Origin of the sequence: Marinobacter sp. (assembly GCF_052094685.1) — a bacterium.
GTDB lineage: Bacteria > Pseudomonadota > Gammaproteobacteria > Pseudomonadales > Oleiphilaceae > Marinobacter.
The window spans coordinates 1-56,672 of record NZ_JBQDKB010000011.1; the positions used below are offsets into that span (position 1 = coordinate 1).

The window sequence follows — 56,672 nt, forward strand, 5'->3', positions numbered from 1 at the left end:
GGGTGGGTCAATTTTATTGGCCAAAGGTGGGTCAAAATAAATGGCCATTGACACCTATCGGGTCGTTTACCCGTAAATCAACCTTTTTCTGGGCCGCAGTAGGCGCAACTGTGGGCCTGGCTAATCTGTGGCAGTTTCCTTACTTAGCAAGCCTACACGGCGGTGGGCTGTTTATTCTGTTGTATCTCGGTTGTTTATTGCTGGTCACATTGCCTTTAATGGTCACTGAAGCCGCTGTTGGCCGCTATGCCCGCCATGGCATCGTGCTGGCGATGGACGGTTTGATTCGCAGTGCAAAGCGCTCAAGAGCTTGGATGGCTGTGGGCCGGCTCAGCATACTGGGTGCTTTTCTAGTGCTTTCGTTTACCGCTGTTTTCGGGGCCATTGCGTTGGCCTATGTGTTCTTTGGTGCGATGGGGCAGTTTTCCGGGGCGGGTGAGGCGGAAGCTACCGGCGTTCTTGGGGGGTTGGTTTCTGATCCCAGAGAGGTTCGCGAGTTCATGGGCTGGCACGCCTTTTTTCTGGCCATGGTGTTGTGGGTATCTGGCCAAGGAGTGGTTGGTGGTCTTGAGCGCGCATTTCGGATTGTCGTGCCCGGCACGTTGGTGCTCTTGGTTGCATTATTCGGGCTTGCCGCGTGGTACGGAAAGATTAACGGAGCCGTCAGCCAGATTCTTCAGATGCATCCCCAGGATCTTTCATGGGCCAGTTTGAGCGCTGCACTGTTTCATGCATTTTTTACACTGGGCCTGGGTATGGGCGTTTGGGCTATTCTGGGTGCTTACACCACACCGGACACGCAGTTTAAACGATCCATTCTCGCGGTTGTGCTGATGGATACGCTGGTCGCAATTTTGGCCGGGCTGATGATATTTTCCGTAGCAACGGAAACCAGTGTGTTTGACGGCCTGCGTGGGTTCGGCCTGCTGTTTGTTTCACTCCCGCTTACCCTTGCTGAGTTTCCTGCAAGCCAGTTCGTTATCGCGACCGTATTTGTCATGGTGGTCATGATTGTATGGGCAACCGCACTGGCGTTGCTGGAGCCGGTTGTTGGATGGTTTCGTGAGTGGACAGGAGCGCCCCGGGGGCTCTCTGTATTTCTGGTGGGCATGGCGGTATGGATCGCGGGTTTGGCGTCATTATTTTCATTCAACCTGTGGGCTGAATATCGGGTAGGTGGCGCGACGGCTTTTCGTTGGCTTGAGCTGGTAACCGGAGGGTTGATGATTCCTTTGGTGGCGATTCTAATAGCGCTTTTTACCGGTTGGTGCCTAACCCGCAACCTTGCAAGAACTATGGTTGGTGCAGCACCCAAGCTCTTTGGGAAAATCTGGTTCTGGGTTATGCGCTTGGTGTTGCCTCTGGTTGTCGCGTATATCGGCATTCACTACACAGCAGCTTCATTGGTGAGTTTGTGCGACAGCGGTAGTGATGCATTTTGGTGCGAGCCTTCGCCGGGAATCGATTTTCGGGATGAGCGTAAAATCTCGCCTGAGGTGGAGGTTGAGGGCTCAAGAGAGTTGCTCCCGGCAAATAAACTACCTGCAAGCGACCGTGTTGAGCGGCAATCGCTCCCCGAAAATACCCCTAAAGAAGACGATATCCTTTATCATAGTGTCTGATTGCATCCATGTGAGCACGTCAGAGCTCTGCAATTGGTCTTAACGCGTGTTTGTAAGTAGGACAGCCAGTTCCAATGCCCCATCAGATTGATAAAACAGCCCTGGTTATGCACTCTGCCGAGCGTATGTTTCACTTGGTTAACGATATTGCCCGTTATCCCGAGTTTCTTCCTTGGTGTGCGGGTGCCGAGATTCATCAGCAGGATCCGGAGCAGATTATGGCTTCGCTAGAGATTGCTAAGGGTGGGGTGCGCCACAAACTCACCACCCGCAACCAGTTGCTGATGCCAGAAGCCATTGAAATGAACCTGGTGGATGGGCCATTTCGCAATCTTACGGGGCGTTGGCATTTCAAGGCGCTGAGTGAAAATGCCTGTAAAGTCATCTTAACGCTGGATTTTGAGTTTTCAGGCACTTTGTCGCGTATGACCTTTGGGCCTGTGTTTAATCAAGCTGCCACAACTATGGTGGATGCATTCTGTCGTAGAGCTGATGATATTTACACAGGAGGTGCCTGATGCCGCAGGTTGAGGTGGCTTATGCCCGGCCAGACAAGCAGGAAATCATTTCTGTGCGGGTGCCGAAAGGCACAACGGCGGTTGAAGCGGTCAAATTATCAGGCATTGCTGCGATTTTCCCCGAGATCGATGCTGAGTCCATTGATATGGGGATATTTGGCAAAGCTATTAAAAGGCCAGCGGATCACGAATTGCGTGATGGCGATAGAGTAGAGTTGTATCGCCCGCTTCAAATTGACCCGAAGCAGGCGCGCCTGAACCGGGCCAAAAAGAAATCCGGGGATTAGTAGGCGGGGGTTTCTTCCAGAAGCTGCGCTTCGTAATGAGAGTAACGGTTGTCGTTGTAGTGCACGATGATTCGTTGTTCCTCAATGTCGCCACCGCGGCGCTGGAACGTATAAACGTAGTATTCCCGAGAATCATCAACTGGGTTCAGCATTAAAGGGCTACCGAGCAGTGCCTGAACCTGGCTGCGAGGCATTCCTTCGTTGAGTTTAGACAGCTCTTCATCGGTTACAATATTGCCTTGCTGGACGTTGATCTTGTAAACGCCTGGGAAAGCACAACCGGATAGAACCAGAGTGAGAATGAGAGCTGTGAGCTTTTGCATCGCCGGAGGAAATCCTCTATCTTGAAATCGCCTGCCAAGGGCAGGTGTGGCACGGGTTAACCGTTAAAAGGCGGCTTCATCATACCGGAAGCCGTGAGGCACACCAAAGAGTGAATCGTAACATGTCATCTGAAAACGCCGAATTACGAAAAGTCGGTCTCAAAGTAACTCTGCCAAGAGTGAAAATCTTCAATATCTTGGAAAACGCCAAGGATCACCACCTCAGCGCCGAGGACGTGTACAAGCGGCTCCTTGACCAAGGTGATGATGTGGGGCTGGCCACCGTGTACCGGGTGCTCACCCAGTTTGAGACGGCGGGGCTGGTGCTTCGTCATAACTTTGAAGGTGGTCATGCTGTATTCGAGATGGCGGGTGAAGATCACCATGATCACATGGTTTGTACTCAAACAGGCCAGGTGATTGAGTTTGTTGATGAAGTTATCGAGGAGCGTCAGCAGAAAATCGCAAAAGAGCACGGCTATGAAATTGTCGAGCACAGCCTGATTCTTTACGTTAAACCCATCAAATAGTAAGCGGGCAGTATTAGATAGCGGAACAGAAAAAGGGGGCAGGCTGTGAAGCCTGCCCCAACAGCTCTCAGGGTCGAGAGGGGGAAGTGGTAATTGTCATCAAATCAATGATGTGTTGCCTGTCCTTTGGAAAACATTTCTGTAGCGTGGGCGATGGTGTGTTCGGTCATGTCTACGCCGCCCAGCATTCTTGCAACTTCACTGATCCTTGCTTCGTCGTCCAGAGATTCGATTTTTGAGAAAGTCGCGTCCTGCTGGGTAAATTTGCTGACAAACAGGTGTTGGTGACACTGGGCCGCAACCTGTGGCAAGTGGGTTACGCAGATAACCTGGCCATTGTCTCCCAGCGAGCGCAGCAGCTTGCCAACCACCTCGGCGGTGCCGCCGCCAATGCCCACATCAACTTCGTCGAAGATCAACGTGGGCGTTGTGGATGTTTGTGCAACAACTACCTGGATTGCCAGGCTGATGCGTGAAAGTTCGCCACCGGAGGCAACTTTGGCAAGAGGTCTTGCAGGCTGCCCGGGGTTGGCGCTCACCAAAAATTCGACTTCTTCCAGCCCGTGCGGCGCAGGCTCGCTTTGGCCGCTGCGGTTCAGGTGGGTAACAAACTGAACCGACGGCATGCTTAGTTGCGCCAGTTCGCCGGCAATACGCTGGTCCAGATCCCCTGCTGCTTTGGCTCGAACTTCGGAAAGTTTTCCGGCCAGCTCGTCAAAACCTTTACGCTGGTTTGCCAGCTCTTCTTCCAGCTTCTCAAGGCTGCCTTCGCCGCCATTCAGCTCTGCCAGTTCGGCATTTTGCCGCTTATGAAACTCCGGCAGTTCTTCCGGGCCAATACGATGTTTGCGTGCCATCTGGTAAATGGCGCTGAGCCGCTCTTCAACTTCTGACAGTCGTGCTGGATCTGCCTCATAGTCATCCACAAAATGACGAAGGTTATCACCAGCTTCGCTGATCTGGATCTCGGCTTCCTTCAGCATCTGGAGGGTGTCGGCCAGTGCCGGTACTTCAGTCGGCAGTTGCTCGAGCTGCTGTAGTGCTTGGCGCACCAGGTTCGCTGCATTGGTTTCGTCCTCGGTGCACAGCAGCGCTGCGTGATGGCTGCTATGAAGGATGGCGTCGGCCTGGCTCAGTTGTGCCTGTTCTTTTTCAAGCTGCTCTTGTTCGCCGGCTTCAAGCGCTAGGCGGTCAAGTTCTTCTACCTGGTAGCGCAGTAGTTGCAGTCTGGCTTCAGACTCTTCGGCGTTCTGCTGGCGCTCAATCAGCTTTGTGCGGATTTGGTTCCAGGCTTTCCAGGCTTCGCGGGTCTGGCTGGCGAGTTCTTCGGCACCGGCAAATTCATCGATCAGCTTGCGGTGGGTTTCTTTGCGCAGAAGCGACTGGTGTTGATGTTGGCTGTGAATGTCCATTAGCAGCCCGCCGAGATCTTTCAGGTGGGCAAGCGGGCAGGGCTGGCCATTAATGTATGCCCGTGAGCGCCCGTCTTTGCTGATTACTCTGCGCAGGATGCAGTCGCTGTCGTCATCCAATTCGTGGCTTTCCAGCCATTGCAACGCTTCCGCGATACCGGAAACATCAAACGTAGCAGTAATGTCCGCACGTTTTGCGCCGTGGCGCACGGCCCCTGCATCGGCGCGACCGCCCATCGCTAGCCCCAGAGCGTCCAGTACAATGGATTTGCCCGCGCCAGTTTCACCCGTGAGCGCTGTCATGCCTTTATTGAATTGCAGTTCTACCCGTTCGGCAATTGCATAGTTGGAAACTGTGAGCTGTGTGAGCATGCAGATAACCTCCGCCTTCCAAAATGTACTGTTCGTTCATACAGTCACTGTGAATATATACAGGGTTTTTCCGGTTTGCAAACGCCTGGGTGTGATTTTCTTCAGGAATGCAGGCTTTGATGGTTGAAACCTGAGACGCTAACCCCATATCGGTTCGCAATAACGTTCTTCCGGCACTGCGTGGCCGGAGCCTATGTTCAATTGGTCGCGATTTAGCCGACCACCGAAGATCTGGCAGGAGTAGTCATGAGCACCGACGAAAACCGCAATGAGCAGGTAGATGAGTTGAAAGAGGCCGCTGAGGCGTCCGCTGAAGAAGTGCAAGCGGGCGAGCAGGAGGTTGAGCAAGATGAGGTTTCTGAAGTAGATGCGTTAAATGCGCAACTTCAGGATTCCCAGGAGCAAATGCTGCGTATGCAGGCAGAGATGCAGAATGTGCGTCGCCGGGCAGAGATGGATGTTGAGAAAGCGCACAAATTTGCGCTGGAAAAGTTCGTCAAAGAATTGCTGCCGGTAGCTGACAGTCTTGAGAAGGCGGTTGAGAGCACCGAGGGCCAAGAGAAGGCTGGAGAGCTGGTAGCTTCTATTCGCGAGGGCGTGGATATGACGCTCAACCTGTTTGTGTCGAGCCTTAAAAAGTTCAATGTTGAGCCGTTGAACCCGGTGGGTGAGCCGTTCGATCCCCAGCAGCATGAAGCCATGTCTATGGTGCCCGCCCCAAATGCAGAGCCGAACAGCGTGGTTGCAGTGGTGCAGAAAGGCTACCTGCTGAATGGGCGTGTGGTACGGCCAGCAATGGTCATGGTCGCGAAGGCTGAAGGTGCATCAAAAATTGATGAGAAGGCTTGAAAAAACGCCGAAAGCGCCAATATAGCTATTAAACAGAATCATCCGGACTAAACATCTCCGGACAACTATTAAGAACAGTATTCAGAAGAACTGGAGCGAATCAATGAGCAAGATTATCGGTATTGACCTTGGAACAACCAACTCGTGTGTCGCCATCATGGATGGTGACAAGGTTCGGGTTATTGAGAACGCAGAGGGTGATCGCACTACCCCATCGATCATCGCCTACACCGAAGATAATGAGATTTTGGTTGGCCAGTCAGCTAAACGCCAGGCGGTTACCAACCCTGAGAACACTATTTACGCCATCAAGCGTTTGATCGGCCGTCGTTTCAAAGATGATGTTGTTCAGAAAGACATCAAAATGGTGCCCTATAAAATTTCGGGTGCGGATAACGGTGATGCTTGGGTAGAAGTGAAAGGCGAAAAAATGGCGCCGCCGCAGGTTTCTGCGGAAATTCTGAAAAAGATGAAGAAGACTGCAGAAGATTACCTGGGTGAGAAAGTGACTGAAGCGGTTATCACCGTTCCTGCTTACTTCAATGACAGCCAGCGCCAGGCCACTAAGGATGCGGGCAGAATTGCCGGTCTTGAAGTGAAGCGTATTATTAACGAGCCGACTGCGGCAGCTCTGGCCTACGGTCTAGACAAAAAAGGCGGCGATCGCACCGTAGCGGTATACGACCTGGGTGGCGGTACTTTCGATCTTTCCATCATCGAAATTGCGGATGTGGACGGCGAGCACCAGTTTGAAGTGTTGGCGACCAATGGCGATACCTTCCTTGGCGGCGAAGACTTCGATATGAAAATCATCGAATTCCTGGCTGACCAGTTCAAGAAGGACAGTGGGATTGATCTGCGCGGCGACTCTCTGGCCATGCAGCGTCTGAAAGAAGCGGGTGAAAAAGCCAAGATTGAGCTTTCCAGCAGCCAGCAGACCGACGTTAACTTGCCGTACATCACTGCAGATGCCAGTGGTCCCAAGCACATGAACGTAAAGCTGACCCGAGCCAAGCTCGAGTCGCTGGTTGAAGATCTTGTTCAGCGCAGCCTGGAGCCTTGTAAGGTTGCCCTGAAGGATTCAGGCATGAAAGTTGGCGAAATCGACGAAGTTATCCTGGTCGGTGGTCAAACTCGTATGCCGCTGGTTCAGGAAAAAGTTAAAGATTTCTTTGGCAAAGACGCCCGTAAGGACGTGAACCCTGATGAAGCTGTTGCTATGGGCGCTGCGATTCAGGCGGCCGTACTTTCTGGTGATGTGAAAGACGTACTGCTGTTGGACGTGACTCCGCTGACCCTGGGTATTGAAACCATGGGTGGTGTTGCCACACCGGTAATCGATAAGAACACCACGATTCCGACCAAAAAGTCGCAGACCTTCTCGACAGCAGAAGATAACCAGACAGCGGTGACCATTCATGTTGTTCAGGGTGAGCGCAAGCAAGCGACTCAGAACAAGTCCCTTGGGCGTTTTGATCTGGCGGACATTCCACCGGCATCACGCGGTGTGCCGCAAATCGAAGTAACCTTCGATATCGATGCCAACGGTATTCTGAACGTGTCTGCAAAAGACAAGGCTACCGGCAAAGAGCAGTCCATCGTGATCAAGGCTTCTTCTGGCCTGAACGACGATGAAATCGAAAAGATGGTGCAGGACGCTGAAGCGAACGCTGAAGAAGATCGCAAGTTCGAAGAGTTGGTTCAGGTTCGTAACCAGGGTGATGCGATGGTTCACGCCGTACGCAAAACTTTGACAGAAGCTGCTGACAAGGTCAGCGAAAGCGAGAAAGAGTCTATCGAGGCGTCTATCAAGGAGCTCGAAGAAGCACTTTCGGGTTCTGATAAGGACGACATTGAAGCCAAAACTCAGAAGCTGACTGAAGCTTCTTCAGAATTGGCTCAGAAGATGTACGCAGAAGAAGAGGGCCAGGCAGAGCAAGCTGGTGGGCAGGAAGAAGCCCAGTCTGCTGATGATGCAGTGGATGCCGAGTTCGAAGAAGTTAAAGACGACGAAAAGAAGTAATTCTGACGTACATCAGGTAGTTGGAAAACGCGGAGCTGCTCCGCGTTTTCCTCGTTTAAAAAACAGGGTTTTAAAGCATGGCCAAGCGCGATTATTACGACATTCTCGGGGTTTCACGGGACGCGGACGACAAAGAAGTTAAGCGGGCGTACCGAAAGCTCGCAATGAAATACCACCCCGACCGTAACCCAGAAGATACCGACGCCGAGAACAAGTTCAAAGAGGCCAGCGAAGCCTATGAAATATTGGCTGACCAGTCTAAGCGAGCGGCTTATGATCAGTTCGGCCATGCCGGAGTAGATGGCCAAGCCGGTGGTGGATTTGGAGGTGGTGGCAATGGCAACTTCTCCGATATCTTTGGCGACGTATTTGGCGATATTTTTGGTGGTGGTGGCGGTCGCGGTGGCCGCAACACCCGAGGTTCAGATCTGCGCTACACCCTGGAGCTGGATCTAGAAGAAGCCGTAAAGGGAAAAACCGTTGAGATTAACATTCCCGGGCACCGGGAATGTGATACTTGTGACGGTAGCGGTGCTGAAAAAGGTTCCCGCCCTGAAACCTGCGGCACTTGTAAAGGTATGGGCCAGGTGCGTATGCAGCAGGGCTTCTTTGCCGTGCAGCAGGCTTGTCCCACGTGCCGTGGATCTGGCCAGATTATCAAAAACCCGTGTAGGTCTTGCCAGGGGCAGGGCAGGATTCGGGAAGAAAAAACCCTTTCCGTTAAAGTGCCACCCGGTGTGGATACGGGCGACCGTATTCGGCTCTCGGGCGAAGGCGAGATGGGTATAGATGGCGGCCCCTCCGGCGATCTGTACGTGCAGATGTCTGTGCGTGAGCACTCCATTTTCACCCGTGATGGCCGCAACCTTTATTGCGAAGTGCCTATAAGCATTGTTGATGCCACTCTTGGCGGCGAGCTGGAAGTGCCAACACTGGACGGCCGCGTAAAGCTGAGAATTCCGGCAGAAACCCAGACTGGGAAGCTCTTCCGGCTACGCAGCAAGGGTGTTAGCCCGGTTCGCGGAGGCCCTTCCGGAGATCTCTTGTGCCGCGTCATTGTGGAGACCCCTGTTAGGCTGAACAAGCGCCAGAAAGAATTGCTTCAGGAATTTCAGGCCACCCTCGATAACAACAAGGGTACAAATCACGCGCCGAAGAAAACGTCCTGGTTTGAGGGTGTTAAAAGCTTTTTCGACGAAATGAAATTCTGAACCGTTTCATATAAGGAATAGGCCATGAGGGTAGCAATCATCGGCGCCGCCGGGCGCATGGGTAAAGTGCTGATCGAAGCGGTTGACGGCACCGAAGGGTTGGAGCTGGGTGCTGCTGTGGTCGAGCCGCGCAGCAGTCTTATCGGAGCGGATGCTGGAGAAATGAGCAGTATTGGCAAAACCGGCATAAAGATGGCTGGTACCCTGGCTGATGTAAAAGACGATTTCGATGTGCTCGTCGACTTTACCTTCCCGGATTTAACCCTGGAAAACGCAGAATTCTGCAAAGCTAATGGCAAAATGCTGGTTATCGGTACCACTGGCCTGTCCGACGCCGAAAAGCAGCAGCTAGCCTTGGCAGCAGAATCTACCCAAGTGGTGTTTGCCCCTAATATGAGTGTGGGCGTGAACGTGGTGCTCAATCTACTGCGCACAGCGGCAGCGGCGCTGGGTGATGATTACGACGTTGAAATCATCGAAGCCCACCACCGCCACAAAAAAGACGCTCCTTCCGGCACCGCCCTGCGCATGGGTGAAGAGGTTGCCAGCGCACTTGGGCGCGACCTCAAAGAGTGTGCAGTCTATGGCCGTGAAGGCTTCACCGGCGAGCGCTCGCGCAAAGAAATCGGTTTCGAAACCATCCGCGCCGGTGATGTAGTGGGCGACCATACAGTGCTGTTCGCCAACGAAGGCGAGCGTATCGAGATAACTCACAAAGCAAGTAGCCGCATGACCTTCGCCAAAGGCGCCATGCGCGCCGCGCTGTGGCTGAAAGATAAGCCTGCGGGCTTGTACGATATGCAGGATGTTCTTTCGCTCAAGTAACACCGGGTGATGATTTTGCATGGACACAAAACCGCATATTTTATACAATAAGGCGGTTTAACTGCACCAAGCGTAGGCTTTGAAAAGCCCAAGGGACAAAAAAGTCCCCGGATAACAAAAAGCGGGACGGGGTTTTTACTCCCTCTCGCTTTTTTGCGACCTGAATTTGCGCTTGCGTTCCTGCATGTGACGAACCAAAACGCCACCCGATGAGGATACAAGCCTTGAGCACACCCGCAATCCTTGCACTCGCAGACGGAAGCCTGTTCTACGGCACCGCCATTGGCGCTGACGGCGAAACCAGTGGTGAAGTGGTGTTTAACACCGCTATGACCGGCTACCAAGAAATACTGACAGATCCGTCCTACGCCCGCCAGCTCGTTACTTTAACCTACCCGCATATCGGCAACACCGGTGTGAATGAGGAAGATGTTGAGTCAGATCGCGTTCAGGCCGCCGGCCTGATTATCCGCGATCTACCTTTGATGGCTAGTAACTGGCGCAGCACTGGGTCGTTGGACGAGTACCTGCGAAGCAACAATATTGTCGGAATTGCCGATATCGATACCCGACGCCTCACGCGCATTCTTCGAGACAAGGGTTCCCAGAGCGGCGCGATTGTGGCAGGCGCTAACGTCACGGCAGAGCAGGCATTGGAATTGGCTAAGGCATTCCCGGGGCTCCAGGGCATGGATTTGGCCAAAGAGGTCACCTGCGACAAAATCTATAATTGGACTCAAGCTGAGTGGGTACTTGGCGAAGGCTACGCTGAGGGCGGCGAAGCAAAATTCAAGGTTGTTGCATGGGATTATGGCGTTAAATTCAACATTCTGCGCATGCTTGCATCCCGTGGCTGCGACATTACCGTTGTGCCCGCGCAAACGCCGGCTGCAGACGTACTGGCAATGAATCCAGATGGCATATTTCTGTCCAATGGTCCGGGCGATCCAGCGCCCTGCGATTACGCGGTTAAAGCTATTCAGGAAGTGCTGGAAACGGAGATTCCTGTGTTTGGCATCTGCTTGGGGCACCAGTTTCTGGCGCTTGCCAGTGGCGCGAAAAGCATAAAGATGAAGCACGGTCATCACGGTGCCAATCACCCGGTTCAGCGCCTGGCTAATGGCACGGTTATGATTACCAGCCAGAACCATGGTTTTGCGGTGGATGAAGCATCTTTGCCGGATGTGCTGGAAGTTACCCACAAATCGTTGTTCGACGGCACGCTGCAAGGTGTTCGCCGCACTGATAAACCGGCATATAGCTTTCAGGGACACCCCGAAGCGAGCCCGGGCCCATGCGACGTGGCGCCTTTATTTGATGAGTTTATCCACCTCATGGAAACTCGGGCGAAATAACGCCGTCTCTCAGACAGACACGCGCCGCGTTCATTGCGCTGCAAGAATTTAAATGTTGCTGACAGGTTAACCAAGACATGCCAAAACGGACCGATATTAAAAGCATCCTGATTCTGGGCGCTGGCCCAATTGTGATCGGGCAGGCGTGCGAATTTGACTACTCCGGCGCTCAAGCCTGTAAAGCTCTGCGTGAGGAAGGTTACCGGGTCATTCTGGTTAACTCGAACCCGGCCACCATCATGACCGACCCGGTGATGGCGGATGCCACGTATATCGAGCCGATTACCTGGCAAACTGTTGCTAAGATTATTGAGAAAGAAAAGCCCGATGCACTGCTGCCGACCATGGGTGGGCAGACTGCCTTGAACTGCGCGCTGGATCTGGAAAAGCACGGCGTTCTGGTTGAGCACGGGGTGGAAATGATCGGCGCCAATGCCGATACCATCGACAAAGCGGAAGACCGTCGTCGCTTTGACCAGGCGATGAAAGATATTGGGCTTGAATGCCCTCGCGCCTCCATTGCAAACAGTATGGATGAGGCTAGGAAGGTTGCGGAAGATATCGGCTTTCCGTGCATTATTCGCCCTTCATTTACCATGGGCGGTTCCGGTGGTGGTATTGCATACAACCGGGAAGAATTTGAAGAAATCTGTACTCGCGGTCTTGATCTTTCCCCCACCAACGAGCTGCTTATCGATGAGTCGCTGATTGGCTGGAAAGAGTATGAAATGGAAGTGGTCCGCGACAAGGCGGACAACTGCATCATTGTGTGTGCCATCGAGAACTTTGACGCCATGGGCGTACACACTGGCGATTCCATTACTGTCGCGCCGGCTCAGACATTGACAGATAAAGAATATCAGATCATGCGGGATGCCTCGTTGGCTGTGCTGCGTGAAATAGGTGTGGAAACCGGCGGCTCCAACGTACAGTTCGGTATCCACCCGGATACCGGCCGTATGGTCGTTATCGAGATGAACCCAAGGGTGTCTCGCTCATCTGCACTGGCTTCAAAAGCAACCGGTTTCCCGATTGCTAAAGTTGCCGCAAAGCTGGCCGTAGGCTACACCCTTGATGAGTTGCGTAACGAGATCACCGGTGGCGTAACGCCAGTCTCGTTCGAGCCCAGCATCGATTATGTGGTTACCAAGATCCCCCGGTTTACCTTTGAGAAGTTCCCCCAGGCCGACGCCCGCCTGACGACCCAAATGAAGTCTGTGGGCGAAGTGATGGCTATTGGCCGAACTTTCCAAGAGTCGCTACAGAAGGCCCTTCGCGGCTTGGAAGTGGGGTCTGATGGCTTTGATGAGCAGTTAGAAGAGTTTACTTCCGAGAGTTCCCGCGAAACGCTTACCCGCGAGCTCAGCGTTCCCGGTGCCGAGCGTATCTGGTACATCGGTGATGCCTTTCGGGCCGGTCTAAGTTTGGAGGAGGTGTTCGAGTTCACCAAGGTGGATCCTTGGTATCTGGTGCAGATCGAAGATCTTATCCGTGAAGAGCAAGCTTTGAAGTCTGCCGGTAAAGCCGATATTGATCATGCCACCATGTTTCGCCTTAAGCGCAAGGGCTTCTCCGATGCCCGCTTGGCCAAGCTCCTGGGCCTTACCGAGGTAAGCCTGCGTAAGCTGCGGCACGAGCAGAATATTCGCCCGGTTTACAAGCGGGTCGATACCTGTGCGGCCGAGTTTGCCTCGGATACTGCCTATATGTATTCAACCTATGAGGAAGAGTGCGAAGCAGAGCCAAGTGATCGTGAGAAGATCGTGGTTATCGGTGGCGGCCCTAACCGGATTGGTCAAGGTATCGAGTTTGATTATTGCTGTGTACACGCAGCACTGGCCATGCGCGAAGATGGCTACGAAACCATCATGATCAACTGCAACCCAGAGACGGTGTCTACCGATTACGATACCTCCGACCGTTTGTATTTTGAGCCGATTACGCTTGAAGACGTGTTAGAGATTATCAGCGTTGAGAAACCAAAAGGTGTGATTGTTCAGTATGGCGGCCAGACCCCGCTGAAACTGGCCCGTGGCCTGGAAGCAGCTGGTGTACCGATAATTGGCACCAGCCCTGATGCTATTGACCGTGCAGAAGACCGCGAACGTTTTCAGCAGATGATTCAGCGTCTGGGTCTCAAGCAACCTGAAAATGCCACTGTGCGTAGCCACGAAGAGGGCATTCTGGCTGCCCGCGAAATCGGTTACCCGCTGGTGGTTCGCCCCTCCTATGTGTTGGGCGGCCGTGCCATGGAGATTGTTTTTGGCGAGGACGAGCTGGCGCGCTACATGCGCAGTGCCGTGCTGGTTTCCAACGACAGCCCGGTATTGCTGGATCACTTCCTCAACGCAGCCATTGAGGTGGATATTGATGCTATCTGCGACGGCAAAGACGTTGTCATCGGCGGCATCATGCAGCACATTGAGCAAGCCGGTATTCATTCTGGAGACTCTGCGTGCTCCTTGCCACCATACACTCTGCCAGTCGAAGTTCAGGACGCCATGCGCGAGGCCGTGAAGAAAATGGCCATCGAGCTAGAAGTTGTGGGCCTGATGAACGTGCAGCTGGCTTGGCAGGATGATGAAATTTATGTGATTGAGGTTAACCCTCGAGCCTCGAGAACTGTGCCGTTTGTATCTAAAGCCATTGGTGTATCTTTGGCTAAAGTGGCAGCAAGGGTAATGGCGGGCACCTCTCTGGCAGAACAGGGCTTTACCAAAGAAATTATACCTAGCTACTATGCGGTAAAAGAGTCTGTTTTCCCGTTCAATAAATTTCCGTCAGTTGACCCGATTCTGGGGCCGGAAATGAAGTCTACGGGTGAGGTTATGGGTCTTGGTGACAGTTTCGATGAAGCCTTCGCCAAGGCATCGTTGGCCATTGGAGAGCGCCTTCCTTCCGAAGGTACAGCATTTATGTCTGTTCGCGATGTCGACAAGCCCGGTGCTATCACGGTTGCTCGGGATCTGATTGAGGCTGGATTTAAGCTCGTTGCTACTGCGGGTACCGCGAAGGCCCTCCGTCAAGCAGGTATAGAAGTAGAACGAGTGAATAAAGTGGGTGAGGGGCGGCCACATATTGTAGACGCCATTAAAAACGGCCAGGTTCAGCTCATTATTAACACCACCGAGGGTCGCAAGGCAGTGTTGGATTCGGCGCAAATTCGCCAGTCAGCTCTGCAGACCAAAGTGGCTTACACAACAACATTGGCGGGTGGCGAAGCCTTCTGTCGGGCCATCAAGTTTGGCCCCGAGCGCACAGTACGCCGCCTGCAAGACCTTCACGCAGGAAAGTGAAATTATGAGTGAAAGAGTACCTATGACATCCGCAGGCGAGGCCTGTCTTCGTGAGGAGCTCCAGAAGCTTAAATCCGAAGATCGCCCTCGTGTTATTGCCGCGATTTCAGACGCCCGGGAGCACGGTGACCTGAAAGAAAACGCCGAATATCATGCTGCTCGGGAGCAGCAAAGTTTTATTGAAGGCCGAATTCAGGAAATTGAAGGCAAGCTTTCGGCTGTTCAGGTGATTGATGTCACCACCATGGAAAATACCGGCAGGGTCATCTTTGGCACCACCGTTCATTTGATGAATATGGATACTGATGAGCAGGTGATCTACAAGATCGTTGGGGAAGATGAGGCAGATATTAAGTTAGGCAAGTTGTCTATCTCTTCGCCCATCGCCCGCGCATTGGTGGGGAAAGTTGAAGACGATGTTGTTGCTATCCGTGTGCCCTCTGGCACCGTAGAGTACGAAATCGAAAAGGTGGAATACATCTGATTCGTGCGGCGCTGGCTGGGCCAGCGTAAGGCAAACAAAAAAACCGGCTGCGCTAACGCAGCCGGTTTTTTTGTTTTAGGTCTTTTCTGTTTCAGGTGCGCTCGTTTGGCTTAGAAATTCCGCGAGCGTCAGTTTTTGTGGCGCAGCAAATTGGACAGTTTGGGGTTGGGCTTTTTGGCTCGGCGCATAATGACGGCAATCTTGCCAATCGTCTGCACTACTTCGGCACCACTAGACTCGCACAGGGCGTTGATCGCTTCCTGGCGTGCTTCCCGGTCCTGGCTCGCTACTTTAATCTTAATGAGCTCGTGGTCGGTTAGAGCTCGCTCCAGCTCCCCCTGAAGATTTTCGGTCAGACCCTTGTCACCCACAATGATGACGGGTTTCAGGTTGTGAGCGATGGCCCGGTATTCCCGGCGCTGTTCCCGTGAAAGGCTCATGATGTAATCTCTTTATCGGTGCAATTAACAAAAGGTCAGCGGCATATTCGCTGGCAACGTCGTATAATTGGCGGATTGTAGCAGACAACCTTGTATACAGATCACCTTGCAGGCGTTGTAATTTCCGAGATGAAGCCCACATATAAGTAACATGGGGATTTATTCGGCGTTTAGAAGCGTTTTCGGGTAGATCTGCAGCTACGTTTTTCTGTGGCCGTTACGGATGGGCCGTTTCTGGTGGATAGGCGTACAATTGGTGTAAGGTGTCGGTAAAGAGTGGTTCCCTCGCGGGTGCGCTTTTCAATTCACAGGTGATGATCCTTGAACGATATGGCAAAAAATCTGGTTCTCTGGCTGATAATAGCCGCAGTACTGTTGATGGTGTTTCAGAATTTTTCTCCCACCACCAGCGGGCAGCAAGTCAATTATTCTCAATTCGTTGAAATGGTTCAGCAGGGCCAAGTCAACAAAGTCACCATTGATGGTCTGGAAATCCAGGGCACTCGTGGCGATGGTTCGCAGTTCGAGACGATCCGCCCCCAGGTGTCGGATAACAAGCTGATGGACGATCTGCTGGCGAACAAGGTGGAGGTGATCGGCAAAGAGCCCGAACGCCAGAGCCTATGGACGCAGTTGTTGGTCGCGGCTTTCCCAATTCTGATCATTATCGCGTTGTTCGTATTCTTTATGCGCCAGATGCAAGGCGGCGGTGGCGGCAAAGGCCCCATGTCGTTTGGCAAGAGTAAAGCGAAGCTGATGAGTGAAGATCAGATCAAAACTACGTTTGCTGATGTGGCTGGCGTAGATGAGGCCAAAGAGGACGTTAAGGAATTGGTGGATTTCCTCCGGGATCCCAGCAAATTTCAGCGTCTTGGTGGCAGCATCCCCAAGGGTGTTTTGATGGTGGGGCAGCCAGGTACCGGTAAAACACTGCTGGCGAAGGCCATCGCTGGTGAGGCGAAGGTTCCGTTCTTCTCCATTTCCGGCTCCGATTTTGTGGAAATGTTCGTGGGTGTTGGTGCGTCTCGTGTGCGTGACATGTTCGAGCAAGCCAAGAAGCAGAGCCCCTGCATTATCTTCATCGATGAAATCGATGCGGTCGGTCGCCATCGCGGTGCTGGCATGGGTGGTGGTCACGATGAGCGTGAGCAAACCTTGAACGCGCTGCTGGTTGAAATGGATGGCTTTGAAGGAAATGAAGGCGTTATCGTTATTGCTGCGACCAACCGCCCAGACGTTCTGGATCCGGCGCTGTTGCGCCCCGGCCGTTTTGACCGCCAGGTTGTGGTTGGGCTGCCCGATATTATCGGCCGTGAGCAGATTCTCAAGGTGCACATGAAGAAGGTGCCCCTGGATGAAAATGTTGAGCCCGCATTTATCGCGCGCGGCACGCCAGGGTTCTCTGGCGCCGATCTTGCGAACCTGGTTAATGAGGCAGCGCTGTTTGCGGCACGTCGAAATATGCGTCTTGTTTCCATGGAAGAGTTTGAGCTCGCGAAAGACAAGATCATGATGGGCTCCGAGCGCAAGTCCATGGTGATGAGTGAGAAGGAAAAGCGGAATACGGCTTATCACGAGTCTGGTCACGCCATCGTTGGTCGCCTTGTGCCAGAGCATGATCCTGTCTATAAAGTGAGCATTATTCCTCGCGGTCGTGCTCTGGGCGTGACTATGTTCTTGCCCGAGGAAGACAAGTACAGCCACAGCAAGCGTTTTCTGATCAGCTCTATTTGCAGCCTGTTCGGTGGTCGTATTGCCGAGGAGCTGACGTTGGGCTTTGACGGCGTTACTACCGGTGCCTCGAATGATATCGAGCGTGCGACCAGCCTGGCTCGTAATATGGTTACTCGGTGGGGCTTGTCTGAGAAGCTTGGGCCGCTGCAGTACGATACAGACAGTGAGGAGCCGTTCCTTGGACGCTCCGCTGGTCAGGCTCAGACAGTCTACTCGCCTGAAACTGCACAGCGTATTGATGAGGAAGTTCGCAATATTATTGATACCTGTTATGAGACAGCTACGCAGATTCTGGTTGATAACCGGGATAAGCTGGACGTTATGGCTGATGCATTGATGAAGTACGAAACCATAGACCGTCATCAGATTGATGACATCATGGAAAACCGTACGCCACGCCCGCCGAAAGGTTGGGACGATCGCGGACCTACCGGCGGTGTTAAGGCAGATGATCCGGAACAGTCTTCTAATGAGGCCAAGCCCTCTGATGAAGGTCGCCGGCCTGATGTCGGTCGGCCTGCCGGGGAGCATTAAGCCTCTCAGCTTCCGATAACTGAGTTGACTTACGCCGCCCTGATTACGGGCGGCGTTTGTTTTTATCAGGCGCTGTTTTGCAGGTTTTGGTATGTCAGCCTAGGAAAGTTTGTTATGGAAATGGAGTTTGCCGGGCGAGTATTGGATATGTCCCTCTGTCATGTGATGGGGGTTCTTAACGTAACGCCGGACTCGTTCTCTGATGGCGGTCGATTCAATCATCAGGGAGCGGCAATCTTAAGAGCGCGCCAGATGGTGGCCGATGGTGCCGCATTTATTGATGTGGGTGGAGAGTCTACCCGGCCAGGCGCCGCCAGGGTTTCGGTTCAGGAAGAGTTGGATCGGGTTTGCCCCGTGGTAGAGGCAATTGCGCGGGAGTTGGATGTGATTGTTTCCGTGGATACCAGTACCCCTGAAGTGATGTCCCAGGCGGCCGAGCTAGGTGCGGGGCTGGTTAACGATGTGCGGGCGTTGTGCCGAGACGGTGCGCTGGAAGCAGTGGCTAGTGCGAACGTGCCTGTGTGTATTATGCATATTCAAGGGGAGCCGGATACCATGCAGAACCAGCCGGAATACCAGAATGTGCTGCGTGAGGTTGGGGCGTTTTTAACTCAGCGAGTTCGTGCTGCTGCCCAAGCTGGCATTAATACACGAAATATCATTCTGGACCCGGGTTTCGGGTTCGGAAAAAACCTTGAGCATAATCTGCGGTTGCTCGCCTCACTGGAGCAGTTGCAGGCGTTGGGTCACCCTCTGTTGGTGGGTATGTCCAGGAAATCCATGCTTGGGCATATCACTGGCCGGGATGTAGATGAAAGGTTGCCGGCGAGCCTTGCGGCCGCGACAATATCGGCAATGATGGGTGCTAGCATTATCCGCGCGCACGATGTCAGGGAAACCGTAGATGCCGTCAGGGTTGCGATGGCCGTAAAGGAGGCAGTTTGATGGCCGGAAGGAAATATTTTGGCACGGATGGAATTCGCGGCAGGGTGGGTGAGTCCCCGATAACGCCGGAATTTATGTTGCGTTTAGGCTGGGCCGCTGGGCAGGCCTTTAAAAGGGCTGGGCAGCGGAACAGCGTGCTAATCGGTAAGGATACCCGGTTATCGGGTTATATGTTTGAGTCAGCTCTGGAGGCTGGGCTGTCCGCAGCAGGTGTGGATGTGAAGCTGCTGGGGCCCATGCCAACTCCCGCTATTGCCTACCTGACCCGCACTTTCCGCGCCTCCGCAGGTATCGTTATCAGTGCGTCCCATAATCCGCACCATGACAACGGCATCAAGTTCTTCTCAGCCGACGGCACCAAGCTTGACGATTTGCTGGAAGCAGAGATTGAGCGTTGGCTAGATAAGCCTATTGAAGTGTGTGGTCCCGGCGAGCTGGGTAAAGCGTCGCGGGTAGAGGATGCTCCTGGGCGCTATGTCGAGTTTTGCAAAAGCACGGTGCCAAATGAGTTTACTCTGGATCATATGAAGATTGTTCTGGATTGTGCTCACGGGGCGACTTACCACGTTGCCCCGAAAGTGTTTCGTGAGTTGGGTGCGAAGGTTACGGTTATTGGTGCGGAGCCTGACGGGCTCAACATCAATCTGAATGTTGGTTCCACCCATCTGGGCGCGTTGAAGCAGACCGTTATCGACACGAATGCTGATCTTGGCATTGCCTTTGACGGCGATGGAGATCGAGTGCTGATGGTTGATCGTGATGGCTCCGAAGTAGATGGTGATGAACTGCTCTATGTGATGGCTTCCCAGCGGTTTGCCGAAGGTCGCCTCAAAGGCGGAGTGGTCGGGACGTTGATGACCAATTTGGGGGTTGAGCTGGCGTTGACCGAGATGGGCGTTTCATTCGAGCGTGCCAATGTTGGTGATCGCTACGTAATGGAGCGGCTGATTGCTAATAACTGGGTGCTTGGCGGCGAAGGTTCCGGGCATATGGTCATCCGCGACTGCACTAGCACGGGGGATGGCATTGTCTCCGCGCTTCAGGTGTTGTTGTCGATTGGCAAGTCTGGTAAAACGCTCGCCGAGTTACGGCAGGGTATGAGCAAGCTGCCCCAGACGATGATTAACGTGAAGGTTGCAAAGCGTTTTGATCCGTTCAGTCGCGACGATATTGTTGCTGCGGTCCAGAGGGCTGAGTCAGAGCTTGGCAGCACAGGCAGGATTTTGCTGCGAGCATCCGGAACAGAGCCGCTGATTCGCGTAATGGCAGAAGGCAAAAATGCCGACAATATTCGTCGTGTAGCGGAAGAGTTGGCTGGCATCGTGGAAAATTCAACACCCTGATTTTGTTGGTTTCAGGCGGTTGTCTGTTATGAGGGACTGCTGTATAGTGCGCCCTCCCTTACATTCGGGAACTGATATGCGTCGTAAGATAGTAGCCGGAAACTGGAAGATGAACGGGTCGAAAGACCTCTCAGAAAAGCTGGTAGGCTATATCCGGTCTGAGGCAGGCTCTCTTGATAGTGGCGTGGAGGTTGTTGTTATTCCTCCCGCAATATACATCGGGGATGTGTTGAGGCAGGCTCAAGACACAGTGGCCGTTGGCGTGCAGAATGTAGGGCAGTGGCAGTCGGGTGCTTATACCGGGGAAGTTTCCTCGGAAATGGCTAAAGATGTAGGTTGTCGCTATGCGCTCGTAGGTCACTCTGAACGGCGTCAGCTTTTCGGAGAAACCGATGAGTTGGTTGCTGAAAAGGTTTCGCGTGTTGTTTCCGGAGGTTTAACGGCCATTGTGTGTGTTGGCGAAACACTGGAAGAGCGAGAGTCTGCGCAAGCTGAAATAGTGGTTGCCAGTCAAGTGCGTACAGGCTTGTCGACGGTAGTGCAGGGCGAATGGAAGAATGTCGTGGTAGCCTATGAGCCGGTTTGGGCAATAGGTACCGGTAAAACGGCAACGTCGGATGACGCTCAAGCTATGCACGCAGTCATACGGCATGTATTGAAAGATATGGGCGCCCCGGCCGAAGAGATTTCACTGCTTTACGGCGGCAGTGTAAAAGCAGATAATGCAGCGGCGCTTTTTGCTCAGCCCGATATAGACGGCGGTCTCATTGGCGGAGCATCGTTGGTCGCAAAAGATTTTGTTAGTATTTGCCGGGATTTTCCGGCGAATACCTAAAGTTAAAGGTTCGCGAGACTCGATATGGATTGGATGGAAACACTGGTAGTCGTTGTGCACGTCGTTATTGCGGTGGCGCTGGTGGGTCTTGTGCTGATCCAGCAGGGCAAAGGTGCAGATGCAGGCGCGGCCTTCGGTGGCGGTGGCGCATCTCAAACTGTGTTCGGTAGTCAGGGTAGTGGCAGTTTTCTGACCCGTGTAACGGCCATGCTCGCAATTATATTTTTCGTGACAAGTTTTTCGTTGGCAGTGTTTGCCAAGCAGCGCGCAGAAGTCTCAGGTGAGGCAGGTATTCCGACTGTTCAGGAATCCCGTCAGGCTCCTGCGGATAATGGTGATGCTGCGAAAAGCGAAACCGAGAGCGGGGAGACTGATCTTCCCGAGCTCGAGTGAGAGTGTTGCCCAAGTGGTGGAACTGGTAGACACGCTATCTTGAGGGGGTAGTGGCGAAAGCTGTGCCGGTTCGAGTCCGGCCTTGGGCACCAATTTAGAAAAAACGGCTTGGACTAGGCTTGAACTATCCAGGCCGTTTTTTTGAGCAGTCCTTGACCAGTTCGCTCGGCGTCTCTATACTCCGGCGGATATTGGAGTCCGGCACTGTTTCGTTGTCGGGTTTCTGACAGGCCAGGTGTCTGTCAGCAGGGAGCGGGATACCGGTATGCTTCCTGCGAGTTCTTGCAACAAAAGGCCCCGGTTTTCGGGGCTTTTTGATTAAGGGGCCTGGCGCAACGGGCCCTGGTGCGTAAAAAGGGCTGATTAACAGCCCTTTTTTTGTTTTTGAACCCGGTACATTTTATAACGGTTATAACAGTCATAACGGAGAGTGCCGAACTTGTCAGGCAAGCTTAAACAACTGGAAGACATTCTTCAGCCTGTAGTGGAAGGGTTGGGTTACGAGTTCTGGGGCATCGAGTACCGCTCCAGAGGCTATCAATCACTTCTGCGGGTTTTTATAGACGATGTCGAAAACGGCGTTGGTGTTGACGACTGCGAGAAAGTCAGCCGTCAGATCAGTGGCGTGATGGATGTGGAAGATCCCATCAAGACAGAATACACGCTTGAGGTTTCGTCTCCGGGAATGGATCGCCCTCTATTCCGGCCTGAGCAATACCAGGCATTTGTAGGGCATCAGGTACAAATTCGCTTGCGCATGGCGTTTGATGGTCGGCGCAAGTTTCAGGGGCTTATAAAGGCTGTGGAAGGCGAGGATGTTGTCGTGATTGTTGACGATCACGAGTATCTGCTGCCGTTTGACAGCATCGAAAGAGCCAACATTATTCCGGTATTCGAGTGAGCTATTTGAATAATTCAGTAGATGCACAGTTTATTTTCAGGGCAGGGCAATCCAATGAGTAAAGAGATCTTGCTGGTGGTTGAAGCCGTCTCGAACGAGAAAGGTGTCGAGAAGGACGTGATTTTCGAGGCGATCGAGTTGGCACTCGCCACAGCTGCCAAAAAGCGTTATGACGATGAAGAGTCGGATGTGCGTGTGTCAATTGACCGCCGTACCGGCGAGTACGAAACCTTCCGCCGTTGGCTGGTCGTAGATAACGACGCTGTACCTGCACTGGGTACTGAGCTCACGCTTCAAGAAGCCGAAGAAATCGACACAGAGCTGAAGCCTGGCGACACCTACGAAGAGAAGGCGGAGTCAGTTGCGTTCGGTCGTATCGGAGCCCAGGCCGCCAAACAGATCATCTTCCAGAAGGTGCGCGAGGCTGAGCGTAGCAAAATTGTTGATAGCTATCGTGATCGCGTTGGTGAGTTGGTTTCGGGTACCGTTAAAAAGGTTACTCGCGATAACGTCATTGTTGATCTTGGCGCTAACGCAGAGGCGCTGCTGCCTAGAGAGCAACTGATCCCGCGCGAGACATTTCGCATGGGTGACCGGGTTCGTTCGTTGCTGCTGGAGATCCGTACGGATCACCGTGGCCCACAGCTGATTCTTAGCCGCTCTGCATCGCAGATGCTGGTTGAGTTGTTTCGCATTGAAGTGCCTGAAATTGCTGAAGAGCTGATTGAGATCCGTGGCGCAGCCCGAGATCCAGGTTCTCGCGCCAAGATTGCGGTAAAGACCAACGACCGCCGTATTGATCCCGTCGGTGCCTGTGTGGGCATGCGTGGCTCCCGTGTTCAGGCTGTTTCTAACGAGCTCGGCGGTGAGCGTGTAGATATTGTGCTGTGGGACGATAACCCTGCACAACTAGTCATTAACGCCATGGCCCCGGCTGAAGTGGCTTCCATTGTGATGGACGAAGATCGTCACACCATGGAAGTAGCTGTTGCCGAAGATAATCTGGCCCAGGCCATCGGGCGTAACGGACAGAACGTTCGCCTGGCTACTGAGCTTACAGGCTGGACTCTGAACGTAATGACCGAAGAAGAAGCCGGTGAGCGTCAAGAGCAAGAGCACAACACGCTGGTTGAGCATTTTACTGCGCACCTGGATGTGGATGAAGAGTTCGCTGCTGTGCTGATCGAAGAAGGCTTTACTTCTATCGAAGAAGTCGCCTACGTACCCATGGAAGAAATGCTGGCGATTGATGGTTTTGATGAAGACACCGTTTCAGAACTTCGCCGCCGTGCCAAAGACGCTTTGTTGAATCAGGCCCTGGCGAGCGAAGAAGCCCTCGATGGCGCCGAGCCGGCAGAAGATCTTCTGGGCATGGATGGCATGGATCGCGGTCTGGCGTTCAAGCTCGCCGGCATGGGTGTGCGTACGATGGAAGATTTGGCTGAGCAGTCGGTTGACGACTTGCTCGATATCGAAGGTATGGATGAAGAGCGTGCAGGACAACTTATTATGGCTGCACGCGCCCCTTGGTTTGAAGACCAGGCTTAACTCGGGAGGAGACCAGTATGGCTGAAGTAACGGTAAAACAACTGGCCGAAGATGTAGGCGCTCCCGTGGATCGTTTGCTGAAGCAGATCGTTGAAGCTGGCCTGAAAGCCCGCTCAGAAACTGATTCTGTGTCCAGCGATGAGAAGCAGCAGCTGCTGACTTATCTAAGAAAGGGCCACGGTGACGCAGATGCCGAACCTCAGAAGATTACGCTGAAGCGGAAAACGACCACTACGCTCAAGGCTGGTAAAGCCAGGGCCGTTAACGTCGAAGTGCGCAAGCGACGCACCTATGTGAAGCGTGCAGAGTCGCAGCCGGATGCGGAAGTAGCAGCGCCTGAAGAGATTCAAGAAGAGCAGAAAGTGGAGCCAGTACAGGCGGAGCAATCCGCAAACGTAACGGCTCCGCAAGCAGAAACAGAAGCTCCTTCTGAAGCGGCGAAGAAAGAAACGCCGGCTGCAGAAGAGCAAGCGCCGGTACAGAAGGCTGAGCCGAAAAAGGCGCCCGAACCTACACCGGTTACCGCTCCGGAAGATATGCCGATGCCGCCGCCTGAGGGTGATGGCAAGGATCGGAAGCCTAAAAAGAAGAAAGAAAAAGTTCGTGAGCGTGGTGACGAAACCGAAGAAGGCAAGCCTAAGAAAAAACAGGCTGGCCATCGTGGGCCACGTAACCGCCCGGCAGAAAAGGGCGCAGTGATCTCTGCAGACGATGAAGACAATACGTTGCGCAAACCACTGCGTGCGAAAAAGAAATCCAAAGAGAAGCGTCATGGCTTCGAGAGGCCGACCAAACCAATGGTCAGAGAAGTAGAAGTTCCTGAAGTGATTACCGTTGGCGATCTAGCCCAGCGCATGGCCGTTAAGTCGGGTGATGTCATTAAGGTCCTGATGGGCATGGGTGTGATGGCAACCATCAACCAACCGTTGGATCAGGAAACATCGACTCTAGTCGTTGAAGAACTTGGCCATACAGCCAAGCCCATCAGCGACGATGCTTTTGAGCACGATGTACTTAGCGAGTTCAAAGTGGAAGGCAAGGATAAAACAAAGCGCGCACCGGTTGTGAGCGTAATGGGCCACGTCGACCACGGTAAGACATCACTGTTGGACTACATTCGCCGTACCAAGGTTGCTTCTGGTGAGTCCGGAGGTATTACCCAGCATATCGGGGCCTATCACGTGGAAACCGATCAGGGCATGGTCTCGTTTCTGGATACCCCAGGCCACGCGGCTTTCACCGCGATGCGTGCCCGTGGTGCCCAGTGCACCGATATCGTTATCCTGGTAGTCGCATCTGATGATGGTGTTATGCCACAGACTAAAGAAGCGGTGTTACATGCCCGCTCTGCCGGTGTGCCCATCGTGGTTGCGATCACCAAGATGGACAAAGAACAAGCTGACCCGGATCGTGTGAAGAACGAACTGGCCGCGATCGACGTTATTCCGGAAGACTGGGGTGGCGATGTGCAGTTTGTGCCTATCTCCGCGCATTCAGGTGACGGTGTAGACACGCTGCTAGAGGCGATTCTGCTGCAGGCTGAGATCCTTGAACTTCAGGCCTCACCTGACGCACCTGCTAATGGTGTTGTTGTTGAATCCAGCCTTGAGCGTGGGCGCGGATCTGTTGCTACTGTGCTCGTACAGAACGGTACTCTGCGACGTGGCGATATGGTTGTTGCGGGTTCCTTCTTCGGTAAAGTGCGCGCAATGACCGATGAGGCCGGCAAGCAGGTAAAAGATGCCGGCCCGTCGATTCCGGTCGAGATTCTTGGTTTGAATGGTACACCGAACGCCGGTGACGAGTTCTTTGCGGTAGCTGATGAACGGAAGGCAAAAGAGCTGGCTGAATTCCGCCACGTTCGTGAGCGCGAGCAGCGTTTGCAGCGGGCGCAAGCGGCCAAACTTGAGAACCTGTTCGAGAACATGGGTAAAGATGAGGTTAAAACCCTCAACGTTGTTCTTAAAACAGACGTTCGTGGCTCTCTTGAGGCGATCAACAAGTCGCTGCAAGATCTGGGCAACGACGAAGTTCAGGTCAAAATTGTGTCCTCCGGCGTTGGTGGTATTGCAGAGACGGACGTGAGCCTGGCAATGGCGACAAACGCTGTTATCTTTGGCTTCAACGTACGCGCTGATACAGCCTCTAAGCGTCTGGTCGAGCAAGAAGGCTTGGATCTACGTTATTACAGCATCATCTATAACCTGCTGGACGATGTGAAAGCAGCGCTGACAGGCATGTTGGCACCAGAGTTCCGCGAAGACATTATTGGCATTGCCGATGTTCGCGACGTGTTCCGTTCACCGAAGTTCGGCCAGGTTGCCGGCTGCATGGTGACCGAGGGCAACGTATATCGGAACAAGCCTATTCGTGTGCTGCGTGACAACGTGGTGATCTTTGAAGGCGAGCTGGAATCTCTGCGTCGCTTCAAGGACGACGTTCCCGAAGTCCGTAACGGCATGGAATGTGGTATCGGTGTTAAAGGCTACGATGTAAAGGTCGGTGACCAGATCGAAGTCTTCGACCGGATTAGAGTCGAGCGTAAGCTCGAGTCTACGGGGGCCTAATGGCCAGAGAGTTCAGTCGTATTGATCGCATTGGCGATCAAATGCAGCGTGAGCTTGCTCAGCTGATTCAGCGTGAGGTCAAGGATCCGCGGTTGGGCATGGTAACGGTCAATGCAGTCAAGGTCAGTCGTGACCTTGGCTACGCTGATATCTATGTTTCCCTGCTGACTACTGAGGAGCTTACTGCTGAATCCCCTGAAGCACAGGAATCTGTTGCGGTTTTGAACAGGGCGGCTGGGTTTCTCCGCGGCCAAGTGGGCAGAGCCATGAAGCTGCGGGTTGTTCCGCAGCTTCGTTTCCACTTTGATGCGCTTCAGGGCTATAGCCGTAGAATGGACAGTCTTATTCGTGAAGCGGTGGGTGACAAACCCGCCGTTGAGCGGAACGACGAAACCCCGAGTGATCCGGAGTCAAACGATTGAGTCGCAGACGTAAAGGCCGTGTTGTTAATGGCATTCTGGTCATTGATAAGCCGGCGGGCATCACCTCTAACGGTATCCTGCAAGAGGTCAAGCGCCTTTATGGTGCCGCCAAAGCAGGCCATACCGGCGCTCTGGATCCGATAGCAACCGGGGTTCTGCCGCTGTGCTTCGGTGAGGCGACAAAGTTCTCGCAGATGATGCTGGATAGCGACAAGGCCTACATTGCCACGGCGCGGTTGGGCCAGCGCACTGAAACTGGCGACAGTGAAGGTGCCGTGGTTGCCGAAAAACCGGTGCCAGAAGGCCTTACACCGGAAGTGATCGAGCCCGTGCTTGAACAGTTTCGTGGCGATATCCAGCAAGTCCCCTCTATGTATTCTGCCCTTAAGCACAAGGGGCGCCCGCTTTATGAATACGCCCGCGAAGGCATCGAAGTGGAACGTCCCGCGCGACCCGTGACCATTTACAGTCTCGAGCTTCTGGATATTCGAGAAACCGAAATGGATATTGCCGTAAAGTGCACCAAGGGTACGTATATTCGCTCACTCGTTGAAGACATTGGCGAAGTGTTGGGTTGCGGTGCCCATGTGATTGCATTGCGGCGCACGCTGGCTGCTGGATTCACCCTGGCCGATGCCCACCCAGTGCCCGACCTTGAGGCCATTCGCGAGCGCGGTGAAAGCTTGGATGGCCTTCTGGTTGCACCTGACGCAGCGCTTTCTATGTTCCCTGAGCACCGCCTGAGCGGCCAGCCTTTAGTGTCGATATTGAACGGACAACCGGTTAGAATACCGGGCCAGGCTTTTGAAGGTTTCGTGCGTATTTATGGCAACGAAGGTTTCGTAGGGCTGGCAGAAGCATTGCCAGAAGGCGAGGAAACCCAATTGGTGCCTCGTCGGCTGGTAAGTAACAGCGATAGAAACTAGTTATATCGTTGTATAGCCGGGCTGTAGAGATGCGCGGTCCGGCCGGATTTAATCGCATCGCAAACATGAGGTGAATTATGGCTCTTTCAGCCAATGAGAAAGCACAGATCGTTCAAGATTATCAGCAAGCTGATGGCGACACGGGTTCCCCAGAAGTGCAAGTTGCACTGCTGAGCGCCAACATCAACAAGCTGCAGGGTCATTTCAAGATCAACAAGCAGGATCACCATTCCCGCCGTGGTCTGATCCGGATGGTAAACCAGCGTCGTAAACTGCTGGACTACCTCCGTAAGAAAAACGGTGACCGGTACCTGGAGCTGATCAAGCGCCTTGGACTACGTCGTTAATCAGGTCTTACGACCTGACGGTTGCCTTCGGGATTTCCCGGTGGCAGCCACCAGCCGGTGGGCTCCTTAAGGGGCCTGCCGGTTGTGCTTTTGAACACCGCATTGTGTGTTTTGTGAACCTGGGATTTCCTGTCATATTGGGAAGCCGAAATTGATAGCAGGTTGTTGAAAGCCCGGGCGGTGCGGCTCTAGAGCGTACCAGTTGCCTGGCCGGGGTTTTGCAACAGCCTGTTAGCTTTCAGGCAGGGTGCCTTTAGGGACACACTACTTTCATTTTGAACAGATAACGCAGGAGTTCGTTGTGGATCTGCAACCGCGTAAAAAATCATTTGAGCTGGGTGGCGAAACCGTCACTCTGGAAACGGGCCGCGTTGCTCGTCAGGCTACCGGTTCCGTTCTGGTCACTGTGGGTGACATCTCGGTTCTGGGTACCGTTGTTGGTGCCAAGGAAGCCAAGCCCGGTCAGCCATTCTTCCCGCTGACTGTTAACTATTTCGAAAAGACCTATGCCGTTGGCAAAATTCCGGGTGGTTTCTTCAAGCGTGAAGGGCGTCCTTCCGAGAAAGAAACTCTGACATCCCGTTTGATCGACCGTCCGATTCGTCCGCTGTTCCCGAACGGCTACATGAACGAGACCCAGGTTATTTGTACGGTTATGTCGTCCAGCAAGAACCAGGATCCAGATATTGCTGCCATGCTGGCCGCTTCTGCTGCCTTGGCAATCTCTGGTATTCCTTTCGCGGGTCCAGTCGGCGCTAGCCGTGTTGGTTACACCAACGAAAGAGGTTACTTCCTGAACCCAAGCTTCGAAGATCTGAAAACCTCCCTGCTAGACATGATCGTTGCTGGCACCGAAGACGCCGTTCTGATGGTTGAATCCGAAGCCAAAGGCCTGAGCGAAGATCAGATGCTGGGTGGCGTTCTGTTTGCTCACCAGGAAATGCAGACTGCTGTTACAGCGATCAAAGAATTCGCCGCTGAAAATGGCAAGCCTCGTTGGGATTGGCAGCCAGCTGCTGAAAACACCGAGCTGCTGGGTGCGATCACGTCTGAGTTTGCCGGCGCTATTGAAGAAGCCTATGGCATTCACGACAAGATGGCTCGCTACGCACGTCTTGGCGAAATCAAAACCGCAGCAGTTGAAAAACTAGCTGGCGAGGAGGAAGGCCAGCCTTCCGCAGACGAAGTTAAAAAGAACTTCGGAAAAGTCGAAAAAACAGTTGTTCGCCAACAGGTTATTGATGGCAAGCCGCGCATTGATGGTCGTGACAATAAAACCGTTCGTCCGATCGAGATCGAAGTGGGCATTCTGCCCAGCGTTCACGGTTCTGCACTGTTTACCCGTGGCGAAACTCAGGCGATTGTGACCACAACCCTGGGTACTTCACGTGACGTGCAGACTATCGATGCATTGGAAGGCGAGCGTAAGGATCCGTTCCTGTTCCACTACAACTTCCCTCCGTACTCCGTAGGTGAAGCTGGCCGTGTTGGTACACCAGGCCGTCGTGAAGTTGGCCACGGTCGTTTGGCCAAGCGCGGTGTGATGGCGGTTATGCCGACCATGGATGAGTTCCCGTATGCCATTCGTTCTGTGTCTGAGATCACTGAATCCAATGGCTCCAGCTCTATGGCGTCTGTTTGTGGTTCAAGCTTGGCATTGATGGATGCTGGTGTGCCGCTGAAGGCGCCGGTAGCTGGTATTGCCATGGGTCTGGTTAAGGAAGGCGATAAGTTTGCCATCCTAACGGACATCTTGGGCGACGAAGATCACTTGGGCGACATGGACTTCAAGGTAGCTGGTACCAAAGACGGTATCACTGCTCTGCAGATGGACATCAAAATCCAGGGCATTACCGACGAGATCATGGAGCTTGCTTTGGAGCAGGCGCACAGTGCTCGTCAGCACATTCTTGTTGAGATGAACAAGGTTATCTCTGAGCCGCGTACTGAGCTTTCTCCGCGCGCTCCGAGCATCACCGCTATCAAGATCAACCCTGAGAAGATCCGCGACGTGATCGGTAAGGGCGGCTCTATGATCCGTTCTATCTGTGACGAAACTGGCGCTTCTATTGATCTGGATGACGACGGTAACGTGAAGATCTACGCAGAGAACCAGGAAGCAGCCCAGGCGGCGGTTAACCGGGTTAAAGAGATTACTGCAGAGATTGAAGTGGATGCTATCTACAAGGGCCGCGTTGAGCGCATTGTAGACTTCGGTGCCTTTGTTAACATTCTGCCTGGCAAGGATGGTCTGGTACACATTTCCCAGATCTCTGATCGCCGGATTGAGAACGTAACTGACGAGCTGAGCGAAGGTCAGGAAGTTCTGGTCAAAGTGTTGGATGTAGACAACCGTGGCCGTGTGAAGCTGTCTATGAAGGAAGTTAAGGAAGGCGAGCAGCCAACTGACTTCACTGACTGATAGCTAGCAGCTACTAAAAACCCGCCTTTCCTTTGGATTGGCGGGTTTTTTTTGCTTCTAAAAATTCCAGGACAGAATTTTTGTACGCAGGAATGATGAACGTTGCCGCGTGAGGCGTATCAGTCTGAAGGAATTCCTTCGGTTTATTGGCAGCTTCGTAAAGCGCTTGGCCGTGATGGAAGGGGATGATGCCGTCGCGGACGCTGTGAATGATCATGGTGGGTACGGGGCTGATGTTGGCAATCTGGTCTACGCCTTCGTATTCGTCTGGGATCGTCCAGCTGAGAGGGATTTGGAAGGGCCAGGTGAGCCAGAAGCTTCCAAGCTTCTCTCTGGCTATGCCGCGGAAGCCGGAGAAGGTGCCGTCCAAGATCACGCCACTAAGCTCAGGTGTTTCGTTTCTTTGTACCCATTCACTGGCAAGGGTTAGCCCCAGTGCGCCGCCCAAGCTTTGGCCGAGGATAAATACAGGCGTGTTATTGGTGTTTCGCTGACGGGTTAGCCACCGTAAGCCGGTTTCGGAATCGTGAAGCGCGCCTTCTATGTCTGGCGCGCCGGTGGACTTTCCGTAGCCTCGGTAGTCGATGGTGAATACGTTGTAGCCTTCTGCGGGCAGCCAGGCGACGTTGAGTAGGTGGCTGCTGATGTTTTGGGCATTGCCGTGGAGGAAATAAACGGTGCCATTGGGCTGACCCTCAGCAGGTAGCCACCAGCCGTGCAGGGTCTCTCCGTCGGCAGTGTCTAGGTAAATATTTTCGTAAGCCAGATCGAGGCGGTCTGGCGTTATGTAGGTGGTTTGATCCGGGAAAAAGAACAGGCTGCTGCAGCCGCTTTGCAGTAGCACCGCAGCTGAGAGACATAAAAGAAGCAAAAGCTGTTTCAGAAGTACGCGTGCAGTCCGGCTTGCCATGTGCTTTGGTACCTGTCGTAGTGATCTTCTCGGGTGAATTCTGCAAACAGGCTGAATTCGCGGCCTATGTGCCAGTTGGCTCTTGCGTATAGCTGATCTTGTCGGTGCTGACTGCTGACGATCCAGGCCTTGGTTTTTACTCCGCCAGAAAAGCTGAAGTAGTTGTTTTGGTGCAACAGGCCAATGTCGGCGCCAGGTGCGGCATCGTAGCCACGACGCAGGTCATCGTCGATTTCCAGATCGGCGGTGGCAATGGCGAAGGCTTGGGTTTGTTGGCCTAGGCTCCAGCTGCCACCAGCGCCACCTTCCAAATAGGGCGCGAAAACCCGTTTGTTGCCGTTGTCTGTGCGGCGACCACCAAAGCCTACTTGCCAGGATAGTGGGGAGAAGAACGCATTTCTCGGGCTTAGAGAGCGGATTTCGAGGCCCGTAAGTTGTTCAAGTTGCAGTTCGTCGTTGTCGCGGTAAAGGCGGGCGTCCAGGCGGAAAAACTGCAGCTGAGCGCCACTGCGGTAGCCTGCGGGTGGGTCGAGAACATCATGATAGGCTGGCCGGAATGTCAGTTGGGTGAATTCTCGATGCGCCAGTTGCCCGGCACTCAGGCTTACGCGAAACGTATCGTGGCCCTGATCATCACGTACACGGGGCTCTGGCGGCAGTTTGGGTGGTGCAACACCGTCGATTTTACTGCGCTCGAGCAACAGTGCGTGGGATAGAGGGGCCGCAATATCTGTTGGCCAGTCGTCTGCCTCGCTACGGTAACGTACATAATCATAGGTGGCATCGAGTAGGTTGGCTTTTTTCTTGGGGGCTAGAGATTGGACTCTCTCATTGTTGGGAGCAATATCTCCATTCGCTATAGCAGCGGCGAGCCCCTGGTGGTCTCTGGGAAGGTTTGACAAGCTATAGGCCACAGATGTTGCGGTGGATGGCCGATAGTGCACATTTGCTACCAGATCCTTGTCGACAGCCCAGCGTACTGTGTCTGAAGGTATGGCGTGTGTGGTTACTTGCTCTAGCAGCTCTGTGCCGGGTCGGGCTGCATCAATAAGTGCAAGCAATCGATAGGCGCAGTTTTCATCAAAGAAGAAGTAATCAAAGTTGCGCCCCTGAATTTCCCAAGCGTGGGCGAGCATCGAATCCACTTCCTGTTTGGTTAGGTTGAGTTCGTATTCCCATAAATCTCGATGCTCTATATCTGAATAGAGCCGAATTTTCTCGTAGTAAGGCTGCACGGTAGTGGTACCCGGATATCCGCCGAAGACTCCCTGATAAATAAAGAGCAGCTCGTTGTCCTGTTCCGGGGCGTCAGCGGCATAGGAAATCGTATTGGCAAGCAGCAAGCTGGTTTGTTCGTCTTCCTGTGGTGGATCTAGTCGTAGGAAGGTATGGCCAAACATGGATGACGGGCTGTTGAGATAAGATGCTGCAAACACTAAGGTAATGCTTTCTGTATTGAGAGTGTCAGTCCACGCCTCGTAGTCCGGGCAACTGATCGGGCTTTTAGATAACTCTAGTTGCTCGCGAAGCCAGGTATCTCGTGCGGGAAAGCGGCACCGGGCGTGGCGGTTGCCTTCTCCTGGTTGTTGGATCGCTTCCAATGTTGCGTTCAGTTCCGCTTTTGGTGAGGTTTTACCTTGCCTACTTATAAAAAATGCCGGGTCATCGGCTTGGCTCGTGAAACCACTCCCAAATGTATTGGGTTGGTAATGAATGAGTGTGAGCCAAGCGGGGTTCAGAGATAGCGAATTTATGGTGGTTTGTGCGTGAGCCTGAAGAGGCAGGCCAGTGAAGAGCCAAAGAATGGTTGGCCCAAAGCGAAGCAGTTTACCCATGGGTAGGTGCGAGTTCCTGTCGGGTTTTAAATATACAGCATTGAAAGCGGGCCATCCGTGGCGCTCTGGAATCCTTTATGCCGTTACATACTTACTCAGGGACTCATTCTTTTCCAATAAGGCGACGATGGCGCTGACGGCTTCGCCAGAAGTTGTGTCGGAATTTGGAAAGATTGTATTAAAGTTACCGCTTAGCACTCGATAAAACTCACTGCGATTTTCGACTTCAACTCCGAGTGCAGCTGCCATGGCTTCAAGATTTTCACCTTGACCACGGGACATGTCTGCAGCGATCGCGGCTCCCCGTGATTCCATGATCATTGCCATAGATTGGACGTTTTCATTGGTGTGGCAGCCGACAATACCTAAGGTCATGCTCACCGTTTGTGATGCCATGCCGTTGGTCGTTGCAGCTAGTACGTGGGGGGCAATACCCGATTGCCCTTTCCAGATCATAGCGCCTACGCCGCAGCCTGGTTGTGCAAAAGCCATGGACGAGGCGCCTAAAAGAATTGCACCGGCTATGAGTTTTTTCATTATGTTCTCCTAAGATGTTTTAGCAGTCGTCTGGTAACGCGCTGGCCACCATTTTTTGGTGATTTATAGTGAGCAAGGTGACCATTGGGTTGAGTATAGTTCAATATCAAAATGTGCCAGGTTTGTTGCATATTTTTCATGGGATTGATCAGGAGCAAAAAATGGTCGCGCGTTGATATTCCCTAATGGATTAAGGTGCTTTTTTTTATAAATTTCTTGTTATAGAGGAAGGGCTTACGTAAGATGTGCGCGGCCATGAAGGCTTGTTAACAAAACACGGAGACATTCTTTTGAAAAAAGTTCTAATTGCATCATCTTTGGTATTGGCTGGCGCGCTGTCAGGCTGTAGTTCAATGAACGTTAGCTCTAACTCTATGCCGATTACTGCTCCACTGCAGACCGACATTAAAGCTGACGTTGAAGTTGGTGAGAAAATCACTGGCAAGGCTTCTGTAACGAAGATCCTGTTTTTCACTATCGGTAATGACAAGCAGTTCGCTGACGGCGTTTCTTACGGCGGCTCTAGCGGTGGTATGGGTCTGCCTTTCGGCGATCCAGTCTCCAAAGCCAAATCTGCAGCAGCGTACAAAGCTGTTACCGCTTCTGGCGCAGATATCATTGTAGCTCCACGTTACACTGTTGAAACTGAAGACTTCGTAGTTTTCGGTACCATCAACGTAACGGTTGAAGGCTACAAAGGCACTATCAAAAGCATCAAGTAATTCGCTTTTGATTTGCTGCTTGTAAAAAAAGCCGGAGTACTTTACCAAGTACTCCGGCTTTTTTGTTTCCTTGGGTTGACCATCAGCCACCTAGATAGGCGTTCTGCACATCTGGATTGGCCAGCAAATTCTTACCTGTGTCGTGCAGGCGAATTTTGCCCGTCTCTAGCACATAACCTCGATCGGCGAGATGCAGTGCTTGGTGGGCGTTTTGCTCCACCAGAAACACAGTAATACCTTCATCCCGTAGATGGCCGATAATCTCGAAGATCTGCTTGATGATCAGTGGAGCCAGCCCAAGTGAAGGCTCATCCAATATAATCATGTTTGGGCGGCTCATAAGCGCCCGCCCGATCGCCAGCATTTGCTGTTCACCACCAGACATGGTGCCCGCGCGCTGCAGTTCGCGTTCTTTCAGGCGCGGAAAGAGTTCATACACGTGAGCCTGGCTTTTGCGAATTTCGGCTTTGGTATTGAAGAACCCTCCCATGTGTAGGTTTTCTTCAACTGTTAGGCCGGAAAATATTCTCCGGCCTTCGGGTACTATGGCAAGCCCCGAGCGCATGATCTGCGAGGTGGGCACGTTAGTGATATCGCGGCCCTCCAGGATTATGCGTCCGGAACTGGCTTGCGGGGTTCCGCATACGGTCATTAGCAGTGTGGTTTTTCCGGCGCCATTTGCGCCGATCAGCGAGACGATCTCGCCTCGGTTAACCTCAACAGATACCCCGTGCAGGGCCTCAATCTTTCCGTAATGGGTGTGGACATCTTCTAGTACAAGCATGCTCATGTTTAGGCCTCGCCCAGGTAGGCTTTGATCACGTCGTCGTTCTGGCGGATTTCTTCTGGCGTACCACAGGCCAAGGGCTTGCCTTGGTTGATGACGTTGATCCGGTCTGAAATATCCATTACCAGGCTCATGTCGTGCTCAATCAACACCACGGAAACGTTATAGTCCTCTTTCAGGCTAACAATAAGCTGATTGAGCTCTTTGGTTTCCGCCGGGTTTAGGCCCGCAGCGGGCTCATCGAGCATCAGCAGTTTAGGCTCGGTAACCATGCAGCGTGCTATTTCAAGCCGTCGCTGCTGACCGTACGCCAAGTTACCCGCATCCCGGTTGGCGAGATCCAGAAGGCCGACGCGTTCTAGCCAGTAAGCGGCACGATCTAGAGCTTTCTGTTCCCGCTCCCTGTAATTGGGGGTGCCAAGAAGGCCTGCAAGCATGTTGGTATTGAGATGTCGGTGCTGGGCCACAAGCAGGTTTTCCACAACCGACATCTGAGTAAACAGACGAACGTGCTGAAAGGTTCTCACCATGCCCAGCCGGGAAATCTTGTAGTCCGGCTTGCCTTGCATTTCTTTGCCTTCGAAAAGGATCTTGCCACCGGTAGGCTTGTAAAAACCGCTCATGCAGTTGAAAACGGTTGTTTTACCGGCCCCGTTAGGGCCGATGATGGAAACGATTTCTCGTTCCTGAACGTCCAGTGACACTTGGTCTACCGCTAGCAGGCCGCCAAAGCGCATGGACAGATTTTGTACTTCAAGCATTGTCTGTCACTCCTGCTTTTTCAGTTTGATGTGAATGCGGCGCATGGGCAGCAGGCCCTGCGGTCGCCAAACCATCATTAAGACCATGGCCGCACCGAAAATCAGCATTCGGTATTCGGAGAATTCCCGTGCCAGTTCCGGCAAAATGGTCACTGCAATGGCCGCCAGTATCACGCCAAGCTGTGAACCCATGCCGCCTAAGACCACGATCGCAAGAATGATGGCAGATTCCAGGAAAATGAAAGATTCCGGACTGATAAATCCTTGCTTAGAGGCAAACACGGTACCTGCAAAGCCGGCAAAGAACGCACCAATAGTAAATGCAGAGAGTTTGACAGCCGTGCGGCTCAGGCCCAGCGAGCGGGCTGCGATTTCGTCTTCCCGCAAAGCTTCCCAGGCCCGACCCACGGGCATGCGCATAAAGCGGCGAATGACCAGTGCGGTTATTACCGCAAGCACCAAGGCAATCAGGTACAGGAAGATCACCTTGTGTTCGCCGCTGTAAGCAATGCCAAAGGTTTCGTGGAACGAGGTGTTGCCTTCTTCTTTCACGCGTCGGCCAAATTCCATGCCGAACAAAGTGGGGTCGGGAATGCCGCCAATACCATTTGGGCCGCCGGTGAGGGTGGTCCAGTTATTAAGCAGGATGCGAATGATTTCGCCAAAGCCAAGGGTGACGATGGCTAGGTAATCCCCTCGTAAGCGCAGTACTGGAAAGCCCAGTATCAGGCCGAATAGACCGGCAAGCAGTGCACCCGCGGGCAGTGCAACCCAGAATGAGACGCCTAAATATTGTGACAATAAAGCGAAGGTATAAGCTCCAACCGCATAGAAAGCCACATAACCGAGATCTAGCAGCCCCGCTAGGCCAACTACCACGTTAAGGCCAAGAGCCAGCATGATGTAGATCAGCACCAGCGTGGCCAAATCCACAGAGCCTCGCGAGACAAAGAACGGCCAGAACAGGGCAAGCACTACAAGCCCGGTTATCACCCAGGATTCTAGTTTCACCCGCTTGGATTGCTCCATGGGTTCTTTGTTCACCATAGGGTTAAGCTTGGGTAGCTTGCCCAGCACGCCCATGAATGAATCACGAAACGCTTGGAAAACAAACACCGCAATGGCAGCCAGAACAATGGCAATGTAGGTTGAGGTTTTGGCGCCAGTAAGCGTAATGTTTACGCCCTCGGCTTCTAAATTGAGCCCAAGAATAGGGAACGAAATAATCAGCGTGACAACGGCACAGAACAGCGCGTGTCTATAATTGTTAGTAGCCATTAGATCTTCTCAACCTCCGGTTTGCCAAGCAGGCCCGTGGGCTTAAACAGCAGAATGAGAATCAGCAGGCCAAAGGAAACCACGTCTTTATACTCACCGCTGAGGTAGCCCGAGGTCATACTTTCAGACACGCCAAGAATCAGGCCGCCGAGCATAGCGCCGGGAATGCTGCCAATGCCGCCGAGCACGGCTGCCGTAAAGGCCTTGAGGCCGGCAATAAAGCCAAACAATGGATCAACTGAACCGTAATACATACCTAGTAAGAGGCCGGCAACGGCGGCCAGAGCGGCGCCAATAATAAAGGTGGCCGAGATAATACGGTTGGTGTCGATGCCCAGCAGACTGGCCATGCCAAGATCTTGCGAAACAGCCCGGCAAGCGCGCCCTGTGCGAGAGCGCGAAATGAACAGCGAGAGCACTGTCATGCAAATCAGTGTGGTGATAAAAATGGTGATCTGCATATAAGATAACGACATCTGAAACGCACCTTCAGAGCCAAACTGGAAGCCACCTTCAATAAGCGCAGGAAAGCCAATGTTGCGAGAGCCCTGAGCAAGGTGGACGTAGTTCTGCAGGAAGATAGACATGCCGATGGCAGAGATGAGCGGGATCAAGCGATGACGGCCGCGTACAGGGCGGTAAGCTACCCTTTCTACCGCCCAGCCCATAGAGCTGGAAACAATCATGGCGCACACCAGCGCAACGATCAGAATCAGGGGTAGCCAGGCCGCACCCAGAGCGGTTAGGCCGGTAATGGCGATAAGCGCTGTGTAGGCGCCAATCATGTAAATTTCACCATGGGCAAAGTTGATCATGCCAATGATGCCGTAAACCATCGTATAGCCGATGGCGATCAGGGCGTAAGCGCTCCCGATCGTAAGCCCGTTAATGAGCTGTTGAGAGAAGTACAGGAGATCTTGCATTATTGTTTGACTCCGGAGGCCTACTCCCTCCGCTGACACACTCCGAGCCCAGGGTAGCCGGGTTGGATGTGAGGCAGAATCTCAAGGAGCCTAGAAAAACACCTTCTCCCGGATCTCGGTGAGAAGGTGTTTTCATGATTACCGTTAATTAACGATTTGGCTTAGTTTACCGGAGTTTTGCTGCCATCTGAATGCCATTCGAACACAACAAACTCAAATGACTTCATATCGCCTGCCTCGTCATACTCAACCGTACCAATTGGCGTCTCAAAGGTACCGCTGCGCAGGGCTGCGGCAACATCAAACGGGTCTTTGGAGTCTGCGGCTTCAATGCCGTCTGCAATCAACTGAACGGCAGCGTAAGACGTAAGCACGAACGGGCCAGACGGGTCCTCATCCGCAGCCTCAAAGGCCTTCACGAGTTCTTGGTTTTCTTGTTTCTTATCAAAGCTTGGTGGCAGAGTTACCAGAAGCCCCTCGGAAGCTTCGCCAGCAATGGTGTTGATGTCGTTGTTACCAACACCTTCAGGACCCATGAATTTGACGTCTAGATTGGCTTGCTCTGCCTGGCGCAGAATCAAACCCAGCTCAGGGTGGTAGCCGCCAAAGTACACATAATCCACATCAGCTTGCTTAAGCTTGGTGATCAGTGATGAGAAGTCTTTGTTGCCAGCGGTAACACCTTCAAACATGGCAACTTCAACGCCTTTGTTCTTCAGTGTGTCACGAACCGCCGTGGCAATACCTTCACCGTACTGCTGTTTATCGTGAATAACAGCAACCTTCTCGGGGTTCTGGCTGGCAATGTAGTCGCCGGCAACAGGGCCCTGCATGCTGTCTAGCCCGATGGTACGGAAAATCAGCTCATAGCCACGCGATGTAACCTCCGGGCTGGTAGACGCTGGCGTGATCATCAGAATGCCTTCGTCCTCGTAAATGTCTGAGGCAGGCTGAGTTGAGCTTGAGCACAAATGGCCAACAACATAGCGAACGCCATCGTTAACCATCTGGTTGGCAACTGTAACGGCCTGCTTGGGGTCGCACACGTCGTCGTATTCTACAGCAACCAGCTTTTCGCCCATCACGCCGCCGGCAGCGTTAATTTGCTTAATGGCCATGCGTGTGCCAGAGAATTGCATGTCGCCGTACTGGGCAACTGGGCCAGTAATGGGCCCTGCAACGCCAATTTTGATATCTGCAGCTGCGTTGCCGGCAGCCATAAGAGCAACGGAAGCGCTAACCGCGGTGACGAGTTTTTTTACTGAAATTGTCATGGGGGATTGTCCTGTATTTTCAGGGTTATTCTTATAGTCTCAGTAGCTAAACAAACACCACCGGTGCAACCTTGTCAAGTTGACCGGTGGCTTAGCTGGCTATTTAACATTCTGCACGTAAAAACCGCTACTTGCATTCGTGGGTTCGAAGACCTCTAATACTTAGTGGTGTAAATAAAAGGCAAGAGCCTCTTTGGAGCAGTAACACAGTGAGCAACTACGAGCACGTACTGGTAGCACTTCGGCGAGTTATTCGGGCAACAGATCTACATTCCAAGCGTCTTAGCAAGAATGCCGGGCTTACCGGCCCGCAGCTATTAATTATGCGAACCATTCGGGAGCTAGGCGAGGTTACCATCGGTACCATTGCCGACAAAGTAAGCTTAAGCCAGGCTACCGTAACAACGATTCTTGATCGCCTAGAGCACAGGCAACTGGTTTATCGTGTTCGTAGCACCCAAGACAAGCGCAAGGTTCATGCTCACCTGACTGAGGAAGGCGCAGACATACTTTCCCGCGCGCCCAACCCGTTGCAAGAAGAGTTTATTAAAAAGTTTCAGAACCTTCATGAGTGGGAGCAGAATATGATTCTGGCCTCTCTTCAGCGGGTGGCCAACATGATGGATGCCGACGATATTGATGCCTCGCCTGTGTTGGATGTAGGCCCGGTATTGAAGGACGATGGCTGGAATGAAAAGGCGTAAATTTTTCTCTCGATCTGGTCGGTGATGTAAGTGGCCCCGCAGATTGGGGGCGCAGCGAGCTTTATCTTGAGGATGAATTATTGGTAATGGTACACTGAGCGTACTATTCTATGCAGGAAATCGGTGCGGTCGCACAGCTTCTGATTTTCACGCTGGCGGAACTTGGAGTGGAGTTGTGCAGTTGATGATCTTTGCCGTATTTCATCAGCACTCCATTGGAACAACCTGTGATCGCTATTAGTCAGCTTAAATTCAGTTACACATCATCGGCCGGCCCAGTGCTGACGGGAATTGATCTTGATGTGCCCGACAGTGCGTTATTCGGTCTGCTTGGCCCCAACGGCGCCGGCAAGACTACGTTGTTGTCGATTTTGGCCGGTTTGATTCCGTGTCCGCAGCAGTCTGTTTTCATTAACCGCAAGGATCTGTCTACCCCGGCTGGTCGTGCTGCCTCTAGGCTTTCACTGGTGCCGCAGGAGTATGCCTTTTATCAGCCACTGACCGTGCGGGAAAACCTGGCATTTTTTGCCGGTGTTCAAGGCGTGCCGGCAAAGAACGTTGAACAGCGTATTCAGGAGGCGGTTGCACAGACCGGGCTGGCGGAGAGGCTAAATAGCCGCGCGAGCAAATTGTCCGGAGGGCTCAAGCGCCGGTTGAACCTGGCAATCGGTTTGTTGAACCGCCCTCGCTTGTTGTTACTGGATGAACCAACGGTGGGCATTGACCCCCACTCCCGGCACTTTATTCTTGAAACTCTTCGAAGCCTGGGCGCTACCGGTACCACAGTGATTTACACTTCCCATTACATGGAAGAGGTGGAAGAACTTTGTGATCATGTGGCTATTATGGACCACGGTCGAATACTCCGTAGCGGCGCCTTGGTTCAATTGTTGGCCGAGGCGCCGCAAACGGGGCATCGTCGCAAATCCAGCCTCGAGTCCCTGTTTCTCGATCTCACTACTCGCGATCTGAGGGACTGAGATGGGCGTTATGATCGCACTGATCCGCAAAGAATTTCTGCTACTGTGCCGCGATCCCCACGGCTTGCTGTTGCTGTTTGTGATGCCCGCCGTATTTGTGTTGATCATGACTTTTGCCTTGCAAAACCAGTACGCCATAGACAAGGACGTGACGCTGGATTTCCTGCTTTTTAGTGAGGATAACAGCGGGCTCAGTACTGCCTTTGCCCGGGAGCTGGCTACTATGGCTCCCTTGCAAAGGGTGCCCACACAAAGCAACTGGCAGAAAATGCAGGCTCTGGCACAAGCAGATAAAGTGAAGTTTTTGGTCCGGGTGAAACCCGGATTTGATCAGTTGCTTATTGATGGTGAACCGGCGGTCGAAATTCTGTTTTCACCAGGAACGTCGCCAGTATTTGCCAGTGTTGCACAGGCCCGGGTGACAGAACTATTGAACCGGCTGTACCTGCGTTATCGGTTGGCAACCATGCCGGGGGTGCAAAGTAGCTTGGTAGCCAATGCCTCGGATCTCGTTGAGGCCAGCTCCCTGTATGATAACAGTGGCGCCTTGCCGTCATCGGTGCAGCAGAATGTGCCCGCCTGGCTGCTGTTTGCCATGTTTTTTATCGCCATTCCTCTGTCGACCACTCTGATCAACGAGCGCCAGCAGGGTACCTTGTTGCGGCTGCAAAGCATGGGTGTCGGCCCGGCGCAGCTGCTGGCCGGTAAAGTGATTCCGTTTTTCATTGTCAACTTGCTACAGGTGGCGGTATTGTTCCTGATCGGCCTATATCTGATTCCGCTGCTGGGTGGTGATCAACTGACTCTGGGCGCAAATCCCGAGGGTTTGGTACTGGTGGCAGTGGCCGCTAGCCTGGCGGCGGTGAGCTATGCTCTTTTGATTGCGCAGATCGCCAAAACCATTGAGCAGGCCACCATTGTTGCTGGCGTTCTTAACATCATTATGGCGGCGCTTGGCGGCGTAATGGTCCCCAGATTTTTGATGCCTGATGCCATGCGGGAAATAGGCAGCTATTCGCCTATGTCCTGGGGGCTCGATGGTTTCTTTGACATCTTATTACGCAATGGCACAGCGGTTGATGTGCTGCCGGAAGTGGGTGCCTTGTTGGGGTTTGCAGCGCTTATGCTGAGCCTTGCGATAGGCATGTACCACCGTGCCGCACCTGAACGAGGGTAAATCAAATGACGGCCAACAACATGAGTGATGGTATGAACACGTCGCAACTTAAAACGGAACTCAAGGAGTTAATTGTTGAGGAATGCGATGTGGAAATTGGGGCCTGCGATATTCAGGATGACGAACACCTGATCGGACCGGATAGCCGGCTGAATCTGGATTCGTTGGACGCTCTGAGCATATCTCTGGAAGTGAAAAGCCGCTACAAAAAACATATCGACAGTGGTAACGAAACACGCATGGCATTGACCTCGGTAGCGACCTTGGCCGAATTTATTCTTGCTGACTAACATCGGGCTATTGAGCGCTCAATGAAAGACCTGAATCAATCAACAAAAGTACCCGTAAGAATTGTCGCCAGCGGCCTTGTCAGTGCTCTGGGTAATGGCAAATGCAGCAATCTCACCGCGCTGTTCAGGGACACAGCCGCCGCCCCGGGCCGGTTGTCTTTGAAGCTTCTCGAAGAGCCTGTGGATATTCCTTACCATGCAGTTTCCGGAGCCCCAGAGGCAGCAGAAAATCGCTTGCACTGGTTACTGGATCAGGCGATCAATGAGCTATTGACTGAACACCCCTTGGCCCGGGAGCAACGCGCGACTATTCCGGTATTTATTGGTTCTTCCTGTTGGGGAATCAGCATTGCCGAGGAAGAGTATCGCCAGCAATGCCACGATAACCCAGACACTGCCATTCCGATGCCGCTGGACGGCCTCAGCCAAATTAGCCGGTATCTGCAAAAACAGTTCGGCTTTCACGGTGCAGACTTTGCGCTCAATACCGCCTGTACAGCCACTGCCAACGCCATACTCAGCGCGGCGGCGGCCATTGGTGCCGGGATCAGTGACCATGCTCTGGTGGTTGGCCTGGAAGTCCGAAACGATACCACTTTGGCCGGGTTTCATGGCATGCAATTGTTGGCACAAGACAACATGCGCCCATTTGATCGGCAGCGTGACGGCTTGGTGTTGGGTGAGGGTTGCGGAGCCATGCTTTTGTCAAAGTGTGAAAGCCACGACTCAGGTGTTTTGATTTTGGGTGGTGCCAGTAACTGCGATACGTTTAGCATTTCCGCTTCTAACCCGGATGGCAGCACCATTGCGGCGGTGATGGCTGACGCGATGGGCCGGAGCGGCCTTGCGCCTTCCGACATTCAGGCAATCAAGGCCCATGGTACCGCTACGCCCCTGAATGATGATGGCGAAGCCGCCGGCATGCGCTGCGTTTTTGACACAGTACCGCCGTTTTTCTCCCTGAAGGCGGCGCTCGGGCATACGCTGGGAAGTTGTGGCGTGATGGAAACCCTGTTAGTTGCTGCGGCCCTTCCTCGAGGCAGACTGCCGGCCAGTGCCGGATTTTCCGAGCCTGACCCAAGCCTCGGTGTGGCGCCGATATCACAGCCGCTACTGGTGGGCCCTGGTAATTATTTGCTGAACTTCTTCGGGTTTGGGGGCAATAACTCCAGCCTGATTATCCGCTATCAAGATTGAGTTGACCCCGGGATTCGAACTTATGCTCGATATTATTGCCATAGGAGACTACTACCAGGGCGTTGACCCCGATCAGGGGCTGACCGATATGAGAGCCGCTGCCACGGAAGCGTGTTGCGAGCGCTTTCGACGCATTGACCGGTTCACTCAGATGGCACTGATTGGTTCGGCCCAATGTGTTGAAGGCGCTGAAGTTAAACCCGATGCGGGGTTGTACATCGGCTCTCGATTTGCCTCCTTGGGCAGCATCACGAAAGTTCATGAGCAGATGGTTGGTAGGGGTTCGGTGCCAAAGCCCGCCAATTTCATCAACACGCTGAGCAACTCGGCAGGCTATTTTGTTGCGCGCAACCTTGGGTTGCGCCATCGTAACCTGTTTGTCTCACGGGGCGATGCCTCGATGGTTGCTGCACTGCAACTGGCGGCCATGGATGTAAGCACGGGCGCCGTATCTCAGGCATTAGTGGGGGTCGTGGAAGAGGCGGTTTTGCCGCTTGAACATCATCATTTTCGTCTCGGGGTGGAACCGGGTACGGAAATTGGCGAGGGCAGTCACTGGTTATTGGTGGCGCCTGAGGGCAGCGCCGATAGCCTTGCCTCGATAACAGACATGATTACTCTGGTAGACGAGCAGGCGCTGGATCAGTGGTTGAACCAGCTCGACCCGGCTACCGAGTACCGAGTGTCTCTGTCGCCCTGGACTCGGCAGCGAATAACCTCGAGCTGTTTGCAAAACCGGCCGCGGCTCAGAGGCTTTGATCCGGCGCTGGCCGTGTATCCGGGCTACGTTGCCGGTGCAACGATTCGCTATCTGCAGTCGGGTGAAGCCTCACCCCTGATTGTTATTGCCGCCGATACCGATGGCCGTTTTCACGCTATTGTTGCTTGGCCCAAGCGGGCGAATTGAAGGTGTCAGCGCAATTTGAGCTCCAGCAGTTGCCGGTAACCCTGTTGTTCCATATCGGCCACGGTGCGCAGTTGCGTGGCCAGCTTGCTGTAGTCCAGCGCAGTGCGTCCCTTGAGCATCTTCGCCGCATAAAGCGCAAAGCGGCGCCACTCATCACCGGCGTCGGTGAACTGGTCAGCGGCTTGCGCCAGGCCTTCATGAGAAAGCAGGTGTGCCGATTCCTGCAAGAACGAAGCGAACAGAAAACGGAAGCCGGCACCGCCAGTGCCAATCTCTTCTTGCATGCGCACCATATGGCCGATAAGCAGCTTGTTGTAATGCTCATTGGCGGGCGACAGCTTATCCATGTGCCGGGCAACGTGGCGGATGCCGCTCACACCGATAAACGGCAGGGGCGTGCGCGTCATCATATTAGCGGTTGAGCGAATGGCGCGGGGAATGGCTGCGGTTAAATCCGGTGTCTGCGTGATGGTTTCCGGGTAATAAATCAGCCCTTTCGGAGCCAACATCCCTTTGACGAACCTTGCCCGCTGAAGGGAAGCAACATCTGCCCGAACCGGCTGTTCGAACGTTGGGTCGCTGATCAGGTAGTCATCGCCCTCTTTACCGTAGGCCACCATGTTGTGAGCATTGAAGTGGAAGCGCATGTTTTCCGGGAAGTAGGGCAGCCAGTAAACCGATGCCTGCAGGCCTACCGGGGATCCTTGTTCCAGGTATTTGTCCAACGCTACTGTTCCATCTTTCGGGTTGCGGAAGCGCTGAAAATGGAAGCGTATGCCCAAACGCTTGCTTAGTCCGCGAATGATGCGGCCCGGAGGCATGCGGTAGGCCAGTAGCGGCATGCCGCCCACCCTCACCAACGGAATGTAGGCGTAGGTGAGGGCGGAGGACAGCCCGAATACCATGGGTTCGGACAGGTCGAGACCGTTATGGCGCAGCAGGGCTGCCACGGCACCGCTTTCGCAGTGGGCGGTTTGCTGGTGGTTGAAATCAGTCATTTTGTGGTGTGTCTTCCGGCGGGAGTGTGCGCAGTTGCTCGGCGGTCATCTGCAGCGCCTCTTCATAACGCCGCAGCTTGTGTGGTGCCAGGCCTTTGAAAATGGCCGGTTTCAGGTGCCGGCGGACCTGCCAGCGAAAAAAGCCTGTGGCCTGAGCCAGAATTGTCACATCCATCCGATGTGCGTACATGTGGTACTCGAGCACAGAGCAGAGCCGCAAATTCGCCCGCTCACGGGCCTCACGGGCAAAGCGGTTATATTCTTCTACCGCCTGATCCAACACCACGTCCTCGGCTTCCCAGCCACTGGATAGCGCCGTGGTGTATTCGCCGTTGGCGTCTCGGGCATACAATCGTTTCTTTTGACCTTCGAACGATTGCGATTCGTCTTGGGGCACCTCGTCCAGCTTCATGAGAGGCCCTGATGATCACAGACAGTTAATTGCATAAAAGATGAGGCGAAACGGCCACTTTCAGGCACCCAGCAAAGCAGCTTCTGACCGGGTTCCAGTTTGCCAGACTGGTACAGTTCCTCAAGCATGATGTAGATCGATGCAGAGCCTGTGTTGCCTTTGTGGGATAAATTAGTGGCCCAGCGTTCGAATGGAATATCCAGCCCGCCTTTCTTTAGGCCCTCATAGGCCCGCTCGCGGAAGTAGCCAGACGAATAATGCGGAAGAAACCAATCGATATCATCGCCAGACAGTTGATATTTTTCGGTTATTTCGGGCAGATACTGCTCGATAGTGGTCGAAACAATGTGTTCGTTCAAAAGGCGAACATCTTGCTTGACGGCAAAGATCGACTCCTTCAGCCAAGTTTCGTGAGACAGATCTTTCCAGCTTTCCAGGCTGCCGTCTTCGCGCTTGCGAGCGCCCGCGTACATGCAGGCATCCAGCTGATTGGCAAAGGAGCGAAGTTCGATCCAGTCGATTCTCAATGACAGGCCTTCTTTGGCTGGAGTGGGCTCAAGGGCAACCGCACCTGCGCCGTCTGACAGCATCCAGCGCAAGAAATCTTTATCAAAGGCCACTTCCGGCTTTTTTTCAAGGCTGTCTAACGAGGCAACAGTCTCTGGCTCGAACAACTTGCCGCGCATGACCGCCGATGCCACTTCCGACCCCGTACTCACCACTCGCTGATGCTGACCTGTGGCAACTGACATCCAGCCGTACTTAAGTGCCGACATTCCGGCCAGGCAGACACCAGCGGTTGCTGCTACCTCGCAAGGAGGGGAGGCCAGTTCGCCGTGAACCATAACCGCATGGCTGGGCATCAACTGGTCGGGCAGGCTGGTTCCGCAAACTAGGCAATCCATGGCTTTGCTGTATGGGTCGCCCAGTGCGCGAATAGCTTCGGCAGTCAGTTCCGCGTTGGTATGCGTGCGCTCGCCGGTCTTCGGATCCACTGCGTAATACCGGTTTTTGATCTTGTTACTTTTCAGGATCACCCGCCGTGCTCGTGAAGGCTGAGCGCCAGCCTGGCCGAGCACCGATTCTATGTCGTCGTTACCAACAGGTTCATTGGGCAGTGCTGTGGCGATAGCGGTAATGTAAACGTTTTGCATGTATTAAACAGCTCGGTAACTGGCCGGGGCCGGAAAATTAAAAAAACCTAGGGTCTTAATCACCTGAAGGCGCACTGAAATAAGCTTTTTGCCGCGCAATGCGCTTGCGTGTAAATGGCGAAAGCAAGCGCTTGATTAGCATGCCTGCCGGAACCACTGTCAGAATCATGGCCACCAGGAAAACCGAATAAAACACCAGCACCGGTTTGCGTTGCCAAGCTCCTCGAGGCCCGAGTGCCCGAAGCAGCCGGCCCCAAATGCGAAACGCTCGCTTGCCAGTTCTTTCACTGGAAATCAGCCCCTCGTTGATACGCACGGCTGCCAGCCCCCGGAGCATGTCTGGAGATACTTTTTCTTTAACTCTCAACCGGTCGCGAATACGTCGGCCAAAGCGTTCACTGTCGACCATGGCCTTCTCTGAAACGCCGGCCTTTGGGATTAGGCCACCCCAGAACGGCCCTTTGCGCCCAGTGAGCACCCAAAGAGGCGTGGCAAAAAAGCTCAGCAGCGAGCCTGCTTCATCCACCATGGCCACATTGCCCACCAGGCTGGCATTCAGCTCCGTTAGCTTCTGCTTCATATCTTCTTGGGCCATCAGCCACATATTTCGGCAGGCAATCAGCGTAACCACGGGCGTGTTGTCAAGCAACTGCCTGGCAACCGGATGCTGAAGAAACGCCGTCATTGGAAGAGCAGGGGAAAGAAACCAAACCTGATACGCCAGAATGACAAGATCAAAATTCTCATCACCAGACACGCCCGGCGCTTCAATAGGGGGCGGGTCCAGATAGACAGATTCGGGAAACGTATCGAGAAATGTCAGAAAGGGCCACGGAAACGGGAAATCCTCTACCGGCTTGATGTTTTCGAATGTCACCGAAACGTCATCCGATTCGACCAGTGGTCGCGTAAATTCCCGCACGACATTATCGAGCTGCCCGCTCTGGGAATAGTGTACGACCAGAACCTTCTTCATTGTTAGTTTCCAGAATTCTGTGCCAGAATCGCGTGAATTAAAATTCTTCACGCCCTTCATATTGTTTGGGCGCGCGACTATAACACAGGACAATTTTCATCTGAATCCTCCCGGTAAAGTTGAAGTCATGCAATTTGATTTTGAAGTATCTGGGGCCCATCGGGCCTTCCCCGGCCATTTCCCAGGCGCCCCGGTTGTACCGGCGGTGGTATTAATTGAGTACATGACACGGGGGCTGGAGCAGACAACCGGAAAGCCGGTAACCAACATTCGACAGCTGCGCCTGCTGAGCCTGATAGCGCCTGACAAGCGGGTTGACGTTGAATGCCAGGAGAAAACACCCGACTCCTGGCGACTAACGTGCACCGTCGCCGGCGAGCCTGTAGCGAAAGCCATATTCAGCAGCGAGCAACTTCAAACCGGCACAGATAGGCACCTGCAGTGTGACCAGCCGAGATATCAATCTGCCCAAGCGGTTTATGATCGGTTACCCCACGCGGATGCTATGCAACTGATCGAGAAATTTGCTCTTATTGATAATGGTGCCCAAACCCGGGCAACCATCACCAACAATCACCCGCTTGCTGATACACATGGCCTGCCTGCGTGGGCAGCACTGGAATACGCCGCACAACTGATGGCATGCCGAAAACTCAGCATGGGCGGCGAGCCAATGAGCAGGGCAGTCATCGTGCTGGTGCGTGCGTTGCGTCGCTATACGGTTGAATCAATGCCGGCGGAAGGAGAGCTGATGGTGGAAGTTACTGAGAGAGTCGCGCAGCCAGGCGCGGTTCAGTGCGCGTTCACCGCAGCTTACGGTGAGGAGCGGATTGCAGCCGGCGAGTTTACCGTTGTCAGCGGCGTTTAAAAATGAGCTGCTTAACGAGCCGATACTCTTGAATTCCGAGGCCGGTACCCAATATAGACTCTAATCAATAGTGAACATTTCAGGTGCCTAACATGAGCAGTTCTCCCCATATATTTGAAGCCACCATGGAAAACTTTCAGCAGGAGGTTATGGAAGCCTCCTCTGCCACGCCCGTGCTGGTGGATGTTTGGGCCGAATGGTGTGCGCCCTGTAAGCAGCTTATGCCTGTGTTGGAAAAGCTCGTAGACGAATACCAAGGTGCATTCCGCCTTGCCAAAGTGAATGCGGAGGAGCAAGAGCAACTTACCGGCAGTTTGGGTGTGCGTAGCCTACCAACGATTATTTTGGTGAAAGATGGCCAGGCTGTAGACGGCTTTAACTCAGCCCTGCCAGAGAGCGACATTCGCAAGATTTTAGAGAAGCATGTAGAGCTACCCGAAGAAGACCCATACGAGAAGGCCCACCGCATTTGGAACGAGGGCGACGTAAACGGCGCGATGGACATTCTTTCTGACATGAACCAGAAAGATCCAGAAAACCTAACAGTGCTAATTGACCTAGCCCAACTAAAAGCAGAAACCGGTGATCTTGAAACCGCTGAACAGGTTCTTAAAAGCCTGCCGCCAGAAGAAAAGCTGCAACACCAAGCAAAGCAACTGGCAGCCAGAATTAAGTTTTTGAAGCAGTCTGCCGAGCTGCCGCCTGTGAAAGATCTGGAAATGGCATTGGAACAAGACCCAAAAGATCCGAACGCCTTGCACTTGCTGGCTCTGCACCATGTTTTGCAAGACAAAAATGCAGAAGCTATGGAGCTACTGATTCGGTTGATGCAGGTAGACAGCAAATACAAAGATGAAGTGGCTAAGACTACGTTGGTTGAGCTGTTTGAGAAGCTTGGGAACAGTAATCCGGATGTGCGCACCTATCGGCGTAGGCTTTATATGTTGATGCATTAATCGCAATAGCCCGCTGTGGGGCGTTCAAAAATACCCCGCAGTTGGCTGGCCTCAGATATATATAGAAACACGATTTTACTCTATTTGACTTTTCGTCCTGTCGTATTGGGCTACTATCTTCCGTGAAACATGAATGGCGTTTAATAATAAGCCTTTATCACGGAGAAGATAATGAAACCTGCCTTCAAAAAAGCTGCTTTATCAATTGCTGTCGCTTCAACACTTGCTCTCGCCGGTTGTGGCGGTTCGTCTGGCTCTGGGTCGACACCGCCACCCGCTAATACTTCTTCAGCACCTGCATCGTCTGTAAGTGGTGCCGCAGTAAAAGGAATTGTTAGTAATGCCGATGTAACGGCTTATGACTTGGATAATGGCAACGCAGTCGTAGGCGCTGCGACCACTGATCAGAATGGTGAGTACGAAATCAGCCTTGCTGACAATTACAGCGGTGGCCCCCTCAAAATCATTGTAACGCCTAGTGCTGCATCCAAAATGGTCTGTGATGCTGTCTCCAGCTGCGGAAGCGTTGCTAAAGGCGAGGAGCTCGATTTACCTCAGGGGTTCAGCCTTTCGACGATCACCGCCAACACCAAAGGCCAAGATAAAGTTAGCGCGCCAGTAACTGCCTGGACGACGATTGCGGCCAAACGTGCTGAAAAGCTGATTTCTGAAGGCAAATCTACTGCAGGCGCCGCAGGCATCGCCAATGCAGAAGTTTCCCGTGCAGCTGGTTTTGATATTGAGCGCACTAAGGCAAAGAGCATTACGTCAGCGGATATCAGCACGGCGTCTGGCGACCAGCGCAAAGCGGCTTTAATGAATGCGGTTGTAGCAGAGGCGATTTTCAAGCCTGCCCCAGCAGGTGGTAATGCAGATTTTGTTGCAAATCTTGAACAGCTGTCTACCGCATTTGAAGACGGTGTATTTGGATCTGAAGACACCAGTAGCGAAGAAAACTCGCTCAAGCAGGCCCTGGCAGATGCCGCGAGCGATGTGGCTCGCGATCCCGAACTATTAACTTCCTTTGCAAAAGAAGTTAATAGTGTTGCAGAACGCCAAGTGGCGCTTGAGGAAGATAAGCCTTTGGCTGTGAAGGATCAGGTTAGTCAGAATGAAAGCGACTACACGGGTGACCGTGGGCAGAAGATTAACAGCTTCAAGAATTTTGTTGCTGACGTGCGAGCATGGGCACGGGCTATTGAAGGGCAGGATAGCGATGCTTTGGCAGCTGCAGTAAAGGTTGACCAGACAACGGTAAAAAATATCTTCAAGTCCACTACAGAAGGGCAGTTTGAATTTGCCGGGCTGGTGATTGAATCCGCGTTTGGCTTTTTAGCGGATAATCCGGAAGAAGCCAGCGCTCTGATCAAGAATGGTGGTAGCCGCACCGTCGATGTGCTGGACGAGACAGATCAGAAAGTCGGGGAAATAGCTGTCGGCTTTTCTGGCTACCAAGGTGGCGTTCAGGTTCGACTTCAAGGTGCCGCTACTGATTCGAACAACAATACGCTAGCTCCTCTTGATTTGACACTTCGTACCGATATCCCTCTGGATCTGGTGGCTAATCCTTACGAAGACGGCTCTGTGGATTTGGTTGTTAACAGGCTGGCGGCGCAAAGTAACATTAGTGTGTCTGGCACCCTGGGTGAATCTTTGATTGAGTTTAAAGATACAAAGCTGAATCTCGCTTTGAACCAGCCATGGAATGCCTCATCAGCGGGCGGCCTGTTTGATGATCCAAACCTGGATGCCGAATTTAACAGCCGCTTTGTGTCTGCGCAATTCACCGGTGGCCTTGCCGTAACAAGCGTTGAAGGCGATCAGTTTGAAGGAAACGTAGATCTGAAATTGGTGCGGCTTGGCGATGCAGGTGCGGGGCGCAACTCTGCGCTGACTCAAAGCCGGGTAGCATTGAAGAGTTTTGGTATGAATGGCGCATTCAAATCAGCGGATTTAAGTCATCAGTTCGAGGCCAGCGCCAAGCTGAACATCCGCAATGCCGACAAGTTCGATGTGGTTGCCTGGGCCGATTACAGCCGGCAGGCGCGCCCTGTGATGGTGAGTGTGCCTAACTCTGATGTGGGAGGGTTAATTCCCCAATTGGCAGAGCAACCTGTGATCGGGTTTGCAGAAGTTTATCCAGATTACGGTATGTCGGATCAGTTCAGCGTTTGGGGGGGGGGCATTTTACGCCACTGAAGGCGCTCTCGCTTGGAATAGGTACGACCTGAATAAGCAGCAGATTGAGACCGTAAAAACGGCACTGATCGCTAAGCTGTCAGGCGTCTATGCCAGTGGGTTTACAGTGGTGCCGCAGGGAGCTGTTCCTGAGACTGGCGGGCAAAGCTATTCAGTTGATGCACTTTTGACAGGAGATGGGTTTTACGCAAATGGTGATTCCTGGGGCCCTTCTTTTGAAAATGTCGTTGCGCCAGGCATCCCTGATGGAAGGGTTTATTCTTCTAACTCTGGAGTTCCTGAGCTGATAGGGAATGTTTGGAGTTGGAGTGGTGCGAAAGTATTCACTTTGAATATGAGCCCCGAGCTTGCTAGTGAGGTTGTTGCGGCGATAAATCCGGCTGAATTCCTTGTGGCTGGTGCCGAGCCTGAATCTTTCGGTATCAACTCTTATAATGGTGAGTCTTACGGATACATTGACTACTCTGTGCCTGTCACTCGCGCGCGTTTTGACAACTGTGTTGCCGACCCAGGGGTGATGCTGAAAGCGTACCAGGGATATACAGAATACGGAGTAGCAGGAGACGATGCCGTCATTGACTGTGCTCATGCAACTTTGGCGTATGAACCAGTTGATAGAGCCGTTGAGTCAGCAGCCGCAGATCAGGCGGAAGCTGCGGGTGTTGGCAAACTCAAATCGGGCCTGGATGTAAACATAAGAGAGGGTGTTTCGTCCTCCTTGTGGAATGCTCGTGTTACCTTTGGCGAGCTTGCTGACAACAAACCGGCGCAGCTCGAGTTGATGACTGAATTCCCAGATCTGGAAACAGCAGACCACTTTCTCGAGGGATCAATTGTTTTGAGTGCGCGCGTTCAGATTCCGGGGTCACAGGACGCTCAGGAAGTTCAGGAAGCTAACGTGACATTGACGCTGGACCGCTCCAGCCAGAAAGGTGGAGACGTTGAGGCTAATGTAAGCTGGAACGGAGGCAACTACACGGCAGTTGTAAGCTCGGAGAACTTTGAGGATTTGCAAGGAACAGATGTTATTACTGCGGAGTTTTCTAATGCTGAAGGTTACCGTCTTACGTTGGCCGGCTCCTTCGATGAGAATAAAAAGCTGACTAATTTAACAGGTGATGCCTACGTTAAGGATACGGACATTGGTAACGTGGAATATCGCAAAGGTAGGCCGGTTATTACCTACCCGAATGGCACAGTAACCGAGTTTGAGACTCTGTTCTGATGACAAAACCGGAAAACCGGAAAAAAGGGTGGGGCTTTGGCCCCGCCTTTTTTTTCATCGCAGCAATTATGACCACCTCTTCTGCGGCCAGTTACGAGTTATTCGGGCGAACTGAAAATCAGTTTCTCAGCGAGCCTGAGCCAATCCGAGCGAGCCTCAACGACTGGGGCTCGGAGTTTTCACGTGGCGAGCGCCAGTGGGCAATCAGTCATTTCGAACTGGGCGTACGCTACCAAGGGATAGAAGTGTCCGTGCAGCAGCGTGGTTTAGTGGATTTGCGCATGAATGCGGAGCTTGCGGAATACTGGGGGCGGATTGACGCCGGTTTACCTCTTGATGAGGGAGCTCAAATACCGGCGCAATTGAGCGTTGATGGCTTCTCTGCCCGTGCACTGCGTTTGGGCTATCTTTTTACCTGGGATCGAGGGGCTCTAACCGTTGGTGCAGCCGTACTTGACGCAAAACATCTGGTGGCAGGTGATCTGGCAGGTGATATCCAAGTAACGAATTCGAGCGATTACGTGTTCAGCGCTCAGGTTGATTACAGTTACTACAGGGATGTGCTTTTTAATCGCCCCATAGCAAACGAGCCGGTAGGTATGGGCTGGGCGGGAGATCTTCGTGCCCATTGGCAGCTTGATGAGAGCTGGCTCTTCAGCTTAAAGGTCGATGACATCTTTGCTCGAATCCGGTGGGAAGACGCGCCCTACACAATTGCCAGAGGCGATTCTGATATCAAGCCTGGTGACGGCAGTAGCCTTGGCAGCGGCATTGAGGGCTATCGTGACGTATCCCAAAGGCTTGATCCTCGGTATCAGATAGCTACTGTACTTTCGGAAGGCCCTTGGTCAGCACACCTACAAGGCCAGTATCAGTTCGGCTACGGCTTCGTTGGTTTCGGTGCAGGGTACCGCTATGCCAGCGGACTTGCGCTAAAGGGACTGTACTGGCCGAAATACAAAACGATTGGTGTTGAAGCCGAATATAAGGGCTGGCGGGCCGCGCTAGCCGCAGATCAGTTGGAATGGCGCAAAGTACAGTCGCTGAGTTTTAGTTTGTCGTATGGGTACTAACTGGTAGCGGCTACCTGGGTCGAAAATCCCAGATAGCCGTATTTTTCTTACAAATCAGTTGAAAATCTTCTATATGGGATACGGCTACCAGCTATCTCAAAGAGTAAGCTTTAAGCTTCATCTCCCGCATGCTCGTCTGGTTCAGCTTCTTCTCCGGCATGCTCATCTTCTTCGTCTTCCGTCTTCGAATCCTCATCAGAATCCGCTTCTTGTCCTGCATGTTCATCACCACTGCTCTCTTCTACAGCCGTGCCACCATGTTCGTCCTGAGCAACAGCAACGCCACCAAAGGCGAGGGCGGCAAGCAGGAACATTAGATAGGTCATAGATTGGAGTGTTTTCATTTTAATTTCTCCTTTGGGTGTCAGTGCTACTTAGTTGTACGTGCTCTTGAATATACGGGCAATGCTCTAGGGTGGATTTCTTGGTGCTTGATTCCGTGACCGAAATGGCTCGGTTAGCCAGGTGCTGAACGACAAATAATCCTCTCGGCCCTCCGCAAGGCCTAGGTTCGTCATTTCCTGTTCGTCGGGTTCGGCGTAGGTGCCAAACAGGCGATCCCAAACAATGAAGATAGTGGCAAAGTTGGCATCGCCTGTGCGCCGAGCCACCGTATGATGACTGGTATGGAATCTGGGCGTTACGATGAACTTCCGTAGCCTGCGCTCCCAGTGCTCGGGTAAATCAATGTTGGAATGATGAAACTGGCTAGCAAGGCTTACCGCAATTTCGAACGCGATAAAACCCGCAAGGGACGGCCCCCAGAGTGCAATCCAGGTTAACTTTACAAAAAAGGAAATGAACAGCTCCCCTGGGTGAAATCTAAGCGCTGTGGTTATGTCTACGTGGGTGTCCACATGGTGCACCTTGTGGAATCGCCAGAGCAGGCCAAGCCGGTGGTTAAATCGGTGCCACCAGTAGTCCAGCATATCCAGCACGATGATCGTGGCAATGATGCCACCAAGCCCGCTGTACCCGAGTATTGGGGCTAAGCCCCATCCCTGTTCCACCACTAGTTCTGTCCAGTAAAGAACCGGCGCCAGAATGATCAGTTTGAGTAGCACTGTGTTGAATATAGCCATGGACAGGTGCGTGCGCAGGCGTTTGCCCCGCGTCTCTTTGTAGGGGCGAGCCGCAAACAGCGTTTCCACCCCGTAAAGAAGGGCGAAACCCAGCAGGAATATAATCAGTTTTGCGTCATCCATCGCTTCGCGCCTGCTTACCGAAGAAGGTTTATTCTGTCATTCACAAAATTGTATCTCGGTTGCTGTACCCATTGGTTGTTTGAGCGAGTGGGGAGTTTGTGGACGTTTTCTTCGTAAACCACCAGTTCACCATCCAATTCCTGCAGCCAGAAATCGAGATCGTAGGTTTTATCTGGGTCGTTAATGGCGGCGAAGTTGGTGCAAGCAAAATAGAATTGGCCGTCGATCACGCGAACCGGGTCGTGGATGATCTGAAACCGCAGTTCCAGATTTTGGCTAGTGCGTGGGTCGGTGATTTCGAAAACGCCAGGGTTGCCGAGAGCCGTGCGTTGGCTGATGTGATCGCGCATCGCCGCTTTGATCTGGCTGGTTGTAAAGCGTTTGTTGCTTGATGATTCTGGTGTGGCGAGGGTTTTTGGCTCATCGCTACTCTGCGTAACACTCTGATTCTTCTGGTTGGTGGTTTCGGTTACATCGCTTTTGTCGCTACCGCAGCGTGCAAGGAGTAGTAGCAGAATGATGGGTAAGGCGATCCAGGCTTTGTGGCGGAGCCACTCTGTTCCAGAGGCTTGCATGCTCTGCTCCCACAGATGAGTTTGTATAGGCTATTGGCTAATAGTAGTCCTTACGTTGGTTGGTGCAATTTGGATGCTTGGGGTGGGCACAAAAAAGGGCCAGATGAATCTCTCCATCTGGCCCTTCTCTAAAGTAGTTTTAAGGTACCAGCCCTCAGCCTTTCCCCAGCTTCATCGCCTCAAATTCATCCTCAAAGAAAAACTTCTCTTCACCAAACGCCGGCTCCAGCTCGTGCAACCAGGTGGCCGTTTCGCTGTACTTGGCAAAGAACGGGCGCTGCACCC

At 53.0% G+C, this 56,672-nt stretch carries 54 protein-coding genes and 1 tRNA gene (1 of these 55 running past the window's edge); 36 read left to right on the forward strand and 19 right to left on the reverse strand.

The features are described 5' to 3' along the window. The first annotated feature begins 2 nt into the window (after nt 1–2). The 3 genes from ACTH3S_RS03885 to ACTH3S_RS03895 all read left to right on the forward strand — a co-directional run bounded on the left by ACTH3S_RS03885 (nt 3) and on the right by ACTH3S_RS03895 (nt 2,427). Entirely contained in the window at nt 3–1,622 is a 1,620-nt protein-coding gene (locus ACTH3S_RS03885) for a sodium-dependent transporter (protein WP_441807711.1), read from the forward strand. Between the two features lie 74 nt (nt 1,623–1,696). Then, nucleotides 1,697–2,140: a type II toxin-antitoxin system RatA family toxin gene (locus ACTH3S_RS03890; RefSeq protein ID WP_441807712.1), complete on the forward strand. Its 444-nt coding sequence runs from the start codon at nt 1,697–1,699 to the stop codon at nt 2,138–2,140. After that, nucleotides 2,140–2,427 (forward strand): RnfH family protein, encoded by a 288-nt coding sequence (locus ACTH3S_RS03895; RefSeq protein ID WP_441807713.1) that lies wholly within the window; start codon nt 2,140–2,142, stop codon nt 2,425–2,427. Before ACTH3S_RS03890 ends, ACTH3S_RS03895 begins: the two co-directional genes overlap by 1 nt. On the opposite strand, the gene ACTH3S_RS03900 is transcribed toward ACTH3S_RS03895, so the two are convergent. Beyond that, nucleotides 2,424–2,750: an outer membrane protein assembly factor BamE gene (locus tag ACTH3S_RS03900; RefSeq protein WP_441807714.1), complete on the reverse strand. Its 327-nt coding sequence runs from the start codon at nt 2,748–2,750 to the stop codon at nt 2,424–2,426. The two genes, ACTH3S_RS03895 and ACTH3S_RS03900, sit on opposite strands and share 4 nt — an antisense overlap. Before the next feature lie 122 nt (nt 2,751–2,872). On the opposite strand from ACTH3S_RS03900, the gene fur reads away from it, so the two are divergent. Then, a complete protein-coding gene (gene fur / locus ACTH3S_RS03905) occupies nt 2,873–3,280 on the forward strand; it encodes a ferric iron uptake transcriptional regulator (protein ID WP_441807715.1) in 408 nt (135 codons plus the stop codon). Between the two features lie 104 nt (nt 3,281–3,384). Here the strand turns inward: fur and recN are convergent, their stop codons facing one another. After that, nucleotides 3,385–5,064 carry a DNA repair protein RecN gene (recN, locus tag ACTH3S_RS03910; protein ID WP_441807716.1) on the reverse strand — a complete coding sequence of 560 codons (1,680 nt, stop codon included), beginning with the start codon at nt 5,062–5,064 and terminating at the stop codon, nt 3,385–3,387. Between the two features lie 246 nt (nt 5,065–5,310). Here recN and grpE point away from each other — a divergent pair, with 246 nt between their 5' ends. From grpE to greA, 7 genes are all read left to right on the forward strand, one after another. Beyond that, entirely contained in the window at nt 5,311–5,913 is a 603-nt protein-coding gene (gene grpE, locus ACTH3S_RS03915; protein WP_441807717.1) for a nucleotide exchange factor GrpE, read from the forward strand. A gap of 103 nt (nt 5,914–6,016) precedes the next feature. After that, entirely contained in the window at nt 6,017–7,936 is a 1,920-nt protein-coding gene (dnaK, locus tag ACTH3S_RS03920; protein WP_441807718.1) for a molecular chaperone DnaK, read from the forward strand. Nucleotides 7,937–8,013: 77 nt separating this feature from the next. Then, nucleotides 8,014–9,147 (forward strand): molecular chaperone DnaJ, encoded by a 1,134-nt coding sequence (gene dnaJ / locus ACTH3S_RS03925; protein ID WP_441807719.1) that lies wholly within the window; start codon nt 8,014–8,016, stop codon nt 9,145–9,147. A gap of 24 nt (nt 9,148–9,171) precedes the next feature. Beyond that, the gene (dapB, locus tag ACTH3S_RS03930) at nt 9,172–9,972 is read left to right on the forward strand and encodes a 4-hydroxy-tetrahydrodipicolinate reductase (protein ID WP_441807720.1); all 801 of its coding nucleotides are present in this window, start codon (nt 9,172–9,174) and stop codon (nt 9,970–9,972) included. 224 nt (nt 9,973–10,196) lie between these two features. After that, nucleotides 10,197–11,327, forward strand: coding sequence for a glutamine-hydrolyzing carbamoyl-phosphate synthase small subunit (gene carA / locus ACTH3S_RS03935; RefSeq protein WP_441807721.1), 1,131 nt, complete (start codon nt 10,197–10,199; stop codon nt 11,325–11,327). Between the two features lie 77 nt (nt 11,328–11,404). Further along, nucleotides 11,405–14,623, forward strand: coding sequence for a carbamoyl-phosphate synthase large subunit (gene carB / locus ACTH3S_RS03940; protein ID WP_441807722.1), 3,219 nt, complete (start codon nt 11,405–11,407; stop codon nt 14,621–14,623). Between the two features lie 4 nt (nt 14,624–14,627). After that, nucleotides 14,628–15,107: a transcription elongation factor GreA gene (gene greA / locus ACTH3S_RS03945; RefSeq protein WP_441807723.1), complete on the forward strand. Its 480-nt coding sequence runs from the start codon at nt 14,628–14,630 to the stop codon at nt 15,105–15,107. A 128-nt stretch (nt 15,108–15,235) separates the two neighbouring features. Here the strand turns inward: greA and yhbY are convergent, their stop codons facing one another. Next, entirely contained in the window at nt 15,236–15,547 is a 312-nt protein-coding gene (gene yhbY, locus ACTH3S_RS03950; RefSeq protein WP_441807724.1) for a ribosome assembly RNA-binding protein YhbY, read from the reverse strand. A gap of 321 nt (nt 15,548–15,868) precedes the next feature. On the opposite strand from yhbY, the gene ftsH reads away from it, so the two are divergent. The 13 genes from ftsH (at nt 15,869) to pnp (ending at nt 30,464) form a co-directional block, all read left to right on the forward strand. After that, entirely contained in the window at nt 15,869–17,815 is a 1,947-nt protein-coding gene (gene ftsH / locus ACTH3S_RS03955; RefSeq protein WP_441807725.1) for an ATP-dependent zinc metalloprotease FtsH, read from the forward strand. A 114-nt stretch (nt 17,816–17,929) separates the two neighbouring features. Further along, nucleotides 17,930–18,760: a dihydropteroate synthase gene (gene folP / locus ACTH3S_RS03960; RefSeq protein ID WP_441807726.1), complete on the forward strand. Its 831-nt coding sequence runs from the start codon at nt 17,930–17,932 to the stop codon at nt 18,758–18,760. Next, entirely contained in the window at nt 18,760–20,103 is a 1,344-nt protein-coding gene (gene glmM / locus ACTH3S_RS03965) for a phosphoglucosamine mutase (protein ID WP_441807727.1), read from the forward strand. The genes folP and glmM overlap by 1 nt, the downstream gene beginning before the upstream one ends. A 76-nt stretch (nt 20,104–20,179) precedes the next feature. Beyond that, on the forward strand, nt 20,180–20,938 hold the full coding sequence (gene tpiA, locus ACTH3S_RS03970; RefSeq protein WP_441807728.1) for a triose-phosphate isomerase: 759 nt from the start codon (nt 20,180–20,182) through the stop codon (nt 20,936–20,938). A gap of 24 nt (nt 20,939–20,962) precedes the next feature. Beyond that, entirely contained in the window at nt 20,963–21,331 is a 369-nt protein-coding gene (secG, locus tag ACTH3S_RS03975) for a preprotein translocase subunit SecG (RefSeq protein ID WP_441807729.1), read from the forward strand. 7 nt (nt 21,332–21,338) lie between these two features. Continuing rightward, a tRNA-Leu gene (locus tag ACTH3S_RS03980) sits at nt 21,339–21,423 on the forward strand. A 347-nt stretch (nt 21,424–21,770) separates the two neighbouring features. Beyond that, on the forward strand, nt 21,771–22,232 hold the full coding sequence (rimP, locus tag ACTH3S_RS03985) for a ribosome maturation factor RimP (protein ID WP_441807730.1): 462 nt from the start codon (nt 21,771–21,773) through the stop codon (nt 22,230–22,232). Between the two features lie 54 nt (nt 22,233–22,286). Next, on the forward strand, nt 22,287–23,780 hold the full coding sequence (nusA, locus tag ACTH3S_RS03990; protein WP_441807731.1) for a transcription termination factor NusA: 1,494 nt from the start codon (nt 22,287–22,289) through the stop codon (nt 23,778–23,780). A 17-nt stretch (nt 23,781–23,797) separates the two neighbouring features. Beyond that, on the forward strand, nt 23,798–26,347 hold the full coding sequence (gene infB, locus ACTH3S_RS03995) for a translation initiation factor IF-2 (protein ID WP_441807732.1): 2,550 nt from the start codon (nt 23,798–23,800) through the stop codon (nt 26,345–26,347). Next, the gene (rbfA, locus tag ACTH3S_RS04000; protein WP_441807733.1) at nt 26,347–26,769 is read left to right on the forward strand and encodes a 30S ribosome-binding factor RbfA; all 423 of its coding nucleotides are present in this window, start codon (nt 26,347–26,349) and stop codon (nt 26,767–26,769) included. Before infB ends, rbfA begins: the two co-directional genes overlap by 1 nt. Further along, entirely contained in the window at nt 26,766–27,695 is a 930-nt protein-coding gene (gene truB, locus ACTH3S_RS04005; RefSeq protein ID WP_441807734.1) for a tRNA pseudouridine(55) synthase TruB, read from the forward strand. Before rbfA ends, truB begins: the two co-directional genes overlap by 4 nt. Nucleotides 27,696–27,772: 77 nt before the next feature. Next, nucleotides 27,773–28,042, forward strand: coding sequence for a 30S ribosomal protein S15 (rpsO, locus tag ACTH3S_RS04010; protein WP_441807735.1), 270 nt, complete (start codon nt 27,773–27,775; stop codon nt 28,040–28,042). A 307-nt stretch (nt 28,043–28,349) separates the two neighbouring features. Beyond that, nucleotides 28,350–30,464: a polyribonucleotide nucleotidyltransferase gene (gene pnp, locus ACTH3S_RS04015; protein WP_441807767.1), complete on the forward strand. Its 2,115-nt coding sequence runs from the start codon at nt 28,350–28,352 to the stop codon at nt 30,462–30,464. A gap of 13 nt (nt 30,465–30,477) precedes the next feature. Here pnp and ACTH3S_RS04020 read toward each other — a convergent pair whose 3' ends face one another. The 3 genes from ACTH3S_RS04020 to ACTH3S_RS04030 form a co-directional block, all read right to left on the reverse strand. Further along, nucleotides 30,478–31,374: an alpha/beta hydrolase gene (locus ACTH3S_RS04020; RefSeq protein WP_441807736.1), complete on the reverse strand. Its 897-nt coding sequence runs from the start codon at nt 31,372–31,374 to the stop codon at nt 30,478–30,480. After that, nucleotides 31,344–33,209, reverse strand: a complete 1,866-nt coding sequence (locus ACTH3S_RS04025; protein ID WP_441807737.1) for an Lnb N-terminal periplasmic domain-containing protein — start codon at nt 33,207–33,209, stop codon at nt 31,344–31,346. Before ACTH3S_RS04025 ends, ACTH3S_RS04020 begins: the two co-directional genes overlap by 31 nt. A 75-nt stretch (nt 33,210–33,284) precedes the next feature. Beyond that, a complete protein-coding gene (locus tag ACTH3S_RS04030; protein WP_441807738.1) occupies nt 33,285–33,746 on the reverse strand; it encodes a DUF3015 family protein in 462 nt (153 codons plus the stop codon). Between the two features lie 290 nt (nt 33,747–34,036). Between ACTH3S_RS04030 and ACTH3S_RS04035 the strand changes: the two genes are divergently transcribed. After that, nucleotides 34,037–34,468, forward strand: a complete 432-nt coding sequence (locus tag ACTH3S_RS04035; protein ID WP_441807739.1) for a hypothetical protein — start codon at nt 34,037–34,039, stop codon at nt 34,466–34,468. 82 nt (nt 34,469–34,550) lie between these two features. On the opposite strand, the gene ACTH3S_RS04040 is transcribed toward ACTH3S_RS04035, so the two are convergent. The 5 genes from ACTH3S_RS04040 to ACTH3S_RS04060 all read right to left on the reverse strand — a co-directional run bounded on the left by ACTH3S_RS04040 (nt 34,551) and on the right by ACTH3S_RS04060 (nt 39,491). Next, nucleotides 34,551–35,252, reverse strand: coding sequence for an ABC transporter ATP-binding protein (locus ACTH3S_RS04040; RefSeq protein WP_441807768.1), 702 nt, complete (start codon nt 35,250–35,252; stop codon nt 34,551–34,553). 8 nt (nt 35,253–35,260) lie between these two features. Next, complete coding sequence (livG, locus tag ACTH3S_RS04045) at nt 35,261–36,016, reverse strand: high-affinity branched-chain amino acid ABC transporter ATP-binding protein LivG (RefSeq protein WP_441807740.1); 756 nt, start codon at nt 36,014–36,016, stop codon at nt 35,261–35,263. 6 nt (nt 36,017–36,022) lie between these two features. Beyond that, complete coding sequence (locus ACTH3S_RS04050) at nt 36,023–37,294, reverse strand: high-affinity branched-chain amino acid ABC transporter permease LivM (protein ID WP_441807741.1); 1,272 nt, start codon at nt 37,292–37,294, stop codon at nt 36,023–36,025. Continuing rightward, the gene (livH, locus tag ACTH3S_RS04055) at nt 37,294–38,217 is read right to left on the reverse strand and encodes a high-affinity branched-chain amino acid ABC transporter permease LivH (RefSeq protein WP_441807742.1); all 924 of its coding nucleotides are present in this window, start codon (nt 38,215–38,217) and stop codon (nt 37,294–37,296) included. The genes ACTH3S_RS04050 and livH overlap by 1 nt, the downstream gene beginning before the upstream one ends. 161 nt (nt 38,218–38,378) lie before the next feature. After that, nucleotides 38,379–39,491: a branched-chain amino acid ABC transporter substrate-binding protein gene (locus ACTH3S_RS04060; protein WP_441807743.1), complete on the reverse strand. Its 1,113-nt coding sequence runs from the start codon at nt 39,489–39,491 to the stop codon at nt 38,379–38,381. 209 nt (nt 39,492–39,700) lie between these two features. Between ACTH3S_RS04060 and ACTH3S_RS04065 the strand changes: the two genes are divergently transcribed. From ACTH3S_RS04065 to ACTH3S_RS04090, 6 genes are all read left to right on the forward strand, one after another. After that, entirely contained in the window at nt 39,701–40,195 is a 495-nt protein-coding gene (locus tag ACTH3S_RS04065) for a MarR family winged helix-turn-helix transcriptional regulator (RefSeq protein ID WP_441807744.1), read from the forward strand. A 227-nt stretch (nt 40,196–40,422) separates the two neighbouring features. Beyond that, nucleotides 40,423–41,175 carry an ABC transporter ATP-binding protein gene (locus ACTH3S_RS04070; protein ID WP_441807745.1) on the forward strand — a complete coding sequence of 251 codons (753 nt, stop codon included), beginning with the start codon at nt 40,423–40,425 and terminating at the stop codon, nt 41,173–41,175. Nucleotide 41,176: 1 nt separating this feature from the next. Then, nucleotides 41,177–42,352 carry an ABC transporter permease gene (locus ACTH3S_RS04075; RefSeq protein WP_441807746.1) on the forward strand — a complete coding sequence of 392 codons (1,176 nt, stop codon included), beginning with the start codon at nt 41,177–41,179 and terminating at the stop codon, nt 42,350–42,352. 5 nt (nt 42,353–42,357) lie between these two features. Next, nucleotides 42,358–42,642, forward strand: coding sequence for an acyl carrier protein (locus tag ACTH3S_RS04080; RefSeq protein ID WP_441807747.1), 285 nt, complete (start codon nt 42,358–42,360; stop codon nt 42,640–42,642). A 21-nt stretch (nt 42,643–42,663) separates the two neighbouring features. Next, nucleotides 42,664–43,839 carry a beta-ketoacyl synthase N-terminal-like domain-containing protein gene (locus tag ACTH3S_RS04085; protein ID WP_441807748.1) on the forward strand — a complete coding sequence of 392 codons (1,176 nt, stop codon included), beginning with the start codon at nt 42,664–42,666 and terminating at the stop codon, nt 43,837–43,839. Nucleotides 43,840–43,861: 22 nt separating this feature from the next. Then, the gene (locus ACTH3S_RS04090) at nt 43,862–44,746 is read left to right on the forward strand and encodes a beta-ketoacyl synthase N-terminal-like domain-containing protein (RefSeq protein ID WP_441807749.1); all 885 of its coding nucleotides are present in this window, start codon (nt 43,862–43,864) and stop codon (nt 44,744–44,746) included. Between the two features lie 5 nt (nt 44,747–44,751). Here the strand turns inward: ACTH3S_RS04090 and ACTH3S_RS04095 are convergent, their stop codons facing one another. The 4 genes from ACTH3S_RS04095 to ACTH3S_RS04110 are packed head-to-tail and all read right to left on the reverse strand — an operon-like array spanning nt 44,752 to nt 48,286. After that, nucleotides 44,752–45,744: a BtrH N-terminal domain-containing protein gene (locus ACTH3S_RS04095; RefSeq protein ID WP_441807750.1), complete on the reverse strand. Its 993-nt coding sequence runs from the start codon at nt 45,742–45,744 to the stop codon at nt 44,752–44,754. Further along, a complete protein-coding gene (locus ACTH3S_RS04100; RefSeq protein ID WP_441807751.1) occupies nt 45,737–46,156 on the reverse strand; it encodes a hypothetical protein in 420 nt (139 codons plus the stop codon). Before ACTH3S_RS04100 ends, ACTH3S_RS04095 begins: the two co-directional genes overlap by 8 nt. Then, nucleotides 46,153–47,310: a beta-ketoacyl-ACP synthase III gene (locus tag ACTH3S_RS04105; RefSeq protein ID WP_441807752.1), complete on the reverse strand. Its 1,158-nt coding sequence runs from the start codon at nt 47,308–47,310 to the stop codon at nt 46,153–46,155. The genes ACTH3S_RS04100 and ACTH3S_RS04105 overlap by 4 nt, the downstream gene beginning before the upstream one ends. Nucleotides 47,311–47,365: 55 nt before the next feature. After that, nucleotides 47,366–48,286, reverse strand: a complete 921-nt coding sequence (locus tag ACTH3S_RS04110; RefSeq protein WP_441807753.1) for a dialkylrecorsinol condensing enzyme — start codon at nt 48,284–48,286, stop codon at nt 47,366–47,368. Nucleotides 48,287–48,413: 127 nt separating this feature from the next. Between ACTH3S_RS04110 and ACTH3S_RS04115 the strand changes: the two genes are divergently transcribed. The 5 genes from ACTH3S_RS04115 (at nt 48,414) to ACTH3S_RS04135 (ending at nt 54,607) form a co-directional block, all read left to right on the forward strand. Then, entirely contained in the window at nt 48,414–49,154 is a 741-nt protein-coding gene (locus ACTH3S_RS04115) for a hypothetical protein (RefSeq protein ID WP_441807754.1), read from the forward strand. A gap of 92 nt (nt 49,155–49,246) precedes the next feature. Then, nucleotides 49,247–50,110, forward strand: coding sequence for a tetratricopeptide repeat protein (locus ACTH3S_RS04120; RefSeq protein WP_441807755.1), 864 nt, complete (start codon nt 49,247–49,249; stop codon nt 50,108–50,110). A 171-nt stretch (nt 50,111–50,281) separates the two neighbouring features. After that, nucleotides 50,282–52,309 carry a hypothetical protein gene (locus tag ACTH3S_RS04125; RefSeq protein WP_441807756.1) on the forward strand — a complete coding sequence of 676 codons (2,028 nt, stop codon included), beginning with the start codon at nt 50,282–50,284 and terminating at the stop codon, nt 52,307–52,309. Nucleotides 52,310–52,643: 334 nt separating this feature from the next. Then, nucleotides 52,644–53,534 carry a hypothetical protein gene (locus ACTH3S_RS04130; protein ID WP_441807757.1) on the forward strand — a complete coding sequence of 297 codons (891 nt, stop codon included), beginning with the start codon at nt 52,644–52,646 and terminating at the stop codon, nt 53,532–53,534. Nucleotides 53,535–53,602: 68 nt separating this feature from the next. Further along, nucleotides 53,603–54,607, forward strand: a complete 1,005-nt coding sequence (locus ACTH3S_RS04135; protein WP_441807758.1) for a hypothetical protein — start codon at nt 53,603–53,605, stop codon at nt 54,605–54,607. A gap of 110 nt (nt 54,608–54,717) precedes the next feature. On the opposite strand, the gene ACTH3S_RS04140 is transcribed toward ACTH3S_RS04135, so the two are convergent. From ACTH3S_RS04140 to ACTH3S_RS04155, 4 genes are all read right to left on the reverse strand, one after another. Beyond that, nucleotides 54,718–54,951 carry a hypothetical protein gene (locus ACTH3S_RS04140; RefSeq protein WP_441807759.1) on the reverse strand — a complete coding sequence of 78 codons (234 nt, stop codon included), beginning with the start codon at nt 54,949–54,951 and terminating at the stop codon, nt 54,718–54,720. Nucleotides 54,952–55,017: 66 nt separating this feature from the next. Continuing rightward, nucleotides 55,018–55,812: a sterol desaturase family protein gene (locus ACTH3S_RS04145; protein ID WP_441807760.1), complete on the reverse strand. Its 795-nt coding sequence runs from the start codon at nt 55,810–55,812 to the stop codon at nt 55,018–55,020. 14 nt (nt 55,813–55,826) lie between these two features. After that, entirely contained in the window at nt 55,827–56,387 is a 561-nt protein-coding gene (locus tag ACTH3S_RS04150) for a hypothetical protein (protein ID WP_441807761.1), read from the reverse strand. Between the two features lie 154 nt (nt 56,388–56,541). After that, nucleotides 56,542–56,672, reverse strand: partial view of a KamA family radical SAM protein gene (locus tag ACTH3S_RS04155; protein WP_441807762.1) — the final stretch only. The gene runs 1,234 nt beyond the window's last position; the window shows 131 of its 1,365 coding nt (coding positions 1,235–1,365); the start codon falls outside the window, past its right edge; it ends in the stop codon at nt 56,542–56,544.

What these genes read in the sequence shown, in the direction of transcription:
- ACTH3S_RS03895 (WP_441807713.1), top strand. Translation starts at nt 2,140, where the DNA reads ATGCCGCAGGTTGAGGTGGCTTATGCCCGGCCAGACAAGCAGGAAATC.
- recN (WP_441807716.1), bottom strand. Translation starts at nt 5,064, where the DNA reads ATGCTCACACAGCTCACAGTTTCCAACTATGCAATTGCCGAACGGGTA.
- ACTH3S_RS04020 (WP_441807736.1), bottom strand. Translation starts at nt 31,374, where the DNA reads ATGGCAAGCCGGACTGCACGCGTACTTCTGAAACAGCTTTTGCTTCTT.
- ACTH3S_RS04060 (WP_441807743.1), bottom strand. Translation starts at nt 39,491, where the DNA reads ATGACAATTTCAGTAAAAAAACTCGTCACCGCGGTTAGCGCTTCCGTT.
- ACTH3S_RS04125 (WP_441807756.1), top strand. Translation starts at nt 50,282, where the DNA reads ATGAAACCTGCCTTCAAAAAAGCTGCTTTATCAATTGCTGTCGCTTCA.
- greA (WP_441807723.1), top strand. Translation starts at nt 14,628, where the DNA reads ATGAGTGAAAGAGTACCTATGACATCCGCAGGCGAGGCCTGTCTTCGT.
- glmM (WP_441807727.1), top strand. Translation starts at nt 18,760, where the DNA reads ATGGCCGGAAGGAAATATTTTGGCACGGATGGAATTCGCGGCAGGGTG.
- tpiA (WP_441807728.1), top strand. Translation starts at nt 20,180, where the DNA reads ATGCGTCGTAAGATAGTAGCCGGAAACTGGAAGATGAACGGGTCGAAA.
- ACTH3S_RS04040 (WP_441807768.1), bottom strand. Translation starts at nt 35,252, where the DNA reads ATGCTTGTACTAGAAGATGTCCACACCCATTACGGAAAGATTGAGGCC.
- ACTH3S_RS04145 (WP_441807760.1), bottom strand. Translation starts at nt 55,812, where the DNA reads ATGGATGACGCAAAACTGATTATATTCCTGCTGGGTTTCGCCCTTCTT.
- dnaK (WP_441807718.1), top strand. Translation starts at nt 6,017, where the DNA reads ATGAGCAAGATTATCGGTATTGACCTTGGAACAACCAACTCGTGTGTC.
- carB (WP_441807722.1), top strand. Translation starts at nt 11,405, where the DNA reads ATGCCAAAACGGACCGATATTAAAAGCATCCTGATTCTGGGCGCTGGC.
- infB (WP_441807732.1), top strand. Translation starts at nt 23,798, where the DNA reads ATGGCTGAAGTAACGGTAAAACAACTGGCCGAAGATGTAGGCGCTCCC.
- ACTH3S_RS04140 (WP_441807759.1), bottom strand. Translation starts at nt 54,951, where the DNA reads ATGAAAACACTCCAATCTATGACCTATCTAATGTTCCTGCTTGCCGCC.
- ACTH3S_RS04075 (WP_441807746.1), top strand. Translation starts at nt 41,177, where the DNA reads ATGGGCGTTATGATCGCACTGATCCGCAAAGAATTTCTGCTACTGTGC.
- fur (WP_441807715.1), top strand. Translation starts at nt 2,873, where the DNA reads ATGTCATCTGAAAACGCCGAATTACGAAAAGTCGGTCTCAAAGTAACT.
- dnaJ (WP_441807719.1), top strand. Translation starts at nt 8,014, where the DNA reads ATGGCCAAGCGCGATTATTACGACATTCTCGGGGTTTCACGGGACGCG.
- ACTH3S_RS04085 (WP_441807748.1), top strand. Translation starts at nt 42,664, where the DNA reads ATGAAAGACCTGAATCAATCAACAAAAGTACCCGTAAGAATTGTCGCC.
- yhbY (WP_441807724.1), bottom strand. Translation starts at nt 15,547, where the DNA reads ATGAGCCTTTCACGGGAACAGCGCCGGGAATACCGGGCCATCGCTCAC.
- ACTH3S_RS03890 (WP_441807712.1), top strand. Translation starts at nt 1,697, where the DNA reads ATGCCCCATCAGATTGATAAAACAGCCCTGGTTATGCACTCTGCCGAG.
- ACTH3S_RS04025 (WP_441807737.1), bottom strand. Translation starts at nt 33,209, where the DNA reads ATGGGTAAACTGCTTCGCTTTGGGCCAACCATTCTTTGGCTCTTCACT.
- ACTH3S_RS04110 (WP_441807753.1), bottom strand. Translation starts at nt 48,286, where the DNA reads ATGAAGAAGGTTCTGGTCGTACACTATTCCCAGAGCGGGCAGCTCGAT.
- ACTH3S_RS04095 (WP_441807750.1), bottom strand. Translation starts at nt 45,744, where the DNA reads ATGACTGATTTCAACCACCAGCAAACCGCCCACTGCGAAAGCGGTGCC.
- ACTH3S_RS04030 (WP_441807738.1), bottom strand. Translation starts at nt 33,746, where the DNA reads ATGAAAAAACTCATAGCCGGTGCAATTCTTTTAGGCGCCTCGTCCATG.
- livG (WP_441807740.1), bottom strand. Translation starts at nt 36,016, where the DNA reads ATGCTTGAAGTACAAAATCTGTCCATGCGCTTTGGCGGCCTGCTAGCG.
- ACTH3S_RS04115 (WP_441807754.1), top strand. Translation starts at nt 48,414, where the DNA reads ATGCAATTTGATTTTGAAGTATCTGGGGCCCATCGGGCCTTCCCCGGC.
- ACTH3S_RS04050 (WP_441807741.1), bottom strand. Translation starts at nt 37,294, where the DNA reads ATGGCTACTAACAATTATAGACACGCGCTGTTCTGTGCCGTTGTCACG.
- grpE (WP_441807717.1), top strand. Translation starts at nt 5,311, where the DNA reads ATGAGCACCGACGAAAACCGCAATGAGCAGGTAGATGAGTTGAAAGAG.
- nusA (WP_441807731.1), top strand. Translation starts at nt 22,287, where the DNA reads ATGAGTAAAGAGATCTTGCTGGTGGTTGAAGCCGTCTCGAACGAGAAA.
- ACTH3S_RS04090 (WP_441807749.1), top strand. Translation starts at nt 43,862, where the DNA reads ATGCTCGATATTATTGCCATAGGAGACTACTACCAGGGCGTTGACCCC.
- dapB (WP_441807720.1), top strand. Translation starts at nt 9,172, where the DNA reads ATGAGGGTAGCAATCATCGGCGCCGCCGGGCGCATGGGTAAAGTGCTG.
- ACTH3S_RS04150 (WP_441807761.1), bottom strand. Translation starts at nt 56,387, where the DNA reads ATGCAAGCCTCTGGAACAGAGTGGCTCCGCCACAAAGCCTGGATCGCC.
- ACTH3S_RS04100 (WP_441807751.1), bottom strand. Translation starts at nt 46,156, where the DNA reads ATGAAGCTGGACGAGGTGCCCCAAGACGAATCGCAATCGTTCGAAGGT.
- folP (WP_441807726.1), top strand. Translation starts at nt 17,930, where the DNA reads ATGGAAATGGAGTTTGCCGGGCGAGTATTGGATATGTCCCTCTGTCAT.
- ACTH3S_RS04120 (WP_441807755.1), top strand. Translation starts at nt 49,247, where the DNA reads ATGAGCAGTTCTCCCCATATATTTGAAGCCACCATGGAAAACTTTCAG.
- ACTH3S_RS04105 (WP_441807752.1), bottom strand. Translation starts at nt 47,310, where the DNA reads ATGCAAAACGTTTACATTACCGCTATCGCCACAGCACTGCCCAATGAA.
- rbfA (WP_441807733.1), top strand. Translation starts at nt 26,347, where the DNA reads ATGGCCAGAGAGTTCAGTCGTATTGATCGCATTGGCGATCAAATGCAG.
- secG (WP_441807729.1), top strand. Translation starts at nt 20,963, where the DNA reads ATGGATTGGATGGAAACACTGGTAGTCGTTGTGCACGTCGTTATTGCG.
- ACTH3S_RS03900 (WP_441807714.1), bottom strand. Translation starts at nt 2,750, where the DNA reads ATGCAAAAGCTCACAGCTCTCATTCTCACTCTGGTTCTATCCGGTTGT.
- ACTH3S_RS04130 (WP_441807757.1), top strand. Translation starts at nt 52,644, where the DNA reads ATGAGCCCCGAGCTTGCTAGTGAGGTTGTTGCGGCGATAAATCCGGCT.
- ACTH3S_RS04080 (WP_441807747.1), top strand. Translation starts at nt 42,358, where the DNA reads ATGACGGCCAACAACATGAGTGATGGTATGAACACGTCGCAACTTAAA.
- ACTH3S_RS04135 (WP_441807758.1), top strand. Translation starts at nt 53,603, where the DNA reads ATGACCACCTCTTCTGCGGCCAGTTACGAGTTATTCGGGCGAACTGAA.
- livH (WP_441807742.1), bottom strand. Translation starts at nt 38,217, where the DNA reads ATGCAAGATCTCCTGTACTTCTCTCAACAGCTCATTAACGGGCTTACG.
- rpsO (WP_441807735.1), top strand. Translation starts at nt 27,773, where the DNA reads ATGGCTCTTTCAGCCAATGAGAAAGCACAGATCGTTCAAGATTATCAG.